This window comes from Pseudomonas sp. 1 (assembly GCF_056626735.1).
Genome location: NZ_JBWXMQ010000007.1, coordinates 167376 through 224104, shown reverse-complemented (window position 1 = coordinate 224104; position 56729 = coordinate 167376). Strand labels below are relative to the sequence as shown.

Here is a 56729-nt window from a genome sequence, read left to right as displayed (position 1 = left end):
CTGAGCCTTAATGGCGGAAGGTTGTTCACCGGCCATGCCGGCGGCGAAGAGCAGCGTCCACATGCCGTTATCGCCGGCCAACGGCTTGATGGCGCATTCGATACGGGTCACAAGACCCAGGCATTGACGGGTGAGGCAGAGGTTGCGCGACATGGCGGCGACCCTCGGTAAAGCCGGTGTTCAGCCCTTGCTGAAGAGCTGTTTCGATCCAGTGATACTGTCGATGTCCTTGAGCAGAGAATAGAAGAAAAGTCCGGCGCGCAAGCCGCACAGAACCAGAAGGCGCCGAATGGTCATTGTGTGAATATTGACGCCAGAGTGATGGCACTTTTGCCGACGTTCGCGACAAAACAAAAACGGGAGCACAAGGCTCCCGTTTTATGACCGCTGCCTGACTCAAGCCGGTTTGGCTTCAGCCAGCGCCTCCTGCGCCAGTTCCTTCTCGGCCTCTTTCAGATCGTCTTCGCTGATCATCTCGGCAATCACTCGCAGGCGCTCCACCACCCGCGCATTGACGCTGCCTTCGGGGAATTCGCCTTCCTCGTTCGGCTCACCGGCCGGCTCGCCCACCAGCAGGCTCAACGCTTCATCGGCCTGACGCACCGCGTAAACGTGGAACTGCCCGGCACGCACCGCCGCCAGCACCTTCTCGTCGAGCATCAGCGTGGCGACGTTGGCCTGCGGAATGATCGCACCCTGCTCGCCCGTCAAACCGCGCGCTTCGCAGAGACGGAAGAAGCCTTCGATCTTCTCGTTGACCCCGCCCACCGCCTGCACCTCACCGAACTGGTTGATCGACCCGGTGATCGCGAAGCACTGCTTGAGCGGGGTTTTCGACAACGCCGAAATCAGCGTGCACGCCTCGCCCAGCGACGCACTGTCGCCATCGACGTAGCCGTAGGATTGCTCCAGCGCGATGCTCGCGGAAATCGCCAGCGGGAATTCCTGTGCATAACGGCTGCCCAGATACCCGGTGAGAATCATCACGCCCTTGGAGTGGATCGGCTGACCGAGGTTGACCTCGCGCTCGATGTCGACGATGCCGCTGCCGCCCGGGTACACCGTGGCGGAAATCCGCGCCGGCACACCGAACGCCGAGTCGCCGACTTCAAGCACGGTCAAACCGTTGCATTTGCCGACCGCCGCGCCGTCGGTGTCGATCAGAATGATTCCCGCCAGCATGTCGTCGAGAATCCGCGCCGAGACACGACCGGTGCGGGTGGCCTTGGCCTTGAGCGCACGCTCGATGTGGCCGGCGTCGGTCATTTCATCGTTGGCCAGATGCCGGATGAAATCCGCCTCGCTGACCAGCTGGAACAGATCGCCGATCCGCGCCGACAAACGCCCCTGATGCTCGGCCAGGCGCGCACTGTAGGTCGCCAGACGCGCCACCGCGTCGGCGGTCAGCGGCGCCATGCCCTCTTCCGAAGTACGGGTTTTCAGCAACTGGGCGAACTGCTCCAGGCTTTCGTCGACCATCGGGATGTCTTCGTCGAAGTCCACCAGAACGCGGAACATCTCCTGGAAATCCGGATCGAGGTCTTGCAGCGTGTAATACAGCTGGCGCGCACCGATGATGATCACTTTGACCTGCAACGGAATGTGCTGCGGGTTGAGCGTCATGGTGGCGAAACGGCCCATTTCGCCCAGCGGCGACTCCATCTTCAGCTTGCGCGATTGCAGGGCGCGCTTGAGCGCATCCCATACGAACGGCTCGCCGAGCATTTTTTCTGCTTCAAGGATCAGGAAACCGCCATTGGCGCGGTGCAACGCACCCGGACGCAACTGGCGATAGGTGGTGTAGAGCGCGCCCTGATCGGTGGTGTATTCGATGCGACCGAACAGGTTTTCGTAGGTCGGATGCGGTTCGAACACCACCGGCGCACCGCCGCTGGCCGGATGACCGACCACCAGACTCGGCGCGTATTGCTCTTCCAGCAGCTTGCGCGCGACCGCGTCGGTCTTGCTGTCGTCGACCAGTTGCTCGACCACGGTTTTCAGCAGATACACCTGCATCGCTTGCAGGTAACCGCAGACGGCAGCGTTTTCCGCGTACTTCTCCGACAGCGGTGCGAGCAAGGGCTGCAAGGCCAGGGTGATGGTTTCTTCGTTGAGCTGACGCAGCTGGTTGTTCGACTCGCGCTTCCATTGCGGCAGGCTGGCGAGTTCTTCGTTCAGGCGCTCTTCAAGGCTGGAAATATCATCGTGAAAGCGTTCGCGCTCGGCTTCCGGCAACTGGGCGAATTCAGCTTCATCCAGCGCCTTGCCTTCGAGCATCGGGGTGAAAGCGATGTTGCTGCTGTCGCGATACAGGGCGACGTCTTTTTCCAGGGCCAGGCGCTCGATGACGTCCAGCGCCTTGTCGTAGCGCTGGTTGAAGGCGCGATCGATGGCGCTCTTCTTCTGCTGGTAGGACGGGTGCTCGAAAACCGCAGGAAAGGTCGCCAGCAGATTGTCGATCAGGCCGTTGATATCGCCGATGAACGCAGCGGCGCTGCCGGACGGCAATTCCAGGGCGCGAGGTTCGCGCGGCTCATCGAAATTGTTGACGTAGACCCAGTCCGCCGGGGTCTGCAGGCGTTTGCCTTCGGCTTTCAGGTAGCGTTTGACGAACGAGAAACGGCCGGTGCCGGGCTCGCCCATGACGAATACGTTGTAACCGGGGCGTGGCATCGCCACACCGAACTGCAAGGCTTCGACCGCACGTTCCTGGCCAAGCACACCGCGAAAGGGCTCCAGATCATTGGTGGTAGTGAAGCTGAACTGTTCAGCGGAAAACGGACGGGTCAGCGCTTCGGGCGCTAGACGCAAGCTGGCAGCAACAGGATCAGGCATCGGGCTTCCTTAACAATCAGGCGGGGCAGATAGCGGCATTCTGGCGCTGCCCGTGCCCCACTGGCAAGGCGCGCCACACCACAAAGCATAGACAACCGGCCTGCCTGCACTCGGGCCCCGCCAAACCGGGGTTTATTCCAAATATTGTGCAAAAACTCACGGAACCCTCGGAACGTGCCTAAACTCCAAACTGCGCGGCTGGAACTAATACCGGCCCACTGGCTTCGTCTGGATCTGTTTCGTACAGAGCTTGGGGGCCAGAACCCTGTCCATTGGTATGCACATAAAGAGAACAAAGCTATGAAACGGATTCTTCTCGGTACTCTCTTCACCGCTGTATCCATCAACGCGATGGCGCAAGCTCCAGGGGGCCCGGATTGCGGTTGGGGCAACATGCTGTTCGAAGGTCAGCGTGGCACCCCGGCTCACTTCCTGGCATCCACCACCAACGGCACCTCCGGCAACGCCACCTTCGGCATGACGTCCGGCACCAACGGTTGCTCCACCAACGCTTCGCTGACCTACGGCGGCAAATCCTGGTTTGCCATGAATGGCATGATGAACGAGCTGTCCGAAGACATGGCAAAAGGCAACGGCGAAGCGCTGACGACCTATGCCGTGGTACTGGGCGTGGCGCCGGAAGACCGTGCGCACTTCGCCGCCGTCACTCACGAGCACTTCCAGCAGATCTTCAGCAAGGCTGACGTGACCGCCGAAGACGTGCATACCAACACCCTGGCCGTCCTGAAGGCAGACCCACGTCTGGCCAAGTACGCGACTCAGGCTTAAGCTCGACCCACCCGCTTCCTTCGGGAAGCGGGTTTTATTTTTTCGGCCCGCCCTCCTTGGGTCTTTGTTTCTTTCGACTTAAGTTGCCATTTATGCTCAAACGCCTTGCCTGGCTGGCGCTGTGTGTCTGCGCCCCGCTGTCCGCCGCGCCCCACATCGACCCTCAACGTTTGCAGCAACTGGCCAACGACCGTTTCTGGATTTCCCTCGGTCATTACGAAACCGCCAAACTCGGTGGCTGGCGCAGCTACGTCAGCGACAAAAAATTCTTCCTCGCCCCCGATGGCAACAAACACCCCGACCATGAACTGGCGACCACCGTACAAGCGCTGTACGCCCCCGCCAGTCTCGGTGAGCAACACGCCCAGTGCGTCTACCCGGCGCGCACGCGCTGGCTGAAAGACCAGCTCAACCTGACCGACCTGCCGACGCCGGACTGCGCCGAATTCAAGAAGTGGTTCAAGGACGTCTCGCCCCACAGCGCGGTGATGATTTTCCCGGCGGCCTACCTCAACAGCCCGTCGTCGATGTTCGGCCACACCCTGCTGCGCATCGACCAGGCCGATGTGCAAAGCGACAAGACCTCGCTGCTCAGCTACGCGATCAACTTCGGCGCCTACATCGAAGGCTCGGACAACAGCATTCTTTACGCCTGGAAAGGCTTGATGGGTGGTTATCCGGGGCTGTTCGCGCTGGTGCCCTATCAGGAAAAACTCTCGGAATACCGCAGCCTGGAAAACCGCGACCTGTGGGAATACCGGCTCAATCTGACGCAAGCCGAAACCGCGCGGATGGTCGAACACGTGTGGGAGTTGAAGCAGATCCAGTTCGACTATTTCTTCTTCGATGAAAACTGCTCGTATCGCCTGCTCGAACTGTTGCAGGTGGCGCGCCCGAGTCTGCGCCTGACCGAACAATTCCCGCTGACCGCGATCCCCACCGACACCGTCAAAGCGGTGAAGGAAGCCGGGCTGGTCGAGCACATCGAATATCGTCCGTCCCGCGAGCGCGAACTGCTCAGCCGTGCCGCCCCCCTGAGCGGCGAGGAACAGGAATGGGTGCTGAAAGTCAGCGCCGATCAACAGCAATTGCAGGATCCGACCTTCAAGGCCCTGCCCCGGGATCGCCAAGCGCTGATCATCGACGCGGCGTATCGGCTGGAACGCTACCGCGCCAACGGCCAGGAACGTGATCCGCAGCGGGCGCAGCGCAGTTTCGAATTGCTGCGGGCGATCAACAAAAACCCGGCGCCGGAGCTGCAAATTCCGCAACCGGGCCTGCCCGAAGACGGCCACGAATCGCGCACCTGGCAGGCAGGTCTCGGCACTCGCGGTGACCGCGCGTTCGGCGAGTACGGCTTGCGCATGGCCTATCACGACCTCAACGACAACGCCGAGAGTTTCCCCCTCGGCGCGCAGATCGAAATCCTGCAAATGAAGCTGCGCCAGTACGAAGGCAATCACTGGCAATTCCAGCAACTGGATCTGGCGACCATCCGCTCACTGACGCCGCGCAACGCGCTGCTGCAGCCGCTGTCGTGGCAAGTCACCGGGGGTCTTGAACGTGTGCCGGGCAAGCATGACGACGAAACCCTGGTCAGCCACGTCAACGGTGGCGGTGGCGGAACCTGGGCGCTGGGTGACGATGTGCTGGGGTTCGCCCTCGGCACCGTGCGCGTCGAACACAACAATGATTTCGCCGAGTTCGTTTCTCCCGCAGGCGGTTTCAATACCGGCGTGTTGTGGAAGAACCCGCTGGGCAATCTCAGCGTGGAGGCCAAAGGCGATTACTTCCTCAATGGTGAAGTGCGCCGTAGCCTGAGTCTGAATCAGCAATGGGAGTTGTCGCGCAACCTCGGCCTGCGCCTGAGTGCCCAGCGTGAATTCAGCCACCTGGCCACACCGGAGACCGAGGTGATGCTGGAAGTGAAGTGGTATCACTACTGATCCCGAACATTTCCCTGAACCTGTGGGAGCGGGCTTGCCCGCGATAGCGAATGATCAGTCAACAGAGATGTTGAGTCTGATGGCCTCATCGCGGGCAAGCCCGCTCCCACAGGGATCTCCACTGGTTAACGAATTACTTACAGGCCTTTCACCAAAGCCCGACGAATCATCTTCTAGACTTTCCCCATAAGCCGGAAAACCGGCCCGGGAGAGTGTGATGTGGCGGTGTGCGGTTTTTGCGGGCGTGTTGCTGTTGTTGGGTGGCTGTCAGAGCACCCACGAAGATTTGATTGCCAAGGGTTATCCACCGGCGTTCGCCGACGGTTTCGATGACGGTTGCATCAGCGGTCGTCAGGCGGCCGGTTCGATCAGCGGCGAGTTTCGCAAGAACGTGCCGCGTTATCTCAAGGACAAGCAATACGCCGAAGGCTGGAGCGACGGCTTCCGGCAGTGTCAGGCGATGCTGGAAAACAAGGATCGCGAACAGTATCGCAACGAGCACTGGGACGAACGCGAGCGCGCCTGGCAGCAGGAAAAGGATCAGGGTGCCGCGCGGGCTTATCGTTCGCAGTAGGTCGTTTCCAGACATCCGGCGAAACCTTTTGCCTGCGACCATGGCCCAACGGCTATAACAGGAGCCCATCATGAGTCGCGCTTTCGTCAACGAAGAGAACGCCGCTGCGCAAGCCGATCAGCCGGTCGAACGGCAGGTCAGCACCCAGCCCAATTACGTCACGCCGCAAGGGTTTGCCCAGTTGCAGGCCAAGGTCGCCGAACTGCAAACCCTGCACGCCGAAGAGGCCGCCAGGGGCGAACAGGCCGACAAGCAGCGACTGGCCGACCTCGAACGGGATTTGCGTTATTTCAATCAACGGGTTGCCAGCGCACAGGTCGCGCCCGTTCCGACCTCGACCGACAAAGTGCAGATCGGCAGTTGGGTGACCTACGCCGACGAACATAACACCGAGCGTCGGGTGCAATTGGTCGGCGAAGATCAGGCCGATGCGGCCAACGGCCTGATCAACTGGGCCTCACCGCTGGGCCGTGCGTTGCTTGGCGCGCGGCTCAACGACGAAGTGCTGTGGCAGCGCCCGGCCGGCGATCAACTGATTGAAGTGATCCGCATCGAGCGCTCGTGAACCCCGTTGCTTAAACCACGCCCTGGGCGAGCATCGCGTCGGCGACTTTGACGAAGCCGGCGATGTTCGCGCCTTTGACGTAGTTGATCCGGCCGTTTTCCTCACCGTAATGCACGCAGGCGTGGTGGATCGACTGCATGATCCCGTGCAGCTTGCTGTCCACCTCGCCGCCCGTCCACAGCAGGCGCATGGCGTTCTGCGACATTTCCAGCCCACTGACCGCCACGCCGCCGGCATTGGAGGCCTTGCCCGGCGCGAACAGAATGCCGGCCTCGATAAAGATATCCACAGCCTCAAGAGTGGTCGGCATGTTCGCGCCCTCGGCCACGCAGGTGCAGCCGTTACGCAACAAAGTGCGGGCGGATTCGGCGTCGAGTTCGTTCTGAGTCGCGCATGGCAGCGCGATGTCGCACGGCAACGACCATGGCAGCTGACGCGCACGGAACTCCAGGCCGAAGGCGCAAGCCAGTTCGCTGATCCGCCCGCGCTTGACGTTCTTCAGTTCCAGCAGCGCCAGCCATTGCTCTTCGCTCAGGCCCGCCTCGCAATACAGCGTGCCTTCGGAGTCGGACAGCGAAATCACCTTGCCGCCCAGATCCATCACTTTGCGAGCCGCGTACTGCGCAACGTTGCCCGAACCGGAGATCGCCACGCGCTTGCCTTCAACGGTCTGCTCGCGGCGCTTGAGCATTTCCTCGGCGAAGTACACGCAACCGAAACCGGTGGCTTCCGGGCGAATCAGGCTTCCGCCATAGGTCATGCCTTTGCCGGTCAGCACGCTGGTGAACTGATTGCTCAGGCGCTTGTACTGACCGAACAGAAAGCCGATCTCCCGCGCACCGACACCGATGTCGCCGGCCGGCACGTCCACGTCGGCACCGATGTGGCGATACAGCTCGCTCATGAACGCCTGGCAAAAACGCATGACCTCGGCGTCGCTCTTGCCCTTCGGATCGAAGTCCGAACCGCCCTTGCCACCGCCCATCGGCAGCGAGGTCAGGGAGTTCTTGAAGGTCTGTTCGAAGGCGAGGAATTTCAGTACGCCCAGGTTCACTGAAGGATGGAAACGCAAGCCGCCCTTGTACGGGCCGATGGCGCTGTTCATCTGGATGCGGAAACCGCGATTGACCTGGACCTTGCCCTGATCGTCGACCCACGACACCCGGAATACCACCGCCCGCTCCGGCTCGCAGATGCGTTCCAGAATCCCCGAGGTCAGATAGTGCGGATTGGCTTCGAGAAACGGCCACAGGCTGCGCAGGACTTCTTCGACAGCCTGGTGGAATTCGGGTTGATCCGGATCGCGTTTTTTCAGACGGGCGAGGAAGGATTCGACGGATTCGATCATGGGAAAAGTCTCGGCAAATTTGTTGTCGTTGGAGGAGATTGAGCCGGACTGTAACAAACGACATGTACACAGCAACAGACAAAAATGTCGCACTTATGAAAACAAATAGTACACACACTATAAAACAGTCTGCATTGCAGGCAAAAAAAGCGGAGCCCGAAGGCTCCGCTTTTTCATGCAACCAACCTGTAATCAGGCCAGTTTCTTGTGGCGTACCCGGTGTGGCTGGGCCGCTGCTTCGCCGAGGCGCTTTTTGCGATCGGCTTCGTACTCGGTGTAGTTGCCTTCGAAGAACACCGCTTGCGAGTCGTCTTCGTACGCCAGGATGTGAGTCGCGACGCGGTCAAGGAACCACCGATCGTGAGAGATCACAATGGCGGCGCCCGGGAAGTCCAGCAGGGCTTCTTCCAGGGAACGCAGGGTTTCAACGTCGAGGTCGTTGGACGGTTCGTCGAGCAGCAGGACGTTGCCGCCCTCCTTCAGGGTCAGCGCCAGGTGCAGACGACCGCGCTCACCACCGGACAGGTCCTTGACGAACTTCTGCTGGTCGCCGCCCTTGAAGTTGAAGCGACCGACGTAAGTACGCGACGGGATCTCGTAGTTTCCGATGCGAATCTGGTCGGAACCGTCGGAGATCTGCTGGAACACGGTCTTGCTGCCGTCCAGGTCTTCGCGGCTCTGATCCACGCAGGCCAGTTGTACGGTTTCGCCGATCTCGATGCTGCCGGAGTCCGGCGTTTCCTTGCCCATCAGCATGCGGAACAGGGTCGACTTACCGGCACCGTTACCGCCGATCACGCCAACGATGGCGCCTTTGGGCATCGAAAACGACAGGTTGTCGATCAACACGCGATCGCCGTAGCCCTTGGTGACGTTCTTGAATTCGATGACCTTGTCACCCAGGCGCGGACCGGCAGGGATGTAGATCTCGTTGGTTTCCGAACGCTTCTGGAATTCCTGCGACTGCATTTCTTCGAAGCGTTGCAGACGAGCCTTGGATTTGGACTGACGGGCCTTGGCGCCTTTGCGCACCCACTCCAGTTCTTCCTTCATGGCTTTTTCGTGAGCCGATTGCTGCTTGGATTCCTGGGCCAGACGCTCGGACTTGGCTTCCAGCCAACCCGAGTAGTTGCCCTCGTAAGGAATGCCCGCGCCGCGGTCGAGTTCCAGAATCCAGCCGGCGACGTTGTCCAGGAAGTAACGGTCGTGCGTGATCGCGACCACAGTGCCCGGGAAGTCGTGCAGGAAGTGTTCGAGCCACGCAACGGAGTCGGCATCCAGGTGGTTGGTCGGTTCGTCGAGCAGCAGCATGTCCGGGGCGGACAGCAGCAGACGGCACAGGGCCACACGACGTTTTTCACCACCGGACAGGTGCTCGACCCTGGCGTCCCAGGCCGGCAGACGCAGCGCATCGGCGGCGACTTCCAGTTGACGCTCCAGGTTGTGACCATCGCTGGCCTGCAGGATCGCTTCGAGCTTGGCCTGTTCGGCGGCCAGCTTGTCGAAGTCGGCATCCGGGTCGGCGTAGGCAGCGTAGACCTCGTCCAGACGCGCTTGCGCATCCTTGATCACGCTGACCGCTTCCTCGACCACTTCACGTACGGTCTTGGTCGGATCCAGTTGCGGCTCTTGCGGCAGGTAACCGATGTTCAGTTCCGGCATCGGGCGCGCTTCGCCTTCGAACTCGGTGTCGACGCCGGCCATGATTTTCAGCAGCGTGGATTTACCCGAACCGTTGAGGCCGAGTACGCCGATCTTGGCGCCGGGAAAGAAAGACAGCGAAATGTTTTTCAGGATTTCCCGCTTCGGCGGAACAACTTTGCCCAGCCGATGCATGGTGAAGACGTATTGAGCCATGGAGAACCTTGGGTCAGTGACTGATGAATGATTGGAGCGCAGGCGATGCCCGGCCAGACCGATGCGCGTCGTTCACTTGACCACTTGATGGCCATCAATGCGTGCGCGCGGAAAAAGTCTGAGTCTAGGAGCTGGGCCAGACGCTGTTAAAACGTAACGAGCGAAGGAAAGACAAGGCGGAAACAGGCGAGGACGCGGAGTTTACGGGTTGTAAATGAGCAGTCCGAGCCTGTTTTCAACGCAGTATTTCCGAGCGCAGTAGTTTTAACAGTGTCTGGGCTCCCGCGTAACCGGCAAAGCTACCTTAATGACAGAAGGCAGTCCAGCCGAGTGGGGCTGGCACTTCGCCACAACTCAAGGCATGCTAGCCGCCCCTTGGGCGTCCGGCTTATAGTGCACGTCGCGCCAGTCCAGCCAGACCGCAGGATTACAGCTTGTCCAACGTCACTCCGCCAGCCTCTGTGAGCAGCACCCAACCGGCGCCCGGCTCGCCCCTGCGCGGAACATTGAAAGGCGCGCTGGCGACACTGGTGCTGATGCTGCTGGCGCTGCTGTTCTGGCAGTTGCTCGATCAACTGCACGAAACCCAGAAAAACCAGCGCCAGTACACCATCGACTACACCGCCGACCTCGCCGCTCAGGTCAGCCTGAACATGGCGTTGAACGCGCAGATCGCCCTCAATCTGCTACCGATCGTCGAACAGCCCCAGTCGGCCGACGAACAGCAGGCGCTGCTGCGCAAGCTTCAGCAATCGTTGCCCGACCTGCGCAGCCTCGCGCTGCTCACCCCGTCCGGAAAAATCCTCAGCGACAGCGCCACAGACAGCCACGACGCCGATTACCTCAGCGATCTGGTGCGCCGCAGCCGCGCTCAAGCCCATTATTTCAGTAACGCCGACGACGGTTCGGTAGTGCATCTGTTGCTGCATCAGGCCAGCGGCAGCACGCGCGGTTACTGGGCGCTGCGCCTGACGCCGACCTTCTTCGACGCGCTGACCAAACAGGGCGACAGCGGTATCCGCCCGTTGTGGCTGGTGGAAAACCGCGTCAATCATCAGATCATCAGCCGTGACAAAGCCCTGCCGTCCACCAAGACCAGCACCCTGACCCCGGACGATCTGGCCAACAGCGTGCTGACCGTGCCGCTGAGCAGCAGCGACTGGCAACTGCGTGGCCTGTTCGACCGCCAGCATGTGCTCGAACAACTGCTGCCGGCGTTCATCGGCAAATGCCTGCTGGGCCTGGCGCTCTCGCTGCTGCCGTTTATCGCATTGCTCAACATGCGTCGCCGCCAGCGCCAGGTGCATGAAGGGCGTCGGCGTTATCAGGATATTTTCGAAGGCACCGGCGTGGCGTTGTGCGTGCTCGATCTTTCGGGGCTCAAGCAGGTTTTCGAGAAAGCCCAGATCCAGACCAGCGACCAGCTCAAGGCCTGGCTCGACCAGCCGGCGCAGCGCCAGCAATTGCTCCACGAATTGCGGGTCACCGAGGTCAACCAGGTCGCGTTGCAACTGCTCAACGTCAATTCTTGCGATCACGCCTGGCAACTGTTGATCGACGGCCAGCCGCACAGTCAGTGCGCCATCGGCAATCAGGTACTCGACGCCGTGCTTCAGCAGCAAAAGCAGCTGGAACTGGAAATCAAACTGCCGGACATCAATGGCCGCGACCAGCACCTGTGGCTGGTGCTGCGCCTGCCTGAGGAGCAGCACGATTACAAAGCCGTGATCCTGAGCATCAACGACATTACCAGCCGCAAGCTGATCGAGCTGTCGCTGCTGGAGCGCGAAGGTTTCTGGTCGGACGTGGTGCGCACCGTGCCGGATCATCTGTACGTGCAGGATGTGATCAGCCAGCGGATGATTTTCAGCAATCACCACCTCGGCCAGACCCTCGGTTACAACCGCACCGAACTGCATCAGATGGGCGAGTACTTCTGGGAAATCCTCCTGCACCCGGAAGACGCCGACTATTACCACCGCTCGCGGCAGATGCAGCGTCACGCCGGTTACAGCCAGTTGTTGCAATGCCAGCTGCGTTTCCGTCATCGCGACGGCAAGTGGCGGCGTTTCGACATTCGCGAACAGGCGCTGGCGCGGGACAAGCACGATCAGGTCACGCGGATCATCGGCGTGGCCAAGGACATCACCGAGCAGATCGAAGCCAGCGAATCGTTGCGCGACAGCGAGCAGCGCTACCGGATGCTCGCCGAAAGCATCAGCGACGTGATTTTCTCCACCGACAGCAAACTCTCGCTGAATTACGTCAGCCCGTCAGTGCAGGCGGTGCTGGGCTATGACGCCGAATGGATTTTCCAGAACGGCTGGCAATCGACCATCGCTAACCCGCAGCAATTGAGCGGCATCTATCTCCTGATGGATCGGGTCAGCAAAGCCTTGGGCAAACCCGAGCAACTGGTGATTTTGCGTAGCCAGGTGCAGACCCAGTTGTTCCTGTTCGACTGCCTGCGCGCCGATGGCCGCAAGATCCCGATCGAACTGCGTCTGGTGCTGGTGTGGGACGAGCACGGTGCGTTCGAAGGCGTGCTCGGGGTCGGTCGCGACATCAGCCAGCAGCGCCGCGCCGAAAAAGACCTGCGCATGGCGGCCACGGTATTCGAGCACTCGACCTCGGCGATTCTGATCACCGACCCGGCCGGCTATATCGTCCAGGCCAACGAGGCGTTCAGTCGGGTCAGCGGTTACGCGGTGAGCGAGGTGCTCGACCAGTTGCCGAACATGCTGACCGTCGACGAACAGCAGGACGCGCACCTGCGCTACGTGCTCAAGCAGTTGCATCAGCACAGCACCTGGGAAGGCGAAGTCTGGCTCAAGCGCCGCAACGGCGAGCATTACCCGGCATGGGTGGGCATCACCGCCGTGCTCGACGACGAGGGCGACCTGGCCAGTTACGTGTGCTTCTTCAGCGACATCAGCGAGCGCAAGGCCAGCGAGCAGCGGATTCACCGCCTCGCCTACTACGACGCCCTGACCCACCTGCCGAACCGTACGCTGTTCCAGGATCGGCTGCACACCGCGCTGCAATCGGCCGAACGGCAGAAGTCGTGGGTGGTGCTGATGTTCCTCGACCTCGACCGTTTCAAACCGATCAACGACTCCCTCGGTCACGCGGCCGGCGACCGCATGCTCAAGGACATGGCGACACGGTTGCTGGCCTGTGTCGACGATGACGACACCGTGGCGCGGATGGGTGGCGACGAATTCACCCTGCTGCTGCAACATCGTTCCAGCCGCGAGATGGCGCTGAACCGTGCGATCCACGTGGCCGAGCAGATCCTCGCCAGCCTCGTTCGGCCATTCGTGCTCGAAGGTCGCGAATTCTTCGTCACCGCCAGTATCGGCATCGCCCTGAGCCCGCAGGACGGCAACGAACTCAGCCAGCTCATGAAGAACGCCGACACCGCGATGTATCACGCCAAGGAGCGCGGCAAGAACAACTTCCAGTTCTATCAGGCCGACATGAACGCCAGTGCGCTGGAGCGTCTGGAACTGGAAAGCGATCTGCGCCACGCCCTCGAGCAAAACGAATTCGTGCTGTATTACCAGCCGCAGTTCAGCGGCGACGGCAAACGCCTGACCGGTGCCGAAGCCCTGCTGCGCTGGCGTCATCCGCGTCGCGGACTGGTGCCGCCGGGAGATTTCATTCCGGTGCTCGAAGAACTCGGGCTGGTGGTGGACGTCGGCGACTGGGTGATCAGCGAGGCCTGCCGCCAGCTCAAGACCTGGCACCAGAGCCGCGTGCGCGTGCCGAAGGTTTCGGTGAACATTTCCGCCCGGCAGTTCTCCGACGGCCAGCTCGGTACGCGGATCGCCACGATTCTCAAGGAAACCGGCCTGCCGCCGGCGTGCCTTGAACTGGAGCTGACCGAAAGTATCCTGATGCGCGAAGTCAGCGAGGCGATGCAGATCCTTGCCGGTCTGAAGAACCTCGGCCTGAGCATCGCGGTCGACGACTTCGGCACCGGTTACTCGTCGCTGAACTACCTCAAGCAATTCCCGATCGACGTGCTGAAGATCGACCGCACCTTCGTCGACGGACTGCCGTCCGGCGAGCAGGACGCGCAGATTGCCCGGGCGATCATCGCCATGGCTCACAGCCTGAATCTGGCGGTGATCGCCGAGGGTGTGGAAACCCATGAACAACTGGACTTCCTGCGCGAGCATGGCTGCGACGAGGTTCAGGGCTATCTGTTCGGACGGCCGATGCCGGCGGGACGGTTCGAGGCGCAGTTCAGCAATGATGCGCTGTTCATGTTCGACTGAAGATCAGCGGCGCGACCTTCGCGAGCAAGCTCGCTTCCACAGGGATTGATGTCGATCACAAAATCGCGGGCCGGCCTCGGTTACTGTGCGACCCGGCTGGTCAGCGAAAAGGCCGGCACGGACGCCACATATCTGGTCATGAACGCCACTTGTCTGCGACATGATGTCGTTTCATATGCCATCCAAAACCCGTTGGGTTAGAATGCCCCCCTTTTCTGCCCCCGATCCTTGAGGACCGCCATGTTCAGCCGTGATTTGACTATTGCCAAGTACGACGCCGATCTTTTTGCCGCCATGGAGCAAGAAGCCCGGCGCCAGGAAGAACACATCGAGCTGATCGCTTCGGAGAACTACACCAGCCCAGCGGTGATGGAAGCTCAAGGCTCGGTTTTGACCAACAAATACGCCGAAGGCTACCCGGGCAAGCGCTACTACGGTGGTTGCGAGTACGTCGACGTTGTCGAGCAACTGGCCATCGACCGCGCCAAGGAACTGTTCGGCGCCGACTACGCCAACGTTCAGCCGCACGCGGGTTCCCAGGCCAACGCCGCTGTTTACCTGGCCCTGCTGTCGGCCGGCGACACCATCCTGGGCATGAGCCTGGCGCACGGCGGTCACCTGACCCACGGCGCCAGCGTTTCCTCCTCCGGCAAGCTGTACAACGCCATTCAGTACGGCATCGACGCCAACGGCCTGATCGACTACGACGAAGTCGAACGCCTGGCTGTAGAACACAAGCCAAAAATGATCGTGGCCGGTTTCTCTGCCTACTCCCAGGTTCTGGACTTCCCGCGCTTCCGCGCCATCGCCGACAAGGTTGGCGCCTACCTGTTCGTCGACATGGCTCACGTGGCCGGTCTGGTCGCCGCTGGCGTCTACCCGAACCCGGTTCCGTTCGCTGACGTCGTGACCACCACCACCCACAAGACCCTGCGCGGTCCACGTGGTGGCCTGATCCTGGCCAAGGCCAACGCCGACATCGAGAAGAAGCTGAACTCCGCGGTATTCCCGGGCGCCCAGGGTGGCCCGCTGGAGCACGTGATCGCCGCCAAAGCGATCTGCTTCAAGGAAGCACTGCAGCCTGAGTTCAAGGCTTACCAGCAACAAGTGGTGAAAAACGCCCAGGCCATGGCCGGCGTGTTCATCGAGCGCGGTTTCGACGTGGTTTCCGGTGGTACTGAAAACCACCTGTTCCTGCTGTCGCTGATCAAGCAGGAAATCTCCGGTAAAGACGCCGACGCCGCTCTGGGCAAAGCGTTCATCACCGTGAACAAGAACTCCGTGCCAAACGACCCACGCTCCCCGTTCGTCACTTCCGGCCTGCGCTTCGGTACTCCGGCTGTGACCACTCGCGGCTTCAAGGAAGCTGAGTGCAAAGAGCTGGCTGGCTGGATCTGCGACATCCTGGCTGACCTGAACAACGAAGCGGTGATCGACGCCGTTCGTGAGAAAGTCAAAGCCATCTGCAAGAAACTGCCGGTATACGGCGCTTAATCGCGACGTTAAACCCGCAGCATGAAAAGCCGGCCAGTGATGGCCGGTTTTTTTTCGTCTGCGAAAAAGTTTTCCACACCAAATGGCTCAAGGTCGGGGCCTGGCGCCGAACTGGTCAGACCGGTCATGCCAATTCGTCATTTTTCACTTGCGATCCGCAAAAAACAGCGCCTAGACTGCACCCGCACTGGACATACCGGTAAGACCACAATAATTAAGTCCTGAATCCGATGCGCCCCGCGCAAGGCAGCCAGGACACCGACCAGGATTCCTCCCATGCTCAGATGGTGCTCGCGTTCAATCTTCCTCCAAGTGGTTCTCGGACTGGTGCTCGGCATCGTCTGCGGGCTGACCCTCCCTGAATACTCGGCCCAGCTCAAACCGCTCGGCGACGGCTTCATCAAACTGATCAAGATGCTCATCGGCCTGATCGTGTTCTGCGTGGTGGTCAGTGGCATCAGCGGCGCCGGCGACCTGAAGAAGGTCGGGCGCATCGGCCTCAAGTCGGTCATCTACTTCGAAGTGCTGACCACCATCGCCTTGGTGATCGGTCTGGTGTTCGCCTTCAGCACCGGGATCGGCAGCGGCGCCAACATCCATCTGGAGCAACTTTCCGCCGCCGACATGGGTGACATCGCCGAGCGCGGCCAGCACATGCACACCACCACTCAGTTCCTGATGGACCTGATCCCGACTTCGGTGCTCGGCGCTTTCGCCGATAACAACATCCTGCAAGTGCTGCTCTTTTCGGTGCTGTTCGGCAGCGCGTTGAATCTGGTGGGCGAAGCGGCTTCCGGGATCTCGCGGCTGATCAACGAACTGAGCCATGTGATCTTCCGGATCATGGGCATGATCGTACGTCTGGCACCGATCGGCGTGTTCGGCGCCATCGCCTTCACCACCAGCAAATATGGCCTCGATTCGCTGCAACACCTGGGCAGTCTGGTCGGTTTGTTCTACCTGACCTGCATCGCCTTCGTCGCGTTGATTCTCGGTCTGGTGATGCGTCTTTCCGGCCTGCGCATGTGGCCGTTGCTCAAGTACCTGCGTGAAGAATTGCTGATCGTCATGGGCACCGCGTCCTCCGACGCCGTGCTGCCGCAGATCATGCGCAAGCTTGAACATCTGGGCATCGGCAGCTCGACCGTCGGGCTGGTGATTCCTACCGGTTACTCATTCAACCTCGACGGTTTTTCGATCTACCTGACCCTGGCCATCGTGTTCATTGCCAACGCCACCGGCACGCCGCTGGCCATGACCGACCTGCTGACGATTTTGCTGGTGTCGCTGATTACCTCCAAAGGCGCCCACGGCATTCCCGGTTCGGCGCTGGTGATTCTCGCCGCCACGCTGACGGCCATCCCGGCAATTCCGGTGGTCGGTCTGGTGCTGGTACTCGCCGTGGACTGGTTCATGGGCATCGGCCGGGCACTGACCAACCTGATCGGCAACTGCGTCGCCACCGTGGCCATCGCCCGCTGGGAAAAGGACATCGACGTGCAACGGGCGAACAAGGTGCTCAACGGCGAGCAGGGCTATAACTTTCAGCCGAGAAAAACGGTCGCTCAAGCGGCGGCCAAAGAATTCTGAATGAGCGCCGTGCCTGCGCCAATGCAGGCACGGCTCATGGAGCGAACACGTGATTACTACATCAACCGTCGTCAACTCAGTGGTCGAAAAACTCCGGGCCGCCCTCGCCCGGGGTCAGTGGCGCTCCGGCGAGATGCTGCCGGGCCAGCGTGAACTGGCCGAACAACTGGGCATCAGCCGCCCGAGCCTGCGCGAAGCAGTGATCGTGCTGGAAACCCTCGGCCTGGTGCGCTCAATGCCGGGCAAAGGCGTGGTCGTGCTGGACGCTCAGGCCGGTGACAGTCAAAGCCACGACAGCGCTGTGGCCGGCGCCAGCCTCGAAGACGTGCTGCAACTGCGCTACACCCTTGAACCGTTCATTGTCGGTCTGGTGGCGCAGTCGATCAGCAGCAAGGAAGTCGGGCAATTGCGCCTGACCCTGATGGACATGCGCGAAGCCCTCGAAGCGGGCGACAGCGAAGCCGGGGTCAGTGCCTACATCGCCTTCCACGAAGAACTGTTCACCCTGACCTCGAACCCGATTTTCCAGAGCGTGGTGCAACAGACCAGCAACGCCCTCAAGCAAAGTGCCGAAGTGCTGCGCAACTCACCGGAGCACCTGGCCGAACGCCTTGAAGAAAACGAAGCCGTGGTGCGCGCGATCCGCAGCAAGAACAGCGCACAGGCCAGTGCCGAAATGCGCCGGCACATCCTGCGTGAAGGCCAGCGGATGGGCATCGCGCTGAATATTCCGGATGACAACCTGAGCCACTGAAACGCCTCACACTGGAGACCGGCCATGAACAGTCTTGCCACGCCGTCGCACCCTCGCCCGACCTCAGCGCCCCTGCCCTTCTCCCGCCTGCATGCGCCGGTGGACGATCTGTATCCGCGCCTGCTCGACGCGATCCTCGAACAGCGCCTCGATACCGCCAGCCGTTTCACCGAAGAAAGCCTGAAGCAGATGTTCGGTGTCAGCCGCGCTGATGTGCGTCGGGTGCTGACCCAGTTGTCCCACGAACAGATCATCGTGCTGCGGGCCAACCATCGACCGCGAGTGGCCGCGCCGGACGCCGAGCAGACACGTCAGGCGCTGCACGCCCGGCGTCTGACTGAAAACACGCTGGTGCGATTGGCTTGTCAGCATGCGCAGGCTGAAGATCTGAAACGCCTGCGCGCCCTGATCGAGCGTGAGCGCCAGGCTGTGGATAAAGATCGACGCGGTGCGGCGATTCGTCTGTCCGGGGAGTTCCATTTGCAACTGGCGAAGATGGCCGGGAATGCACCGCTGGCGCATTTTCTCGGCACATTGGTGCCGCTGACCTCATTGGCGATTGCGCGATGCGGTAAGCAGACGCACAGATGTTGCGCGTGGGAGGAACATCTGGCGTTGGTTGAGGCGGTGGAGCGCAGAGATCTTTCCAAAGCCGACAGGTTGATGAATCGACATCTGGATCATCTTGAGCAGACCTTACTAGGCTCATCCCTCCAACATTGTGTTGCCGGTTGAACTGCCATCGCTGGCAAGCCAGCTCCAACAGGGTTTGAGGCGACCAAAAACATTGTGCCCGCCGCTTGACCTGTGGGAGCGGGTTTGCCCGCGATGACTGCATCACAGGCACCGAACAGCCTTCAGCCCGCCGCCACCCTGGCAAACCCCGCCCGGATTTTCTCTTCCGGCAAATCATCGGCGATAAACACGATCACGCTTTCCCGCGCCTCGCCCTCGGCCCACTCGGTGTCCCAGTCGAAGCCGTAGAGTTTCAGCACGCCCTGAAACACCAGCCGACGATCTTCGCCCGCTATGTTCAACACGCCTTTGTAGCGCAGCAATTGCTTGCCGTGCTCTTCCAGCAGTTCATTCATGAATTCGCTGAGCTGATCGATATCCAGCGGCTGATCGGTACGCAGCACCAGACTGGAAATCCGGTCGATGGACGGCGCCTTGCTCACCGGCCGCAGACTCACCCCGCCGCCGAGATCGGCATTCAGATTGAAACCGCGCACATCGAGCAATTCAGCCAGATCGATGTTGCCGTGTTCGACCACGCGAATCGGCGCACGACGGTTGATGCGGGTCAGGCGTTCGCTGAGCGCAGTGAACGCTGCCTCGTCCACCAGATCGGTCTTGCTCACCAGCAAGCGGTCGGCAAAACCGATCTGCGCCTGGGCGATGGTCTGGGTCAGGTGCAACTCGGCATGAGCTGCGTCGACGAGAGTGATGATGCCGTCGAGCAAATAGCGCTCGCGCAATTCTTCGTCGATGAAAAAGGTCTGCGCCACTGGCGCCGGGTCAGCCAGGCCGGTGCATTCAATGACCAGGCGATCGAAAGCGATTTCGCCGCTGTCCAGCCGTTCGAGCAGCAGGTACAGGGCCTTGGTCAGATCGGTGTGAATGGTGCAGCAGACGCAGCCGTTGGCCAGCGTCATGACTTGCACCGGCTCGTCGCCGAGCAATTGGGCGTCGATGCCGGCGTCGCTGAATTCGTTTTCGATCACGGCGATTTTCAGGCCGTGCTCGGCTTTCAACAGGTGGCGCAGCAAGGTGGTCTTGCCGGCGCCGAGGAAACCGCTGAGCACCGTTACAGGTATTGGAGAAGACAACATCGATCCCCTTCACAAAATTGATGAACAACACAAAACAAATGTGGGAGCGGGCTTGCTCGCGAAGGGGTCGTGTCAGTCGACATCATTGCTCAATGACACACCGCTTTCGCGGGCAAGCCCGCTCCCACAGTTGGGGACTACATCAACCGAAGGCTGTCAGATCAACAGCACTTCGGCCCACCCTTGCCACCGTAACGGGCTTCCTGACGTTCACGAAAGAACATCTCGTAGCTCATCACCGGCTTGTCCGGGTGTTTGGTCTGCATATGCTCGACGTAGGTGTCGTAGTCGGGCATGCCGACCATCAGGCGCGCGGCCTGACCGAGGTATTTACCGAGGCGACTCAGGTCATTGAACATGCTGCAATCCTCTGGTTACGCGTCCGGCAGGGCCTGGAATGGCGATTCTTTGTCCGTACGCTCTTTTTTGCCCCAGGCGGCGATGCCGACCTTGAGCGCGTAGAACAGGATGCTGAATACCACGAACAGGAACAGCGCGGTCAGTGTTGCGTTGGTGTAGGCGTTGAAGATCACGTGCTGCATCTGCTCGACGCTCTTGGCTGGTGCGAGCACCTGGCCTGCGGCCAGCGCATCGTTGTACTTCTTGGCCAGCGACAGGAAGCCGATCGCCGGGTTGGCGTCGAACAGCTTGATGAAGCCCGCCGTCGTGGTGCAGATCAGCAGCCAGGTGGCCGGCAACAGGGTGACCCAGATGTAGCGCTGGCGCTTCATCTTGATCAGAACCACGGTGCCAAGCATCAGCGCGATACCGGCCAGCATCTGGTTGGAGATACCGAACAGCGGCCACAGGGTGTTGATACCACCCAGCGGATCGATCACGCCCTGATACAGCAACCAGCCCCACATTGCCACACAACCGGCGGTGGCGATCAGGTTGGCAGTCCAGGATTCGGTACGTTTCAGTGCGGGTACGAAGGAACCGAGCAGGTCCTGCAGCATGAAGCGACCGGCGCGGGTACCGGCATCGACAGCGGTCAGGATGAACAGCGCTTCGAACAGGATCGCGAAGTGGTACCAGAACGCCATGGTGTTTTCACCCGGCAGGACACTGTGCAGGATCTGCGCGATACCGACCGCCAGGGTCGGCGCACCACCGGCACGGGCCAGAATGGTGGTTTCGCCGATGTCATGCGCTACGGCTTGCAGGGCATCCGGGGTAATCGCGAAGCCCCAGTTGCTGACTGCAGTCGCTACAGCCACCACATCACCGCCGACCACGGCAGCCGGGCTGTTCATGGCGAAGTAAACGCCTGGCTCGATCACCGAGGCCGCGACCATGGCCATGATGGCCACGAACGATTCCATCAGCATGCCGCCGTAACCGATGTAACGGGCGTTGGTTTCGTTATCCAGCAGCTTCGGGGTGGTGCCGGACGAGATCAGTGCATGGAAACCCGATACCGCACCGCAAGCGATGGTGATGAACAGGAACGGGAACAGACCGCCCTTCCATACCGGGCCGGTGCCGTCGACGAACTGGGTCAGGGCCGGCATTTTCAGCTCGGGCATGGTCACCAGGATGCCGATCGCCAGGGCGACGATGGTACCGATCTTGAGGAAGGTGGAGAGGTAGTCACGCGGGGCAAGGATCAGCCACACCGGAAGAACGGCGGCGACGAAGCCATAACCGATCAGCATCCAGGTGATTTGCACGCCGGTGAAGCTGAAGGCCTTGGCCCAGACCGGATCGGCGGCGATCTGCCCGCCCAGCCAGATAGAACCGAGCAGCAGCAAAACGCCGATGACCGAAATCTCGCCGATGCGGCCCGGACGGATGTATCGCATGTAGATGCCCATGAACATCGCGATCGGGATGGTCGCCATTACGGTGAAGATGCCCCACGGGCTCTCCGCCAAGGCTTTCACCACGATCAGCGCCAGCACCGCGAGGATGATGATCATGATCAGGAAGCAGCCGAACAGGGCGATGGTACCGGGGATGCGGCCCATTTCTTCACGCACCATGTCGCCCAGGGAACGGCCGTTGCGACGGGTGGACATGAACAGGACCATGAAGTCCTGCACCGCGCCCGCCAGCACCACGCCGGCGATCAGCCACAGCGTACCGGGCAGATAGCCCATCTGCGCCGCCAGTACCGGGCCGACCAGCGGCCCCGCGCCGGCGATGGCCGCAAAGTGGTGACCGAAGAGAATGTGTTTGTTGGTCGGAACGTAGTCCAGACCGTCATTGTTGAGCACGGCGGGGGTGGCCCGACGCGGATCGAGTTGCATCACATTGTTAGCGATGAACAGACTGTAGTAACGATACGCAACCAGATAGATGGCCACGGCGGCGACCACAATCCACAAGGCGTTGATCGCCTCGCCTCGGCGCAATGCCACTACGCCCAGGGCGCACGCTCCTACGATTGCCAGCAGCAGCCAGGGTAAGTGGCGTAGCAGGCTATTATTATTTTTCATTTTATTATTCCAGCCAGGGTGGACAAGAAAGACAGCCACCCCGAGTTTAGCGCTACTGGCGGCAAAGGCCATACCCCGACATTGGTCTGACGCCCCGCCGTACTGGCAGCGCTCGATGAGGCGGGTCTATAGTCAGCGTACTTTCAAGAGGATTGCGCCATGAGCGAGCGTCGCCGCTTCAAACGTATTGCGTTCGATGCCAAGACCGAATTGAGCCAGGGCGAGTACATCTGGCCGGTGAAATTGATCGACCTGTCGCTCAAGGGCCTATTGATCGAAAAACCGGAACCGTGGCTGGGGGATGAAACGCAGGACTTTAACGTCGACATTCATTTGAGCAACGACATCGACATTCAGATGGATGTGCAACTGGCGCACGACGATCATGGCCAACTGGGTTTCCAGTGCCGGCACATCAGCCTGGAATCGATCCAGCGCCTGCGACGCCTGATCGAACTCAACCTCGGGGATGAGGCCGAGCTCGAACGGGAGCTTGGCGCGTTGATGGAACTCTGATTACTCGAACAACGAGTCCAGCGCCTGCTCCAGCCGCGTCACCGCTATGATCTGCAACCCTGCCGGCGCTTCCTTCGGCGCGTTGCCCTTTGGCACGATCGCGCGCTTGAAGCCGTGCTTGGCGGCCTCCTTCAGACGCTCCTGACCGCTCGGCACCGGGCGCACTTCGCCGGACAGACCGACTTCACCGAACACCAGCAAGTCGTGGGGCAGCGGACGATTACGCAGGCTCGACATGACGGCGGCCATCAACGCCAGGTCGGAGGCGGTTTCCAGTACTTTCACCCCGCCGACCACGTTGAGGAACACGTCCTGATCGTGGGTCGGAATGCCGCCATGACGATGCAGAACAGCCAACAACATCGCCAGACGATTCTGGTCCAGACCCAGGGTGACTCGACGCGGGTTGGCCAAGTGACTGTCATCCACCAGCGCCTGGACTTCCACCAGCATTGGCCGGGTGCCTTCCCACGTCGCCATGACCACGCTGCCCGGGACTTCTTCCTGAGCACGTGTGAGAAAAATCGCCGAAGGGTTGGAGACTTCTTTCAGGCCCTTGTCGGTCATTCCGAATACGCCGAGTTCATTGACCGCGCCGAAACGGTTTTTCACCGCCCGCAGCAAACGCAACCGACCGTCGGATTCGCCTTCGAAATACAGCACGGTGTCGACCATATGCTCCAGAACGCGCGGCCCTGCGAGCGCGCCTTCCTTGGTCACGTGGCCGACCAGGAAAATCGCCGTACCGCTTTGCTTGGCGTACCGCACCAGCAGTGCCGCACTTTCGCGCACCTGGGACACGCCACCCGGTGCCGATTGCAGTTGTTCGGTGAAGATCGTCTGGATCGAGTCGATCACCATCACCTTGGGCTTTTCCTGGCGGGCGGTGGCGATGATGGTTTCGATGCAGGTTTCGGTCATGACCCGCAATTGATCCTGGGGCAGGCCCAGGCGACGGGCGCGCATGGCAACCTGTTGTTGGGATTCTTCGCCGGTGACATACAGCGCCGGCATGTTCTTGGCGAGGTTGCACAGGGTCTGTAACAGAATCGTCGATTTGCCGATGCCAGGATCACCGCCGATCAGTACCACCGAACCGTCCACCAGGCCACCGCCGAGCACTCGGTCGAGTTCGCCGGAGGCTGTGGAAAAACGTGGAATTTCTTCGATGCTGACTTCGGCCAGGGTCTTGATCTGGGCCTGCTGCCCGGCCCAGCCGGTGCGCCCGCTCGGAGCGGCGGCACCGCCGCTCTCGACCATGGTTTCGGTCAGGGTATTCCAGGCGCCGCATTCGCCGCACTGCCCGGCCCACTTGGGAAAGGTTGCGCCGCACTCGGTGCAGCCGTACATGCGCTTGGCCTTGGCCATCTGAACCCCCGGCAAAAACCGCGATGATAACGCAGCCATCACCCATCAGCGCGGCGCACCGGGACAGATTTCTCCGCCGGCCAGACGCGCGGCGGTGCTGCCGGTCAATTGCCGGAAATTGAAAGATCTCGCCGTCACTCGACCAACTCAAGAGAATCGAAATCAAACTTGGACAAGTCTTGCGAATTCAAAACTTGAATGTACAAGTTCTATTTGAAAGTTTTCCTTGTAAATATTTGTTACCAATTGTCAGTCACACTTCTGTAATTCCGGCCCTCAACTTGCACAACTTGTTGCGGATGCCCTGCAAACTTTTCCAGTGAAACTTCAAATAGTGCAAATCGCCTTTGTTATTGACCAATCTGTAGGCATGCACACTGTTCCCGTCCACCTCCCGATAACGGGCTGGTGCCCCTGAGTTGGAATACAAGTGGATCAATGTGCGGGTGGTTTCGGTACATGGGAGAAGAAGTCGCCGACCGCCGGACCGTTGTCACGGGCAGCGGTGTAGCGTTCACGGAAAAGGTCAATAAGCTGGCGACCAATACACCAACGCTACGCGGAATAAACCCATGAATAAAGTGTGGAATTAACTTCAGATTCCTTTGTTTTTGAGGCGCATCCAGGTGCGCCAGACACAGGCCAGGAGCTCGGTTCGCCACACCTGAGAAAGATCGCTACGCCGTGATTGAACGTTTTTTCTTCAGGATCAGCCGCTTGCAGCGTATTCCGCGCGCGATTGGTGGCACTTTGCAAACTAATCGAGAATTGATGTGTCGATAAAAACGGGCTTTGTAAGAAGGTGTTACGCGCAGGACGCGTTATGCTGATTTACACTGCGTACACCAAACTCATCTGTAACAAGGAAATAACTATGGGCGTGCTCAGCGAGTTCAAGGCCTTCGCGGTCAAAGGCAATGTGGTCGACATGGCCGTTGGTATCATCATCGGCGCAGCCTTTGGCAAGATCGTTTCGTCGTTCGTCGGCGATGTAATCATGCCGCCAATCGGCCTGCTGATCGGCGGGGTGGATTTCAGTGACCTGGCCATTACGCTGAAAGCCGCCGAGGGCAGTGCCCCTGCGGTGGTGCTGGCTTACGGTAAATTCATCCAGAGCGTTCTTGATTTCGTGATCGTCGCCTTCGCGATTTTCATGGGCGTCAAAGTCATCAATCGCTTGAAGCGCGAAGAAGCCGTGGCGCCTACCTTGCCGCCGGTACCGACCAAGGAAGAAGAACTGCTGGGCGAGATCCGCGATCTGCTGAAGGCCCAGAACAACCGGCCTTGAAGACTGAAACGGCGCCTGAGGGCGCCGTTTTCTTACCAGTAGTTTTCCACCGCTACCTGCCCCGGTCGCCGAGTCAGGCTCAAGGCCATGCCGCGTTGCTTGAGCAAGGCCCGGGTGTCATCGATCATCTGTGGATTACCGCAGAGCATGACTCGCGAATGCGCCGGCGCCAGCTCGACGCCTGCCATCCTCTCCAGCTCGCCATTTTCGATCAGCGTGGTGATGCGCCCGTTGAGAGCGCCGGCATACGGTTCACGGGTGACCACCGGAATAAACTGGAATTTATGCGCATATTCAGTCAGATAGTCGCGCTGCGTCAGCTCGGCAATCAGCTGCTGATAGGCCAGCTCCCGAGCTTCTCGCACGCTGTAGACCAGGATGATTCGTTCAAACTTCTCCCACACCTCAAAGTCCTGAAGGATCGACAGAAACGGCGCCACCCCCGTTCCTGTGGATAACAACCAGAGATCGCGGCCATCAATGAAGCGATCCAGCGTCAGATATCCAAAGGCCTGGCGCTCGATCAGCAAGCTGTCGCCCGCCTTCAGCCGGCTCAGTTCGCTGGTGAATTCGCCGCCTGGTACCACGATGGAGAAAAATTCAAGAAACTCGTCGAACGGCGAAGACACCATCGAGTAGGCGCGCCACACCGTGCTGCCGTCCTCACGAGTGACTCCGATCCGCGCGAATTGCCCGGCGCGGAAACGGAAACCGACATCCCGCGTGGTACGAAGGGTAAACAGGTTCGGGGTCAGCGGTTGAACATCGAGCAATGTCTGACGGCTGTATTTTTCGCTGCTGGCTGTCATTGGGTCACTCCATCAACAAGGACCCGATTGTCACGCATTAATCAATATTGAAACACTGACAGTTTGTAATGGCATGCAATAGTGTCACTGCTCTAAAAAATCTAATTAACTCAAAAATCAAAGATGATTAAATGATTTCTGACATATAGATATTTTTTAGATATTCCAATTAGACACCCCGCCCAAGAACAAAAAAAACTAAACGGCTACGTAGGAAGCGTCCTACACTCCAATCCGTGCTGAATAAATTGGATCCAACAACCAGCACCCCAGCGTTTTTTGGAGAAGAGCCAAAATGGAAAGGTGGAAGGAATTTCAGATTGAACAACTGACGCGCGCGAAGGAAATCGAGAATGCTTTCCCGATTTTGAAAAATTTTGCCAACAATATTGGCTTCCAGTTTTGTGGCATTACAATATCGCGGCCTGCCTCTCAATCTTTTAAACCGTTTTGCATCAATAACTTCACGCCTGAATGGAACGCAGAATACGAAGAAATTTACAGCATTGATGATCCAATAACAGCATATTGCTATCAGTCTATGTTGCCATTTCTCTGGAGCAGAAAAGCGTTCTCAAAGGCACCCCTCATGTGGAGCGCGCTTCAAAATCATGGAATGGGGCATGGCTGGTCGCAGTCGTATCACAACGAAGAACATGGCCTGTGCTGCACAATCAGTCTGGCAAGAACCCATTGCGAAATTTATGCCCTTGAGTTGTATAACGAATACGGAGTGTTGCAATACGTCTTGCAGCATTTGAGTGAGTTGTTCGTCACTGCCCTCCCGCCAATGCCGGCCAAACCACCACCCGTGCGATTGTCCATACGCGAGATCGAGATCGTCAGGCTGTGTGCCTTGGGCAAGACCGCCTGGGAAATCGGCCAGATTCTGAATGTAGCCGAACGAACCGTGAACTATCACATCAAAAACCTGATCATCAAGTTCAATACCTGCAACAAGATTTCAGCCGTCATCGCCGCCGCCAAGGCCGGATATCTCTAGATCAATCTCGAACACCGCCCTGAAATCAGACGAGTATTACCAACAAAAAAAACGTACCATTTGCAGCCTTCCTGAGTGATGTCGCAGGTCTTTCGCGCCGCTGTCCACTCGGTCGGTTCCGCCGCACGATTCCCTGAGCCGCGGGACACCCCTCGATTACCCAGAGTCCCCGCCCCATGCCTTTGCTCGATACGCCCTTCGCCCAGCTTGATCTGATCCGCCAGCCCGAACAGCAGAACGAACCGCTGCAAGCTTTCGATGCGGCTGACGAATACCTGCTCAATCATCTGGCCGAACAGAATCTGCCGGCGGATACCCGAGTATTGGTGCTCAACGACAGTTTCGGCGCGCTGGCCATCAGCCTCGCAGGCAAAGTGCAGATCAGCACCAGCGGTGATTCGTTCCTGGCGTTTCAGGGTCTGGAAAAAAACCTGCTGCGCAATGGCCAGGTGTTTGATGCTCTCCGAGGCGTTCCCGCCAGCGAACCATTGGTCGGGCCGTTCGACCGGGTACTGATCCGCGTACCGAAAACCCTGGCGCTGCTGGAAGAGCAATTGATTCGCCTGCAAGGCCAATTGGCACCCGGTGCGCAAGTGGTAGCAGCGGCGATGGTCAAGCATTTGCCCCGCGCCGCCGGTGATCTTCTGGAGCGCTACATCGGGCCGGTCCAGGCTTCGCTGGCAGTGAAGAAGGCGCGCTTGCTGATTGCCACGCCCGAGGCCAAGGCACCCGCCGTCTCGCCCTACCCGACCCGTTATCGCCTCGACGAGCCGGCCATCGAACTGCTCAACCACGCCAACGTGTTCTGCCGTGAAGGGCTGGACATCGGCACCCGCGCCTTCCTTCCGCATCTGCCAAAAAACCTCGGCTCGGCACGAGTTGCCGACCTAGGCTGCGGCAACGGCGTACTGGCCATCGCCAGCGCCCTGCAAAACCCCGAGGCGCATTACACGCTGGTGGACGAATCGTTCATGGCCGTGCAATCCGCCGCCGAAAACTGGCGTGCGGCGCTGGGCGAACGTGAAGTGATCGTGCGCGCCGGCGACGGTCTGGCCGGGCAGCAAGCGCAATCGCTGGACGTAGTACTGTGCAACCCGCCATTCCATCAGCAACAGGTGGTTGGCGACTTCCTCGCCTGGCGCATGTTCCAGCAGGCCCGCGAAGCGCTGGTGGTTGGCGGTGCGCTGTACATCGTCGGCAACCGTCATTTGGGTTATCACAACAAACTGGCGCGGCTGTTCCGGGGCGTCGAGCAAGTCGCGGCCACACCAAAGTTCGTGATTCTCAAGGCGCGCAAATAATCCGGGCAAAAAAAACCCTCCGGTCGGAGGGTCAAGAATCCGTGCCGCAAGGCAACGGGATGGGAAGTCTCAGTGCGTGGTCAGGCCTGCTGCATTCATGAACATGCGCATCAGGCTGGCGACGATGAACAATGCGCCGACGCTGCCGACCCAAATCATGGCCAACCAGCCAAGCCGCTGCCACAGCGGCTTTTTTTCGGCTTCTTCAATGTCGTGCAGGGAATGTTTGCCGGTCATGCTTGCATCCTCCGGTTGAGGGGAGATGGCGCCGCTCTCGGCGCCATCGTGATCACGCCTAGTGATAACCGTCTTCGTGGGTGACCTTGCCGCGGAACACGTAGTAGCTCCAGAAGGTGTAACCCAGGATGAACGGGATGATGAACAGCGTGCCCACCAGCATGAATCCCTGGCTTTGCGGCGGTGCGGCGGCGTCCCAGATCGAGATCGACGGCGGCACGATGTTCGGCCACAGGCTGATGCCCAGACCGCTGTAGCCGAGGAAGATCAGCACCAGGGTCAGCAGGAACGGCATGTAGTTGGCATTGCGTGCCACCGCGCGAATCAGACCGTACATCGTCACCAGCACCAGAATCGGCACCGGCATGAACCAGAACAGGTTCGGCATGCTGAACCAGCGCGTCGCAATTTCCGGGTGGGCCAGCGGCGTCCACAGACTGACGATGCCAATTACCGCCAACAGCACGAAGGCCAGCGGACGCGCCAGGTCATGCATCTGTTCCTGCAGCTTGCCTTCGGTCTTCATGATGAGCCAGGTGCAGCCGAGCAACGCGTACGCCACCACCAGCGCGGCGCCGCAGAACAGCGTGAACGGCGTCAGCCAGTCCAGTGAGCCGCCGGCGTATTGCCGGTTGACCACGGGCAAGCCATCGATGAACGCGCCCAGCGCCACGCCCTGGAAGAACGTCGCCGCCACCGAACCACCGATGAATGCCTTGTCCCACAAATGACGCTTGTCGTCCTTGGCCTTGAAGCGGAACTCGAACGCCACGCCGCGGAAAATCAACCCGATCAGCATGAAGATCAGCGGCAGGTACAGCGCCGACAGCACCACCGAATAGGCCAGCGGGAACGCGCCGAACAACGCCGCGCCGCCCAGTACCAGCCAGGTTTCATTGCCGTCCCATACCGGGGCGACGGTGTTCATCATTACGTCCCGGTCGGTCTTGCCGGGGATGAACGGGAAGAGAATCCCGATCCCCAGGTCGAAACCGTCCATCACCACGTACATCATGATCCCGAAGATGATGATCACGGCCCAGATCAGCGGAAGATCAATACCCATGACTCAAATCTCCTTGGTCAGGCTGCGGTCGTGTTCGGCGCCATCGTCGTCGGCAGCGGACAACGGACGGGCCGGCGTGCGTTTCTGGCCAGGGCCACCTTCGTTGGTTTCCTTGCCTTCGTCGGTTTTCGGTCCTTTGCGCACGAGGCGCATCATGTAGCCCAGCCCCGCACCGAACAGCGCGAAATACACCACCACGAACATGATCAGCGTGATGCTCATCTGCATGAAGCTGTGGTTGGAGGACGCATCCGCCGTGCGCATCAGCCCGTAGACCACCCACGGCTGACGACCGATTTCAGTGGTGAACCAGCCCGCCAGGATCGCGATCAGGCCGGACGGTCCCATCCACAACGCCAGGTACAGGAACGGCCGCGACGTGTAGAGCGTGTCGCGCTTGCGCAGCCACAGGCTCCAGAGGCCGGTGAAGATCATCAGGAAACCGAGGCCGACCATGATCCGGAACGACCAGAACACGATGGTCGAATTCGGCCGGTCTTCAGGCGGGAATTCCTTGAGCGCCGGCACCTGCTTGTCCAGCGAGTGGGTCAGGATCAGGCTGCCGAGGTACGGGATCTCGACCGCGTATTTGGTTTTCTCTTCCTTCATGTCCGGCCAGCCGAACAGGATCAGCGGCGTCGCCTCGTTGCCGACGTTTTCCCAGTGGCCTTCGATCGCAGCGATTTTCGCCGGCTGGTGCTTAAGGGTGTTGAGGCCGTGGAAGTCACCGATGACCGCCTGGATCGGCGCAACGATCAACGCCATCCACATCGCCATCGACAACATGGTGCGAATCGCCGGGTTGTCCTTGCCGCGCAACAGGTGCCAGGCCGCCGAGGAACCGACGAAGAACGCCGTGGCGACGAACGCGGCAGTCGCCATGTGCATCAGGCGATAGGGGAACGAAGGGTTGAAAACGATTGCCAGCCAGTCGGTTGGAATGACCTGCCCGTTGACGATCTCGAAGCCCTGCGGGGTCTGCATCCAGCTGTTGGAAGCGAGAATCCAGAAGGTCGAAATCAACGTGCCGATGGCCACCATCACCGTGGAGAAAAAGTGCAGGCCGCGCCCGACCTTGTTCCAGCCGAACAGCATCACGCCGAGGAAACCGGCCTCGAGGAAGAACGCCGTGAGCACTTCGTACGTCAGCAACGGCCCGGTAACGGAGCCGGCGAAGTCCGAGAAGCGACTCCAGTTGGTGCCGAACTGGTAAGCCATGACCAGGCCCGAGACCACGCCCATGCCGAAGTTGACGGCAAAGATCTTCGACCAGAAATGGTAGAGGTCACGGTAGGTGTCGTTGCGGGTTTTCAGCCACAGGCCTTCCAGCACCGCGAGATAGCTCGCAAGACCGATGGTGATCGCCGGGAACAGGATGTGGAACGAGATGGTGAACGCGAACTGAATTCGGGCGAGATCCAGGGCCTCTAAACCGAACATAAGCTTTCCTCTATCAGATAACGGTTCCAGGACTGGCGGCCTTGAACCACTGCCCCCACGGGTATGGAGTGCGGCGAACTCGGATTCGTTCTTCTTTTTACAGGCATCGCGACGCAGGGAGTCTGCCGACGGGTCCGCGATCATCTCCACGAAGGGTCTTGATCTGGATCAATCAACGTTGAAAGAGTAGTCCCATTTCCGACGGAGAACCGCGTGGTCTTTTGCCGCGTGACAAGTTGCCTCACAGCCCTGGCAACGCCGCGAAACATCCTTGGCCACGTACTCTCGGAAAAATCGATGTCTGGCTAACTAAATTTTCTGTCATAGCAACTTCCTGTTACAGACTGGTGATAATCTCGCGATTCCCCTCGATCAAGACCGGCCCGCAAATGCCCAGCCAAGAGCCCTTGCTGTTACGTCACCACCGTCCCTTTCTTGCTTTCTGGTTTGCCCGGATCTTCACCGCCAGCGGTTTTCAAATGCTCACCGTGGCGATCGGCTGGAACCTCTATCAACTGACCGGCAACGTGCTCGATCTGGGTCTGGTCGGGCTGGTGGAATTCGCTCCACGTGTATTGTTCATGCTGCACACCGGCCACGTTGCCGATCGCTACGATCGGCGCAAGGTCGCGGCGATCTGTCAGTCGTTGCAAGCCTTGATCGCTCTGGCACTGGCCATCGGCAGCGCCACCGACCATGTCACCCGGGAAATGATTTTTATCCTGGCGTTCCTGCTGGGCGCCGCGCGCTCCTTCGAAATGCCGACCACCCAGGCGCTGCTGCCGAGCATCGTGCCCGGCACGCTGTTCCCACGGGCCGTCGCTGCCGCGCAGTCGGCGCAGCAATCGGCCACCATCGTCGCCCCGGCGCTTGGCGGTCTGCTTTATGCCTTCGGCAGCGTTTGGGTCTATGGCCCCACCGTCGTTCTGTACGTCATCGCGTGTACCTTGATGCTCAACCTGCCCGCGCGGCAAACACCGCTGAACAAAGGCAAGGCGACACTGGATTCGTTGCTGGCGGGGATTCGCTTCATTCGCAGCCGCCCGGACATTCTCGGGGCGATTTCGCTGGACCTGTTCGCGGTGCTGCTCGGCGGTGCAACGGCCCTGTTGCCGGTGTTCGCCAAGGACATTCTGCTGACCGGGCCGTGGGGATTGGGATTGCTGCGCTCGGCGCCGGCGGTCGGGGCGTTGATGATGTCGTTGTTTCTGGCGCGGTTTGCCGTTGAACGCAACGTCGGTCGGGTGATGTTCACTGCCGTCGGCGTATTCGGTGTCGCCACCATCGCGTTCGGTCTGTCGACTTCGTTCTGGTTCTCGTTGACGGTGCTGGTGGTGCTCGGCGCGGCGGACATGATCAGCATGGTGATCCGCGCCTCGTTCGTGCAACTGGAAACCCCGGATGAAATGCGCGGCCGGGTCAGCGCCGTGAACGGCCTGTTCATCGGTGCCTCGAACCAACTGGGCGAATTCGAATCCGGCCTCACCGCCCACTGGTTCGGCACCGTACCGGCAGTGGTGATGGGCGGGATCGGTACGCTGGTGGTAACCGGGACCTGGATCAAACTGTTCCCGACCCTGGCCAACCGCGACCGAATGCATGTGCCGGTGGAAGAGGTGAAGGCTTAGCTGCACCGCTGCCACCTGCGGAATAAACCCGCCAAGCATAATCAGCTCGAAAAGATGCGGTACATAGATACCGCATTGAGTGTAATGTATCGCCTTACACTCGCTTCATGATCAAATCCTTTCAGCACAAAGGCCTTCGCGGCTTCTATGAAACCGGTTCGACTCGCGGGATTCGTGCCGATCACGCTAAACGGCTGTCGCGCATGCTGCAGTTCATGGATCGGGCCGCCGTTCCGGGGGATCTGGATCTTCCCGGTTGGCGTCTGCATCCACTGAAAGGGGAGCTTTGCGAATACTGGTCACTCAGTGTGTCCGGGAACTGGCGGGTTATCTTTCGATTTGCAGGGTCGGATATCGAACTGGTTGATTATCTGGATTACCACTGACAGGAGGCAGGCTCATGCCCATGCACAACCCGCCACACCCCGGTGAAACGCTGCTGATGGATGTATTGCCGGAGCTTGGTATCAGCGTCACCGAATTGGCTCGGCATCTTGGATTCGCTCGTCCCCACCTTTCTCGTGTCCTGCACGGGCATGCGCCGATCAGCCCGGATCTGGCCGTCCGTCTGGAACGCGCGGGGATTGGCAAGGCTCGTATGTGGCTAGGCGTTCAAACCGATTACGACCTTTGGCAAGCCGAGCACCGTGAGCAGCCAGCCATTCAACCAATCGCTGCTCACGCCTGACGCTCTCAGGCCAATAACTCCCCCGCCACCTTCGCTCTGACGGCCTTGCCCGCCAGTTGCTCGACCAGTGTCAGGGCGAACGCCAGTGCTGCGCCGGAACCCTGGGCGGTGATGCAATTGCCGTCGACCACCACCGGTTGATCGACAAACGTGCAACCGGAGAGGTTATGGCTGGTGGCGGGCAGGCAGGTCATGCGGCGTTGACGCAATACACCGAAGCTTTGCAGCGCGATCGCCGGAGCTTCGGCGATCGCGGCGAACAGGCGTCCGGCGCTGGCCTGATCCTTGAGCAATTGTTGCAAGGGCTGGTGGGCGGCAAGGTGTTGTGCGCCGACCGCGCCACCGGGCAGGACGATCAGGTCGAAGGTCTGGGCCAGCACATCAATGAGCATGCCGTCGGCAGTCAGGCGCGTGCCTCGGGCACAGGTCAGCATGCGCCGGCCCTCGATGCTGGCCGCCATCACTTCGATACCGGCCCGGCGCAGCACGTCGATCAGGGTTACGCATTGCAGATCATCGATGCCCTCGGCGAGGGTAATCAGGGCTCTAAAGGTCATGGGCGCCATCCGCTGGGAGATCTTTAAAGCGTAGTCAGCTTTGCCCTGCCTTGGTCGGCGACAGCCGTTACTTGATGTAAAGCTGGGTCGACATCGTGTTGCGCGGGGCGTTGATCGACGTGTTGCTGAAGGTAAAGGTGCCTTCCTGACGGGCCGCCAGATCGAAGGTGTATAGCGAACCGACGGTTTTCGCACCTGGCGTACATTCGGTCAGGTTGCCGTTATCAAAAGCACAGACCGGGCTCCGGGTGCCGTTCACTTCGAAACCGTCCAGCGCTGCCTGAGGCTGGCTCTGGCCGTAGCCGATTTCCAGCACATAGACCTTGATGCCCGGCGCGCTGTGATCGCAACGGGTCTGCACCTGGCCATCGGTAATGTCTTCGAGCCCGCAGGACGACGACTGAACCTTGATGACTTTCACCTCGCTCAATGGCGGCGCCGATGCCGCAAGTGCCGCCGATGCAGCGGCCAGCAGCAAGGCCATCAATCCAGCGCTCTTCATCCAACCCTTGGTCATGCGATCCATCCCCGAAAAAACAGCGCGCAGTATGGCGTACTTGGCCGTGGTGCAAAACTTCGCCGACGATCGACACCAACATCCGCCATCTTCCTCACGCTGCTGGTATGATGCGCGGCTTTTTCCGGCCCACCACAATTTTCCAGGCGCTTGCGACGGTCTGTGCTTTGCTGTTGAGGTCGATACATTCACGGCGCCACGCGCGCCACGGGGAGCAGACATGCTGGAAAGGCTGTTTCAACTCAAGGCACACAACACCAACGTGCGGACCGAGATTCTGGCGGGCGTCACGACCTTCCTGGCCATGGCCTACATTCTGTTCGTCAACCCGAGCATCCTCGGCGAGACCGGCATGGACAAAGGCGCGGTGTTCGTCGCCACGTGTCTGGCAGCCGCCATCGGCTCCACGGTCATGGGCCTGATCGCCAACTACCCGATCGCCCTTGCGCCAGGCATGGGTCTGAACGCCTTCTTTACCTACACCGTCGTGCTGCACATGGGCCATACCTGGCAAGTGGCGCTGGGCGCGGTGTTCATTTCGGCCGTGTGCTTCTTCCTGCTGTCGATCTTCCGCATCCGTGAATGGATCATCAACAGCATTCCGCTGCCGCTACGTTCGGCGATTGCCGCCGGTATCGGCCTGTTCCTGGCGCTGATCGCCCTGCACAACGCCGGCATCGTGGTCGGCAACCCGGCGACCATGGTCGGCCTCGGTGACCTGAAACAACCGGCCCCGATCCTCGCCACCCTCGGTTTTGCCCTGATCGTTGCCCTTGAAGCGCTGAAAGTGCGCGGCGCGGTGCTGATCGGCATTCTGGTGGTGACCATCGTCTCGATCGTAATGGGCTTCACCCCGTTCGGCGGCGTGACTTCGATGCCACCTTCGCTGGCCCCGACGTTCCTGCAACTGGACATCAAGGGTGCGCTGGACATCGGTCTGGTCAGCGTGATTTTCGCCTTCCTGTTTGTCGACCTGTTCGACAACTCCGGTACCCTGATCGGTGTCGCCAAGCGCGCCGGCCTGATGGGCAAGGACGGCCACATGCCGAAAATGGGCCGTGCGCTGATCGCCGACAGTACCGCTGCGATGGCCGGCTCGCTGCTGGGCACCTCGACCACCACCAGCTACATCGAATCCGCTGCGGGCGTGAGTGCCGGCGGCCGCACCGGCCTGACCGCCATCGTCGTCGCGATCCTGTTCCTGCTGGCGCTGTTCTTCTCGCCACTGGCCGCCAGCGTACCGGCGTTTGCCACCGCGCCGGCGCTGCTGTTCGTCGCCGTGCTGATGACTTCGGGCCTGGCGGAAATAGACTGGGACGACATCACCGTCGCCGCGCCGGTCGTGGTCACCGCCCTGGCGATGCCTTTCACCTATTCCATCGCCAACGGCATCGCCTTCGGCTTCATCGCCTGGACTGCGATCAAACTGCTGTCCGGCCGCGCCCGTGAGCTGAACCCGGCGCTGGTGATCCTGTCGATTCTGTTCGTGATCAAGCTGGGTTGGTTCAACGCATGACTTTTGATTCCCAGGCCTACGCCGCACAACTCGAAGACAAGGTCACGCGCCTGCGTGACCTGCTGGCCCCGTTCGATGCGCCGGAGCCAACGGTGTTCGATTCGCCGCTGCAGAACTTCCGCCTGCGCGCCGAATTCCGCCTGTGGCGCGAGGGCGGTGAGCGGCATTACGCGATGTTTTCCCAGGACGACAAACGCACGCCGATCCTCATCGAAGAGTTCCCGATCGCCAGCCTGCGCATCAACCAGTTGATGCCGCAATTGAAAGCGGCCTGGCAGGCCAGTGCAGCGCTGAGCCACAAGCTGTTTCAGGTGGAGTTTCTGACCACCCTGGCCGGCGACGCGATGATCACCCTGTGCTACCACCGTCCACTGGACGAACACTGGCACGCGGCGGCCACCAAGCTCTCGGCGGACCTGGGCGTCAGCATCATCGGTCGCTCCAAGGGCAAGCGCGAAGTGCTCGGCCTCGATTATGTGGTCGAGAAACTCGACGTCGGCGGTCGCACCTTCAGCTATCGCCAGCCGGAAGGTGCGTTCACCCAGCCCAACGGCACCGTGAATCAGAAAATGCTCAACTGGGCATATGAAGCACTGGGCGATCGCAGCGACGATCTGCTGGAGCTGTATTGCGGCAACGGCAACTTCACACTGCCGCTGGCAACACGCGTGCGCAAAGTGCTGGCCACCGAAATCAGCAAGACCTCGGTCAACGCTGCGTTGAGCAACCTGGCTGAAAACGCTGTGGACAACGTTACGCTGGTGCGCCTGTCCGCCGAAGAGCTGACCGAAGCCCTGAACGAAGTTCGTCCGTTCCGTCGCCTGCACGGCATCGACCTGAAAAGCTACGAGTTCGGCAGCGTGTTCGTCGACCCGCCACGGGCCGGCATGGATCCGGACACCTGCGAGCTGACCCGTCGCTTCGACAACATCCTGTACATCTCCTGCAACCCGGAGACCCTGGCGGCCAACATCGCCCAGTTGCACGACACGCACCGCATCACTCGCTGCGCGCTGTTCGACCAGTTCCCGTGGACCCACCACATGGAATCCGGCGTGTTACTGACCCGGCGTTGATCGCAGGTGCCAGATACGAGAAAGCCGTCCTCATCGACGGCTTTTTTGTACCTGCTCACGGCACCGGATCGATCTTGCGCGGGCGCCCGCCCTTCCTGCCGTTGGCCCGTGCGGCTTCAGCTTTCGCGGTGCTGCTCTGGCGGCCATTACGGGAGGCGATCACCGAAGCGGCCATGGCCATCAATGGCTGACTGGCGGAGATCATGCCGGCGATGGAAACCTGCAGGTCCTTGCCGTCGTGGCAAAGGGCGGTGCCGGCGAAGCCTACGTTCAACCCGCTGAAGTCTTCGGGTTCGAAATCATCGAATTCACGGTAGAGATTCACTGGCAGCAGCACGCCACTGTCGTCCTCGAAGCGAATCACCAGACACGGTTTCTCAAAGGCCACCGACACGGCTTGCAGGCTGCTGCGTCGGCGCACGCCACCACGGTCGACCGCTTCGTCCAGACGTTTTTCGGTGACGGGCCGATCCGCGTGCAGCGTGGCTTTGACTGTTTTCATAATTCTATTTCCACTCCTTCGTTGGCGCCGACCAGGGCCAACAGGGTTTTGTTGACCTCAGCCTCGTAATGCGCCGATCCGATCCTGAAACTCGTGCTGGTGACCTCCCGCAGCACCGCCACCTGATTCGACTGCCCGTCCCACCACTGATTGTCGAGGCAGGCGGTGCGCAATCGAGTCCACCAGATCCAGCGCGCCCGCCGCAGATGATCGGTTTCACGCAGCGACTGGCGCAGCCCTTCAAGCAGGCTGACCGGCGGTCGATGCGACAACGGCACCACATCCCACAGTTCAACGCCGTTGTGCCAGAAACTGAATTTGAAGCGGGCGCTCCAGGCGCCCGCATCCACATGTGCGTGGGGCGGACAATGTTCGTCATGCAACATGATCACCACTGACAGTCCTTTGTAACTGCATACCTTCATGCTACCCATCCGTTAGGTTTAAAAGTTTCAACACTTGCCATTCCCTGGCAAATCCGACCACCGGCGCCCAGGCCTGCGGCAGCCGCTACCTTTCGAGCCTAGTGCGGGAGCCGCAAAAGCCCCGCGCAAAATGGTAAGCAGTTCTTTCGCAGCGACCGCGTATTTGCTACATACGAAGACTCATTCCCCGGTGTAATCAATCATGCAGCGACACTTCGACGATCTTCAGCTGGGCAGCATCGAGTTGTTTTGCCTGGCCGCCGAGTGCGGCAGTTTCACCGGTGCGGCGCAGGCGGCTTCGGTGACGCCGGCAGCGGTGAGCCGTTCGGTATCACGCATGGAAGAACGCCTGGGCGTGCGGTTGTTCGCGCGCACCACCCGCAGCGTGAAACTGACCGACAGCGGCCGGCGCTATTACGAAGAATGCCGTCAGGCGCTGGCGCAACTGGTGGAGGCGCAACGGGAAGTCATGGGCCGACAGCAGGAACCGTCCGGCACCCTGCGTATCAGTATTCCTACGACCTATGCCCATCACCGGATCCTGCCGCTGCTGCCTGCCTTTCGTGCGCGATTCCCGCAGGTGAAAGTCGACATGCACATCAGCAATCGCAACATCGACTTCGTCGGCGAGGGTTACGACATGGCGATCCGTGTGCGTGCGATTCCGGACTCAGGCCTGATCGCCCGCCATCTGGAAGACGCGGCGCTGGTGATGGTCGCCAGCCCCGACTACCTGAAACGTGCCGGCACGCCGCAGACCCTCGAAGACCTCGAACAGCACGAGTGCATCCAGTACGAACTGCCCAGCAGCGGGCGGCGGATCACCTGGCTGTTTTACGACGAAGACGCGCCACGGGAAATCCTCGCCGAGGGCAATTTCTGCTGCTCGGACGATGTGCTCGGTGGCGTGACCCTGGCCAGGCACGGTGCCGGGTTGTTCCAGACCTATCGCTTTATCGTCGAAAAGGAACTGGCCGACGGCTCGCTGATTGAAGTGCTCAAACCCTACAGCGGACGCTCGCGACCATTCACCTTGCTGTACCCGCAGAATCGCCACATGCCGCTGCGTGTCAGGGCTTTCATCGATTTTCTGGTCGAGCAGTTGCCGAACTGATCTCGCCTGTGTGCGATCACCGCACACAAAACCGGGCTGTCGATGCAGAGCAATTGATTAAAGTAACCATCTAGTACAATTTAACTCCACAGGTCGAAAACTCGGCCCAAGCCAAAAACAATAAGTGGAGTTTGCCTCATGCCCCCTATCGTTCTGGTGCTCAACGGCCCGAACCTGAACCTGCTCGGCACCCGTGAACCGGCGACCTACGGTCACGAAACCCTGGCCGACATCTCAGCCCTGTGCGGGCGCGCCGCTGAAGAATTCGGCCTGGCCGTGGAGTTTCGCCAGACCAACCACGAAGGCGAACTGCTCGACTGGATTCACGGCGCCCGTCAGCGCTGCGCCGGCATCGTCATCAACCCGGCCGCCTGGACACACACTTCGGTCGCGATCCGCGACGCCCTGGTTGCCAGCGAATTGCCGGTGATCGAAGTGCACCTGTCCAACGTCCACGCCCGCGAGCCGTTCCGTCATCACTCGTTCGTCTCGGCCATCGCCACGGCGGTGATGTGCGGCTTCGGCAGCCACGGCTATCGCCTGGCCCTGGAACATTTCAGCCAGCGGCTGAAGGGGCGATCCGCATGAATCGCAACAACGTGATACTCGCCGGACTGATCGGCGCCGGCATCCAGGCCTCCCGCACCCCGGCCCTGCATGAGCATGAGGGGGACGAACAGGGCCTGCGTTACCTGTACCGGCTGATCGATCTCGATCAACTGCAACTGGACAGCAACGCCCTGCCCGACCTGCTGCTGGCCGCCGAGCGGATGAACTACACCGGGCTGAACATCACCTTCCCTTGCAAGCAGGCAATCATCCCGCTGCTCGATGAATTGTCCCCGGAAGCCCGAGGCATCGGTGCCGTGAATACGGTGGTGCTGAAGGACGGCAAACGTGTCGGTCACAACACCGATTGCCTGGGTTTCGCCGAAGGTTTTCGTCGCGGCCTGCCAGACGTCGCCCGCGAACGTGTAGTCCAGATGGGCGCTGGTGGCGCAGGCGCGGCAGTGGCCCACGCCTTGTTGAGCGAAGGCGTACAGCAACTGAGCATTTTTGATGTGGACATGGAGCGCGCCGAATGTCTGGCCGACAACCTCAACCAGCATTTGGGTGCCGGTCGAGCCGTGGCCGGACATGATCTGGCGAGCACGTTGAGTCGGGCCGACGGCCTGGTAAACACCACGCCGATGGGCATGGCCAAATTACCCGGCATGCCCGTGCCGGCGGCATTGTTGCGACCCGAGTTGTGGGTAGCGGAGATCGTGTATTTCCCGCTGGAAACCGAACTGCTGCGCAACGCCCGCGCCCTGGGTTGCCGAACCCTGGATGGCGGCAACATGGCGGTGTTTCAGGCAGTGAAGGCGTTTGAGTTGTTCAGCGGCAGGGTGCCGGATGCGCAACGGATGCTCGCGCATTTTCAAAGCATGAAAGGTTGAATCGCACCTCTGCTCCCTGTGGGAGCGAGCTTGCTCGCGAACGCTTACCGTCAGCCAATAAATGTGCTGTCTGACACACCGCTTTCGCGAGCAAGCTCGCTCCCACAAAGGGCGCCGTCACGCCTGCAAGTAGCGCAGTACCGATTCGCAAATCATCTCGCGATGACGCTGCTTGATGCTTTCGTCCGGCAGGTCGATCTGAAAGATCTCACCGAACGTGTGACGGTTCGACACGCGATAGAAGCAGAACGAACTGATCAACAGATGCACGTCCAGCGCGTCGAGCCCGGCGCGGAAAACCCCTTCTTCAGCACCACGGCGCAGAATCTCGCCCAGGGAATCGAGGATGGTGTTGTTCATCGCCTTGATCGCGTCGGAACGCTTCACGTACTCGGCGTTGTGGATGTTTTCGATGCTGACGATCCGCACGAAATCGACGTTGCGATCGTGGTGATCGAAGGTGAATTCCACCAGGCGCCGGATCGCCTCCACCGGCGGCAACTCGGCCAGGTGCAGGCGATTTTCGGTGTTGCGGATATCGCCGTAGAGCTTCTCCAGCACCTCGACATACAACTGCTCCTTGCTGCCGAAGTAGTAATAGATCATGCGTTTGGAGGTGTGGATGCGCTCGGCGATCGCGTCCACGCGAGCACCGGACAGCCCCTGCTGGACGAACTCGACGATCGCCTCCTGGAGGATGTTCTCGCGGGTTTTTTCCGGGTTGTTCTTGCGACTCTTGCGCGGCTCTACCGCTGCTGAAACGGGGGCTGCGGAAAGTTCTGAAGTCATTGTCATTGCGGGCTCACGGCCATCACTGCACAGGCTGGCGATTATGGGCCGCGCGGCACAGTGAAGGAAGCCGCGCGACCCGTGTTTAATCCCGCGTTTACGAATTTCCTACAACTTGGCCTGGCGAACTACGCCACTGCGTGATTTGGCCATCGCTGCCAGCCGCACCGCGACGTTGGCCGCGCCATAACCGGCGTAACCGTTCTTGCGCTGAATGATCTCGAAGAAGAAGCGCCCTTCGAACGGCTCCGTATAGACGTGAAACAACTCGCCGCCCTGAGCGTCGCGGTCGTACAGCACGTTGTAGTACGCCAGCTCGCTGAGGAATTCGTCATCGAAATCGAAACGCGCCGCGAGGTCGTCGTAATAGTTCAGCGGGATGTCCAGCAGCGGCACCCCCGCCTCTTTCGCCCGGCTGACTTCGGCGAAGATATCGTCGCAATCGAAGGCGATGTGATGCACCCCGGAGCCGCGATAACTCGACAGCGCATGTGAGATCGCCGTGTTGCGGTTCTCGGAAATGTTCAGCGGCAGACGGATCGAACTGTCGCGGCTGCGCAGCGCGCGACTCTTCACCAGCCCGTACGGATCCGGCAGCACCACTTCGTCATCGGCCTCGAAATCCAGCAGGCTCTTGTAGAACAGCACCCAACTGTCGAGGCTGTCCGCCGGCAGCGCCATGGCCATGTGGTCGATGCGCTTGAGGCCGCCGCGCGCCACCGCATCCGGCAGCAGATTGAAGTCGGTGCCATAGACATCCGCCTCCTGATCCACCAGATAAATCAGGCTGCCGTCCGGCGCACGCACCGCCGCCAGTTCCAGCTCGTTGGGGCCGACCAGTCCGCGATATGGCTGACCTTTATAGGCGACAGCGCGGGCCAGCGCGCTGGCGCTGTCCTTGACCCGCACGGCAGTGGCGCACAGCGACGGGCCGTGAGCCTCGAAAAAACTGTGGCCGAACGAATAGGGTTCGGAGTTGAGGATCAGGTTGATATCGCCCTGACGCAACAGGCTGACGCTCTTGGAGCGATGCTGGCCGGCCTTGACGAAACCCAGCCGTTCCAGCCAGTTCGACAGCTTGGCGCCGAGGGCTTCGTCGACGGCGAACTCCAGAAACTCGATGCCGTTGTATTCGCTGGCCTTCGGCGTTTCGAAGAGGATTTCGCGGTTATCCACAGGACGGATTTCCTGCTCCAGACGCTGGCGGGTTTTCTCCTCCAGGTACAGCAGCGAACGCAGACCGTCGGCCGCATTGGCCCGAGGCGGCGCGGCACGGAAGCCGTCGTTGAAGATTTCCAGCGACAGCGGCCCGGTGTAGCCGCTCTGGATGATGGGTGCGAGGAAGCCCGGCAGATCAAACTCGCCCTGCCCCGGAAAGCAGCGGAAATGCCGGCTCCACTCCAGTACGTCCATCGCCAGGATCGGCGCGTCGGCCATTTGCACGAAGAAAATCTTGTCGCCGGGAATCTCGGCAATCGCCCGCGGATCGCCCTTGAGCGACAGTGTGTGGAAACTGTCGAGCAACACGCCGAGGGCCGGATGATCAGCCTGACGCACGATGTCCCAGACCTGTTGATAAGTGTTCACATGACGGCCCCAGGCCAGCGCTTCATAACCGATGCGCAGACCACGAGCGCCGGCGCGCTCGGCCAGCAGACGCAGGTCGTCGATGAGGATCTGTTGATCGCCGATACTGTCGGGGGAGGCATTGCTGCAGACCAGCACCAGGTCGGTGCCCAGTTCCTGCATCAGGTCGAACTTGCGCTCGGCCCGCTCCAGATTGCGCTCCAGACGATCGCGGCGGCAGCCTTCGAAATCGCGGAACGGCTGGAACAGGGTGATGGCGATTCCAAGGTCGGCGCACATCTGCCGGATTTCCCGGGGACTGCCGTCGTAATACAGAAGATCGTTCTCGAAAATCTCCACCCCGTCGAACCCGGCGGCGGCAATGGCTTCGAGTTTTTCCGGCAGGGTTCCGCTCAAGGAGACGGTGGCAATGGATCGCTGCATGTTTCAACTCCCGGTGGAGACGTCGGCTACGGAAATTGCGCCGCTTTTATAGAGTGAGCGAATTATTGGTCCCGGTTTTTCATTGAGCAATTTAAACTGTACTACCCGGTTAGTTTTGCGTGCGATTATCGAACACAATGCCGGTTTGGCGAATTGACGATTTTTCGTCCACTGCCCAACATCCGTCTCACCTTGAGTCCGGAACTGAACCACCGGTCGCAGCGTGCACAACAAAAGCACACCAAATAACAAATCCAAAAACGGGTGGAACACATGATTCCTTCACAGACTTCCCGCATGGCTCCGGCCATGAGCACTGCCACGGGTGGCATCGGCGACAAGATCCGCGGCGCCATGGCCGTCGGCAAGACCCGTTGGGGCATGCTGGCGCTGGTGTTTTTCGCCACCACCCTGAACTACATCGACCGCGCCGCCCTCGGCGTCATGCAGCCGATCCTCGCCAAGGAAATGAGCTGGACGGCGATGGACTACGCCAACATCAACTTCTGGTTTCAGGTCGGCTACGCGATCGGCTTCGTGCTGCAGGGACGGCTGATCGACCGGGTCGGCGTCAAACGCGTGTTCTTCTGCGCGGTGCTGCTCTGGAGCCTGGCCACCGGCGCCCATGGTCTGGCGACCTCGGCGGTGGGCTTCATGGTCTGCCGGTTCATCCTCGGCCTGACCGAAGCGGCCAACTACCCGGCCTGTGTGAAGACCACGCGCCTGTGGTTCCCGGCCGGCGAGCGCGCCGTGGCCACCGGCATCTTCAACGCCGGCACCAACGTCGGCGCGATGTTCACCCCGATGCTGCTGCCGCTGATCCTTCACGTGTGGGGCTGGCAGGCCGCGTTCCTGTGCATGTCGGCACTGGGCGGGATCTGGCTGCTGTTCTGGGGCCTGAAGTATTTCAACCCGGAAGATCACCCGAGCGTGAAGCAGTCGGAGCTGGACTACATTCAGAAAGAAGTCGAACCGGAACAGGCCCGCGTACCGTTCTCGCGAATCCTGCGCATGCGCGGCACCTGGGCCTTCGCCCTCGCCTACGCGCTGACCGCGCCGGTGTTCTGGTTCTACCTGTACTGGCTGCCGCCGTTTCTCAATCAGCAATACAACCTGGGCATCAACGTCACCCAGATGGGCATTCCGCTGATCATCATTTACGTCACCGCTGACTTCGGCAGCGTGGGCGGCGGGATTCTGTCTTCGTTCCTGATCGGTCGCGGCATGAACTCGATCAAGGCGCGGCTGCTGTCGATGTTCCTGTTCGCCTGCTGCATCATCGGCGTGGTGATGGCTGCCGGATCCGCCAACCTGTGGATCGCCGTCGCCGCCATCTCCCTGGCCATCGGCGCGCATCAGGCCTGGACTGCCAACATCTGGAGCCTGGTGATGGACTACACGCCCAAGCACATGATGAGCACGGTCTTCGGTTTCGGCGGCATGTGCGCGGCGATCGGCGGGATGTTCATGACCCAGATCGTCGGCCACATCCTGACCGTCACCAACAACAACTACACCGTGTTGTTCACCCTGATCCCGGCGATGTACTTCATTGCCCTGACCTGGATGTACTTCGTGGCACCGCGCAAGATTCCTACCATTACCGAGTAACCTGCCCTTCCTTGTGGGAGCGAGCTTGCTCGCGAATGCGGACTGACATTCAGCACTGACGTTGAATGACACACCGCCTTCGTGAGCAAGCTCACTCCCACAGTGTTTTTCAGCGCCGGCTCTGCTGCCACGCTGCCGCCAGTCCGCTGCAACAGATCACCGCAATCCCGATCACCGTCATCAGGGTCGGCGTGTGCGCAAACAGCAACCAGCCCAACAACCCCGCGAACACGATCTGGCAATAACCGAACGGTGCCAGCAGCGCCGGCGCGGCATGGCGGAACGCCTGGGTCAGAAACAGGTGTGCGGTCATCCCGCAACTGCCCAGCGCCAGCATCAACAACCCGTGCCCCAGGCTTGGCACCTGCCAGAAGAACGGCACCAGCGCACTCATCACCAGCGTGTTGCACAACCCGGCGAAAAAATTACTGGTGGTTGGGCTGTCGACTTCCGAGAGTTTGCGGGTGAGCAACTGATAGAAGCAGAAAAACAGCGCCGAACAGAACGGCAAGAGAATCGCCGGAGTAAACAAGTCACCGCCCGGATGGACGATGATCAGCACACCGATGAACCCGCACACCACCGCGATCCACTGACCGCCCGTCACCCGTTCCTTGAGCAGCGGCACCGACAACGCCGTCACCAGCACCGGCGCAAGAAAGTTGACTGCCGTGGCCTCGGCCAGCGGGATGTACAGCAACGCCGTGGTGAAAAACAGGCTCGTGCCCAACAGGCACAACGCCCGCGCCAACTGCCATAACGGGCGTTTGGTGCGCAGCACACGCAGCCCGGACTGCGGCAGGAAAATTCCCGCCATCAGCAGCGTGTGCACCAGATACCGCGCCCACACCACCATGACGATCGGATAAAAACCCGAAAGGTATTTCGACAGCGCGTCGTGACTGGAGAACAGGAAGGTTGCCACGACAATCAGCAAAATCCCCTTGAAGGGTTGGTTGACACCGGAAAGCGGAGTGCTGACGGTCATTGGCTCTCTCTGAATAAAAAATAAACGGTGACGAGGACGCAGTTGCCCTCGCCCCTTGAAGCAGACTTAAAGCCGGGCCAACAATTCCCGCGTCCGGTCGATTGCCATTTGCGCCCGCTGCAAACCACTCACGCCTTGCTCCAGCAATTTGACCGTAGGAATTTCCAGGCTCAGGGGAAGGTTAGCCGCAAGACTGTGCAACAAGCCGATCAAGTCACAATCGCCCTCGCCGGGAAACCGTCGTTCATGGCGGGCCTGACGCAAGATCTCGGCCATGTCCGTCGGCCTCGGCCCGGCCACATCGCACAACTGTGCATAGCGCAGCCGCGAGGCCGGCACACCGGCCAGATCTTCCAGCCGCGATCCGGAACGGTCGAAGTGAAACGCATCGACCAGCACCGCCCCATTTTCGCGCCCGGCATTGTCGACGATGCGCAACGCCTGTTCGAGATTGCGCGTATCGGTCCAGGGCATGAACTCCAGATGCGGATGCAAACCGTACGGCGCCGCCAGATCGCAGAGTGCCGCAAAATGATCGGTGAGCCGCTGTTCGTCGGGATCGTTGCCGGCGACCAGCAACTCGCTGGCACCGAACTCCGCGCCGACGCTGAGCAGCTTCTCGAAATCCGCGACCACTGTCTGCGGTTTCAAACGCAGGATTTCCACGTCGAGCACGCCAATTCCGGTGTCACGCAAACGCGCCAGCGTCTGACGCCGCAAATCGCCATCGGCGACCAGCGCAAAGTGATATTCCTCTGGCGTCGCCGGCTCCAGACGCAGACCGACATGGCTGTACCCGGCACGGGCGGCGACCTCGACCATCTCGGGTGGCGAGAGCTCCAGCACGGTCAGGCTGGCCAGGGACAGAATTCGCTCGCTCATGGCCGCGCCTCAGCCAATCCGGGTGACGTAGCGGAGCGAATGCCGATTCGAAGGGGCGGGTTCAAGGGGCGATCCTCTTGTGATTGTTGTGGGAAAAGTCACTCCCGCAACAATTTAGAACCCGGTTCCAGATTCTCCCACCCGCCCGACTGAAAAGTGGGCGAACAGCGCACAACTTTGTTTAAACGAACAACTCCGACGCCAGGCTGGCCGCCGACAACTCCTCGGTAAACGTCAGCAACAGCGGCGCCAGTTCATGCAACCGCGCCCCCGGCATTCGGGCGCTCGGCCCGGCGATACTGAGCACGCCAATCACCCGGCCATCGGCGGGATGTTTCACCACGGCGGCAATTGCCGAAGTGCCCACCGCCGAACTTTCCTCTACACAGGCATAGCCCTGTTCCCGGGCGACGCGCAGGCGTTCGAGCAGTTCAATATTGGAGCGCGGCGCATTGGGCCCGATATCCGCCGGCACTTCCGCACCCTGGCGCTCGACCAGCGACAACGCTTCGGCGTCGCTCATGCACGCCAGCCATGCATGGCCCGACGCGGTGTAAAACAGCGGCGCATCGCGGCCCATGTCCGGGTCGTAACGCAGGCCGATACGGGCGCCCTGGGCCTTGGCGATCCAGGTCTGGCGCTCGCCGTCGATCACCCCCAGACGCACCAGTTCACCGGTTTCCTGAGCCAGGCGATCGAGCACTGGCTGCACAATGTCGGCCCCGCTGCTCGACAGGTACTGAAAGCCCATCGCAACCAGTTTGGTCGACAGGTGATAACGCAACGTCTCCGGGTTCTGCCGCACGTAACCCAGACGGATCAGCTCGGCGAGCAGGCGGTGCGTCGCGCTCTTCGGAATGTCCAGTTGATCGGCCAGCGCCTGCATCGGCAGCCCGCGCGGATCACTGGTAAGGCTTTCCAGCACGCTGAAAACCCGTTCGATTTGACTGCCGGCCATGGTGCGCTCTCGGTGAAATTTCGCCGATTCTAGAAGACATCCCGAGGAATGAGAAATCTGGAACCCGGCGTCCGATAACCGCCCACTTTGCGCGTCAGTCGGTTGATCTGCTTCGCCCGCGCTGGTTATTTTCTGGAACCTGATTCTAAAAATAATTGATTACTGGAGCCTTTCCTGATGCCTGCCCTTCCCGATATCGACTGCGACGTTCTGGTGGTTGGCTCCGGCGCCGCCGGTTTGTCGGCCGCCGTGACCGCCGCCTGGCATGGCTTGAAGGTCATCGTGGTGGAAAAGGATCCGGTGTTCGGCGGCGCCACCGCGTGGTCTGGCGGCTGGGCGTGGGTGCCGTGCAATCCGCTGGCCCGTCGCGCCGGGATCGTGGAAGACGTGGAATTGCCGCGCACTTACCTACGCCACGAACTCGGCGAGCACTACGACCCGGCCATGATCGACGCCTTCCTTGAAGCCGGCCCACGCATGGTGGCGTTCTTCGAACAGCACACCGCGCTGCAATTCGCCGACGGCAACGCCATCGCCGACATCCACGGCGAAACTCCGGGCGCCGGTACCGGTGGACGTTCGGTAATTGCGGCACCCTATGACGGACGAAAGGCCGGACGCCTGCTCAAGCGTCTTCGTACAACGATGCGCGAAACTTCGTTCATGGGCATGCCGATCATGGCGGGGGCGGATCTGTCGGCGTTTCTCAATCTGACTCGCTCGTTGTCGGCGGCCTGGCACGTGACCCGACGCTTCACCCGCCATCTGCTGGACCTGGCGCTGCACGGCCGGGCGATGCAATTGGTCAACGGCGTGGCGCTGGTGGCGCGGCTGGCGAAATCCGCCGAAGACCTCGGCGTACTGCTGTGGGAATCGGCGCCGGTAACCGAACTGCTGCGCGACGAATCACGCATCACCGGCGCTCGTGTGAACACCGCGAAAGGCCCGGTCAATGTCCATACCCGCAAAGCCGTGGTGCTCGCCGCGGGCGGATTTGCCAATGACGTCGAGCGGCGCAAAGCGCTGTTTCCCCGCACGCCCACCGGCCATGAACATTGGGCGTTGCCTCCGCTGGCCGTCAATGGCGATGGCCTGCGACTGGGTGAAATCGCCGGAGGCCGGGTCAACACCGATGTGGCCTCACCAGTGGCCTGGGCGCCCGTCTCGCAAGTGCCGCATTCCGACGGCAGCATCGGCCATTTCCCACACATCATCGAACGCGGCAAACCGGGGATCATCGGCGTACTGCGCAACGGCCAGCGCTTCGTCAACGAAGCCAACGGCTATTACGACTATGTCAGCGCCATGGTCGCCGCCGCCCCCGAAGGTGAAGAGGTTGCGTCCTGGCTGATCTGCACCCGCGCCTTCCAGCGTCGCTACGGGCTCGGCATGTCTCGGCCGTTTCCGGTTCCGGTGTCAGGCTTTATCCGCAGCGGCTATCTGAAAACCGGAAATACCCTTGACGAATTGGCCACTGCTTGCGGCATCGATCCGGATGGATTACGCGCCACTCTCCATGACTACAACCACCATGCCCGTCACGGCGAAGATCCGCTGTTCGGTCGCGGTTCGACCCCGTACAACCGCAAACAGGGCGACCCGGCGCAAAAACCCAACCCGTGCGTGGCGCCAATCGAACAAGGCCCGTTCTACGCGGTGAAGGTGCAGCCGGGCTGCTTCGGCACCTTCGCCGGGCTCAAGGTCAATCCGCACGCGCAAGTGCTCGACGCCAATGACCTGCCTATCGCGGGGCTTTACGCGGCGGGTGGCGACATGGCCAGCATCATGGGCGGGCACTACCCGGCGGGCGGGATCAACCTCGGCCCGGCCCTGACTTTCGGTTACGTCGCAGCCCGGCACATGGCGGGCACCTGACCCGGCGAAAGAAAACCGCCGGCGAATTGAATTCCCGGCGCCCGCGCTCGTCAATAACAGGCCCGACCTCGTCACCTCGAGGCCGGGCCTTTGTGCGTGTGTGCGAATAGACGGACGACCGGACTGGCGCCACACTCACACACCAGCAACACTCATCACCACGATCAGACAGAGGATTCCCACATGCTATGGAAAAAAGGCCGACGCAGTGACAACGTCGTCGATGCCCGTGGCGATGACATGGGCGGTGGCGGCGGCATGCGCTTCGGCGGTGGCAAGGGGCTGAGCCTCGGGGCGATTCTGCTGATCGTCGGTATCGGCTGGATCACCGGGCAAGACCCGCTGCAGATCCTCGGCCAGCTCACCGGGCAGATGACCGAACAATCGGCCCCCACTTCGCAAACCCGTCAGGCACCGCCGGCCAACGATGAACAGGCCGAATTCGTGCGCTCGATCCTCGGCGACACCGAAGACACCTGGGGCGCGATCTTCCAGCAGGCTGGCCGGCAATATAAGGACCCGACTCTGGTGCTGTTCAGCAACCGGGTCAATTCCGCCTGTGGTCTGGCGACCTCGGCCACCGGCCCGTTCTATTGCCCGGCGGACCAGAAGGTCTATCTGGACATGACGTTCTTCCAAGAAATGGCCCAGCGCTTCAAGGCCGCCGGCGACTTCGCCCAGGCCTACGTGATCGCTCACGAAGTCGGACACCATGTGCAGACGCTTCTCGGCGTCTCGGCAAAAATTCAGACAGCCCGCCAGCAAGGTCGGCAGATGGAAGGTGACGGCGGTCTGCTGGTCCGTCAGGAATTGCAGGCCGATTGCCTGGCCGGAGTCTGGGCCTACAACGCTCAAAAGCGTTTGAACTGGCTGGAACCGGGCGACATCGAAGAGGCCTTGAACGCGGCGAACGCCATCGGTGATGATCGCCTGCAACAACAGGGTCAGGGCCGTGTGGTGCCGGACTCGTTTACTCACGGTACGTCGGCGCAAAGGGTGCGCTGGTTCAAAACCGGATTCGCCCAGGGCCAGGTCGGCCAGTGCGATACCTTTGCGGCGAAAAACCTGTAAATGCATAAATGGCTGTTGGCTTTACTGTTCATCGGCGGCACCGCCCAAGCGGCCGGCGTCGACGCAATCAGTCCCGGGCGCCTGCAATTGCAGGCCGGCGAAATGGCGGTGGGCATCGGCCCGGCGCCGGCCAAAATCGAGCGCGTGCTGATCGTCATTCATGGCCGTCTGCGCAACGCCGAGACCTATCGCAAAAGCGGTGAAATCGCGGCGGAACTGGCCGGGCAAACCGCCAACACCCTGGTAATCGCCCCGCAGTTTCTCAACGAAAGCGATGTGTCGCTCTACTCGTTACCCGCCAGCGTGCTGCGCTGGCAAGGCAACGACTGGATGGGCGGCGGATTATCCACAGGGCCGAACCCGCTGAGTTCCTACGCTGCACTGGACGAAATCGTCGGGCGGCTGAGCGATCGCAAGCAGTTTCCGGACGTGAAGCAGATCGTGATCTTCGGTCATTCCGGTGGCGCGCAGGTGGTGCAGCGTTATGCACTGCTGGCCCAGGAACAACCGGCGCTGAAGACCGAAGGCATTCGCTTGCGCTACGTGGTCGCCAACCCGTCGTCGTACGCCTACTTCAATGAGCAGCGCCCGGTGGCCTTCGATCATGCGAAGTGTCCGGGTTTCAACCGCTGGAAGTACGGTCTGATGGATCCGCCGATCTATTCGGGTGGGCAAACGCCCGCGCAGCTTGAAGGCCGTTACGTCAAACGCGAGGTGATTTATCTGCTGGGCCAGCAGGACACCGACCCGCAACACCCGGCGCTGGACAAAAGCTGCGCCGCTAAAGCCCAGGGGGCTTATCGACTGGAGCGCGGCAAGCTGTTTTTCGGTTACTTGCTGCGTCGTCACCCTGAAGGGGTCAATCAGCGCCTGATCGAAGTGCCCGGCGTCGGGCATGACGGCAACGGCATGCTGACCTCGCCGGAAGGCCAGAAAGCCCTATTCGAACAATAAGTCTGGTGTGGCTTGATCTGGCCCCATCGCCGGCAAGCCAGCGATGGGACCCGCTCCGACAATCCATGAATCAAGCGAACAACATCCGCCGCAACTCGACACAATCCTTCGCATGCCAGTCCGTCAACTCCGGCCACGGATTGTCCGGCAGGTTCACCAGCACCGTGTGGGTGCCCGCCGCCCGGCCGCAATCAAGATCAAACCGGTAATCACCGACCATCACCATCTCGCTCGCCGACACTTGCCAGGCCTCGGCGAGTTTCAGCAGGCCACCCGGATGCGGTTTCGGCGGTGCTTCATCGCGGCCCAGCACATCCTCCACCGCGAAGCAGTCCGCGAGGCCGATGGCCTCCAGCGTCACATGGGCCAGCTCCCGCGCATTGCGGGTCAGGACGCCGAGACGATAACCGCGCGCGTGCAGGTCGCGCACCAGTTCCACCGCACCGTCTGCCGGGGTCGAGCCGAGCGCCAGATCGCGCTCATGCTCCAGGAGCCAAGCGTGTTTCGCCGCCGCTTCCTCGGCGGGCAGCGCCGCGAGGTGGGTGAGGATGTCGTCCTCCGGCGGGATCGAAAGCGCCGCGCGGATCGCCGCGAAGTCGTGCACGGCGACGGTCAGGGTGCCGTCCATGTCGAACACCCAGTGCCGCACATCCGACAGGTTCATGCCCAGTCCTTGCGATGACGGATCAGGCCTTCCTGCGTCACCGATGCCACCAGTTGCCCGGCGCGGTTGAACACGCTGCCACGGGAGAACCCGCGAGAGTTGCCGGCCCACGGGCTGTCCATGGCGTAGAGCAACCAGTCATCGGCACGCAGATCATTGTGGAACCACAGCGCGTGGTCGAGGCTGGCGACCTGCATGTCTTTCTGCCAGACCGATTTGCCGTGGGGCAGCATCGAGGTGGTCAGCAGACCGAAGTCCGAGGCATAAGCCAGCAAATATTTGTGCAGCGCCGGGATGTCGGCCAATGCGCCGTCGGCACGGAACCACACGTATTTGATCGGATCCGCCGGTTGCGGGTTGTACGGATCTTTTTCGGTGACCGGGCGCACTTCGATCGGTTTCGGGCACAGCAGCTTTTCGCGCATGTGCTCCGGGATCAGGTGCGCGCGTTGCTGGGTCAGTTCCAGCTCCGACGGCAGGTTTTCCGGGCCGACCACTTGCGGCATCTGGCTCTGGTGTTCAAAACCTTCTTCGTCGTACTGGAACGACGCGCTGCAGGTGAAAATCGGGTGGCCCTTCTGGATCGCGGTCACCCGGCGGGTGCTGAAACTGCCGCCGTCACGCACGCGGTCAACCGAGTAGACCACCGGCAACTTGGCATCGCCCGGACGCAGGAAATAACCGTGCATCGAATGCACATGACGCGCTTCTTCAACGGTCTGACTGGCCGCCGACAGCGACTGGCCGAGCACCTGGCCGCCGAACAACTGGCGAAAGCCCAGATCCTGGCTGCGACCACGGAACAGATTTTCCTCGATCGGTTCGAGGGTCAGCAGATCCACCAGATCTTCCAACACTTGGCTCATTCAGACTCTCCTCACACAAAGCAATGCCGCGCAGTCTTGGCTGCGGCGGGGATTCAGGTTCTGGCCCGGCCCCTCAGGGTGCCGGCCATTGTAAACGTCCGCGCCTGCTTATCCATGCAAGGTTTCCAGCCACTGCTCCCTCGTGATGCGGTACAACACATGCCGCCGTAACGGGTGACCGTCCGCGAGACGCGGGTGGTCGAAATCATCCTGCGGGGCGTGGTGCATGCCGATCGCCTGCATGACTTTCTGCGACGGCAGATTGGTCTCGCTGGTGAACGACACCACCTCATCCAGCGCCACCCGGTCAAAGCCGCAACGCAGAGCGGTCCAGGCCGCTTCGCTGGCATAACCCAGGCCCCAGTGTTCCTTGGCCAGGCGCCAGCCGATTTCCACCGCCGGGGTGAACGGCGCATCAAAGCCGACCACGCCGAGCCCGGTAAAACCGATGAACTCGCCGCTGTCCTTGCGCTGCAGCGCCCACAGGCCATAACCGTGTTCGGCAAAATGCCCGCGCACCCGACCGATCAGCGCGGCGCTTTCCAGCCGGCTCAAGGGCGCGGGGAAGTAGCGCATCACCTGCGGGTCGGCGCACATCGCCGCAAACGCCGGCAAATCCTCGTCCTGCCATTGACGCATCAGCAGCCTTGCGCTTTCCAGCTCCAGTATCGGTTCCATCCTGCCCCTCCGCTTGATGCCGCCAGTCTACATCGCTGTTAGGCTTTGCACTCTTTCCTGCAGCCTCTATGAATAGTCCACCATGCCGTTGCCGCTGATCTACCACGAAGACTACAGCCCGGAATTTCCGGCGGATCACCGCTTCCCCATGGACAAGTTCCGCCTGCTGCGCGATCACCTGGTGGACAGCGGCCTCACCCGCGATGAAGACCTGCTGCGCCCTGAACTGTGCCCGGCCGACATTCTCGCCCTGGCCCATGACCGCAGTTATATCGAACGCTACATGAGCGGCGAGTTGTCTCGCGAGGACCAGCGGCGCCTCGGCCTGCCATGGAACGAAGCCCTGGCCCGACGCACGGTGCGGGCCGTCGGCGGTTCGATTCTGGCGGCCGAGAAAGCGCTGGAACATGGTCTGGCCTGTCACCTGGCCGGCGGCACCCATCACGCCCATTACGACTACCCCGCCGGCTTCTGCATCTTCAATGACCTGGCGATCATCAGCCACTACCTGCTGCAAAGCGGCCGGGTGAACCGGGTGCTGATCTTCGACTGCGACGTGCATCAGGGCGACGGCACTGCGCGGATTCTGCACGACACCCCGGAAGCGATCACCGTTTCCCTGCATTGCGAAAAGAACTTTCCTGCACGCAAGGCCGAAAGCGACTGGGACATTCCGCTGCCCAACGGCATGGGCGACGCCGATTACCTGAAAGTGGTCGACGATGCGCTCAACTACCTGCTGCCGCTGTATCAGCCGGATCTGGTGCTGTATGACGCCGGCGTCGACGTGCACAAGGACGACGCCCTCGGTTACCTGCAACTGACCGACGAAGGCGTTGCCGCCCGCGATGAAAGCGTGATGCGCCATTGCCTGGGCCGCGACATTCCGGTGGTCGGAGTGATCGGCGGCGGTTACAGCAAGGATCGCCACGCCCTGGCCCGCCGCCACGGCATCCTGCATCACAGTGCGCAGCGCGTCTGGCAGTCATCGGGTTGTCATTGAGTTGTGCTGCGTTACCCACAATGGCTGTGGAACGGCCTGTGGATAACCTGAGCGAAAGGGACTACAGCCCAAGCTGAACATGGCCTGCAGCGCGCTGGTTGTTTTTTGATCAGGCCTTTCGATCATCACAAATCCCTGTGGGAGCGAGCTTGCTCGCGATGGCGTCAGTACATTCAACATTTAACTGAATGACTCACCGCTTTCGCGAGCAAGCTCGCTCCCACCCGGTTTCTGCGCTGTTAGAATGCGCGCCATATTTCGTCAGACCGCAGCGCACGCCATGACCCAGATTCACGCCACCTATCCCGCTCACGTCGCCATCATCGGCGGTGGTCCCGCCGGCCTGATGGCCGCCGAAGTGCTGAGCCAGGCCGGAGTCCGCGTCGACCTGTACGACGGCATGCCCTCGGTAGGCCGCAAGTTCCTGCTGGCCGGGGTCGGCGGCATGAACATCACCCATTCCGAAGCCTGGCCGGCCTTCCTCTCGCGCTACGCCGAACGCGCCCCGAACATCGCCCCGCTGCTGCGCGCATTCGACGCCGATGCGCTGTGCCGGTGGATTCACGAACTGGGCATCGAAACCTTTATCGGCAGCTCCGGCCGGGTGTTCCCCACCGACATGAAAGCCGCGCCATTGTTGCGCGCCTGGCTCAAGCGCCTGCGCGACAGCGGCGTGGTTATCCACACCCGCCACCGCTGGCTCGGCTGGGATGAAAACGGCGCGTTGCGCATCGACAGCCCGGAAGGCGAGAAAACCCTCACCCCCGACGCCACCCTGCTCGCTCTCGGCGGCGGCAGTTGGTCGCGACTGGGCTCCGACGGCGCGTGGATGCTGGCGCTGGAGCAACGCGGCGTAGGACTGGCGCCATTGCAGCCAAGCAATTGTGGCTTCGAGGTGCAGGCCTGGAGCGAAGTGATGGTCAGCAAATTCGCCGGCGCACCGCTGAAAAATATCGCCATCGGTTTGAACGATGATGTTCCTCGCCTTGGCGAATGCGTGATTACCGCGACCGGCATCGAAGGCAGTCTGATCTATGCGCTGTCGGCACCGATTCGTGAGGCGATCAATGTGCACGGAGCAGCGACTGTTCACATCGACCTGCTGCCCGGCCGGCCTGTGGATAAATTGCAGGCGGCGTTGAGCAAACCACGGGGTTCGCGCTCGATGGCCAAGCATCTGCACAGTCAGGTCGGAATTGATGGGGTGAAAGCGGCGTTGTTGCGCGAGCTCACTGATGCTGCGACGTTTGCCGATCCGGCACTGTTGGCCAAGGCGATCAAGGCGTTGCCGCTGACGCTGGTGAAAACCCGACCGCTGGACGAGGCGATCAGCAGTGCTGGTGGCGTGACATTCGAGGCAATGGATGAGCGCTTGATGCTCAAGGCGTTGCCGGGGGTGTTTTGTGCGGGGGAAATGCTGGATTGGGAAGCGCCGACTGGGGGGTATCTGCTGACGGCGTGTTTTGCCAGTGGCCGGGCGGCGGGGTTTGGGATGGCGCAGTGGTTGCAGCGAAAAGGTTAAAACCGAGGCGCTGCTTTCGCGAGCAGGCTCGCTCCCACAAGTGATCTCCATACCACTGAA

The 56729-nt window shown here is 60.8% G+C and carries 51 protein-coding genes and 1 pseudogene (1 of these 52 only partly in view); 27 read left to right on the top strand and 25 right to left on the bottom strand.

The genetic code is table 11. From position 1 onward, the window contains the following. Both AC1MDC_RS13065 and AC1MDC_RS13060 read right to left on the bottom strand, forming a co-directional pair. Positions 1 to 153 carry the start of a PA4575 family protein gene (locus tag AC1MDC_RS13065; protein WP_007950969.1) on the bottom strand. The gene continues 177 nt to the left of window position 1, outside the view, so only the first 153 of its 330 coding nucleotides appear in the window; it begins with the start codon at positions 151 to 153; its stop codon lies off the left edge, out of view. Between the two features lie 243 nt (positions 154 to 396). Further along, positions 397 to 2835 (bottom strand): Lon protease family protein, encoded by a 2439-nt coding sequence (locus tag AC1MDC_RS13060; protein WP_085697539.1) that lies wholly within the window; start codon positions 2833 to 2835, stop codon positions 397 to 399. A 300-nt stretch (positions 2836 to 3135) separates the two neighbouring features. Between AC1MDC_RS13060 and AC1MDC_RS13055 the strand changes: the two genes are divergently transcribed. The 4 genes from AC1MDC_RS13055 (at position 3136) to AC1MDC_RS13040 (ending at position 6709) form a co-directional block, all read left to right on the top strand. Further along, entirely contained in the window at positions 3136 to 3624 is a 489-nt protein-coding gene (locus AC1MDC_RS13055) for a DUF3015 domain-containing protein (RefSeq protein WP_007950971.1), read from the top strand. A gap of 92 nt (positions 3625 to 3716) precedes the next feature. Next, on the top strand, positions 3717 to 5570 hold the full coding sequence (locus tag AC1MDC_RS13050; RefSeq protein WP_480393107.1) for an Lnb N-terminal periplasmic domain-containing protein: 1854 nt from the start codon (positions 3717 to 3719) through the stop codon (positions 5568 to 5570). Between the two features lie 217 nt (positions 5571 to 5787). After that, complete coding sequence (locus AC1MDC_RS13045; RefSeq protein WP_007950973.1) at positions 5788 to 6144, top strand: hypothetical protein; 357 nt, start codon at positions 5788 to 5790, stop codon at positions 6142 to 6144. Between the two features lie 70 nt (positions 6145 to 6214). Next, positions 6215 to 6709, top strand: a complete 495-nt coding sequence (locus AC1MDC_RS13040; protein WP_227233587.1) for a GreA/GreB family elongation factor — start codon at positions 6215 to 6217, stop codon at positions 6707 to 6709. Positions 6710 to 6719: 10 nt separating this feature from the next. Here AC1MDC_RS13040 and gdhA read toward each other — a convergent pair whose 3' ends face one another. Together gdhA and ettA are read right to left on the bottom strand one after the other, a co-directional pair. Further along, complete coding sequence (gdhA, locus tag AC1MDC_RS13035) at positions 6720 to 8057, bottom strand: NADP-specific glutamate dehydrogenase (protein ID WP_480393106.1); 1338 nt, start codon at positions 8055 to 8057, stop codon at positions 6720 to 6722. Positions 8058 to 8249: 192 nt separating this feature from the next. Further along, positions 8250 to 9914: an energy-dependent translational throttle protein EttA gene (gene ettA, locus AC1MDC_RS13030; RefSeq protein ID WP_085697543.1), complete on the bottom strand. Its 1665-nt coding sequence runs from the start codon at positions 9912 to 9914 to the stop codon at positions 8250 to 8252. A gap of 434 nt (positions 9915 to 10348) precedes the next feature. Here ettA and morA point away from each other — a divergent pair, with 434 nt between their 5' ends. The 5 genes from morA to AC1MDC_RS13005 all read left to right on the top strand — a co-directional run bounded on the left by morA (position 10349) and on the right by AC1MDC_RS13005 (position 18770). Then, entirely contained in the window at positions 10349 to 14197 is a 3849-nt protein-coding gene (gene morA, locus AC1MDC_RS13025; RefSeq protein ID WP_085697544.1) for a cyclic di-GMP receptor MorA, read from the top strand. A gap of 240 nt (positions 14198 to 14437) precedes the next feature. Then, entirely contained in the window at positions 14438 to 15691 is a 1254-nt protein-coding gene (gene glyA / locus AC1MDC_RS13020) for a serine hydroxymethyltransferase (protein WP_085697545.1), read from the top strand. A gap of 276 nt (positions 15692 to 15967) precedes the next feature. Next, complete coding sequence (locus AC1MDC_RS13015; protein WP_085608708.1) at positions 15968 to 17281, top strand: C4-dicarboxylate transporter DctA; 1314 nt, start codon at positions 15968 to 15970, stop codon at positions 17279 to 17281. Between the two features lie 49 nt (positions 17282 to 17330). After that, entirely contained in the window at positions 17331 to 18035 is a 705-nt protein-coding gene (locus AC1MDC_RS13010) for a FadR/GntR family transcriptional regulator (RefSeq protein WP_085697546.1), read from the top strand. A gap of 24 nt (positions 18036 to 18059) precedes the next feature. Further along, entirely contained in the window at positions 18060 to 18770 is a 711-nt protein-coding gene (locus AC1MDC_RS13005) for a GntR family transcriptional regulator (RefSeq protein ID WP_480393105.1), read from the top strand. Between the two features lie 122 nt (positions 18771 to 18892). On the opposite strand, the gene yjiA is transcribed toward AC1MDC_RS13005, so the two are convergent. The 3 genes from yjiA to AC1MDC_RS12990 all read right to left on the bottom strand — a co-directional run bounded on the left by yjiA (position 18893) and on the right by AC1MDC_RS12990 (position 22308). Further along, on the bottom strand, positions 18893 to 19867 hold the full coding sequence (gene yjiA, locus AC1MDC_RS13000; RefSeq protein ID WP_176247737.1) for a GTPase: 975 nt from the start codon (positions 19865 to 19867) through the stop codon (positions 18893 to 18895). A 161-nt stretch (positions 19868 to 20028) separates the two neighbouring features. Next, entirely contained in the window at positions 20029 to 20226 is a 198-nt protein-coding gene (locus tag AC1MDC_RS12995) for a YbdD/YjiX family protein (protein ID WP_003228401.1), read from the bottom strand. A gap of 15 nt (positions 20227 to 20241) precedes the next feature. Next, positions 20242 to 22308 carry a carbon starvation CstA family protein gene (locus tag AC1MDC_RS12990; protein WP_085697548.1) on the bottom strand — a complete coding sequence of 689 codons (2067 nt, stop codon included), beginning with the start codon at positions 22306 to 22308 and terminating at the stop codon, positions 20242 to 20244. A gap of 159 nt (positions 22309 to 22467) precedes the next feature. Here AC1MDC_RS12990 and AC1MDC_RS12985 point away from each other — a divergent pair, with 159 nt between their 5' ends. Then, positions 22468 to 22824, top strand: coding sequence for a PilZ domain-containing protein (locus tag AC1MDC_RS12985; protein ID WP_085697549.1), 357 nt, complete (start codon positions 22468 to 22470; stop codon positions 22822 to 22824). Here AC1MDC_RS12985 and radA read toward each other — a convergent pair whose 3' ends face one another. Together radA and AC1MDC_RS12975 are read right to left on the bottom strand one after the other, a co-directional pair. Next, complete coding sequence (radA, locus tag AC1MDC_RS12980; RefSeq protein ID WP_085689697.1) at positions 22825 to 24192, bottom strand: DNA repair protein RadA; 1368 nt, start codon at positions 24190 to 24192, stop codon at positions 22825 to 22827. It abuts the gene before it with no gap. Positions 24193 to 24338: 146 nt separating this feature from the next. Further along, positions 24339 to 24666, bottom strand: a pseudogene (locus AC1MDC_RS12975) (catalase); the annotation flags it as partial. Positions 24667 to 25066: 400 nt separating this feature from the next. On the opposite strand from AC1MDC_RS12975, the gene mscL reads away from it, so the two are divergent. Beyond that, positions 25067 to 25480 carry a large-conductance mechanosensitive channel protein MscL gene (mscL, locus tag AC1MDC_RS12970; RefSeq protein WP_085697550.1) on the top strand — a complete coding sequence of 138 codons (414 nt, stop codon included), beginning with the start codon at positions 25067 to 25069 and terminating at the stop codon, positions 25478 to 25480. A gap of 32 nt (positions 25481 to 25512) precedes the next feature. Here the strand turns inward: mscL and AC1MDC_RS12965 are convergent, their stop codons facing one another. Then, positions 25513 to 26289, bottom strand: coding sequence for a ferredoxin--NADP reductase (locus AC1MDC_RS12965; RefSeq protein ID WP_480393104.1), 777 nt, complete (start codon positions 26287 to 26289; stop codon positions 25513 to 25515). Between the two features lie 295 nt (positions 26290 to 26584). Between AC1MDC_RS12965 and AC1MDC_RS12960 the strand changes: the two genes are divergently transcribed. Both AC1MDC_RS12960 and AC1MDC_RS12955 read left to right on the top strand, forming a co-directional pair. Next, positions 26585 to 27292, top strand: a complete 708-nt coding sequence (locus AC1MDC_RS12960; protein ID WP_266200693.1) for an autoinducer binding domain-containing protein — start codon at positions 26585 to 26587, stop codon at positions 27290 to 27292. Between the two features lie 176 nt (positions 27293 to 27468). Beyond that, the gene (locus AC1MDC_RS12955) at positions 27469 to 28593 is read left to right on the top strand and encodes a methyltransferase (RefSeq protein WP_480393103.1); all 1125 of its coding nucleotides are present in this window, start codon (positions 27469 to 27471) and stop codon (positions 28591 to 28593) included. 69 nt (positions 28594 to 28662) lie between these two features. Here the strand turns inward: AC1MDC_RS12955 and AC1MDC_RS12950 are convergent, their stop codons facing one another. From AC1MDC_RS12950 to AC1MDC_RS12940, 3 genes are read right to left on the bottom strand one after another with little or no spacing between them, the layout of a single operon-like run. Next, on the bottom strand, positions 28663 to 28830 hold the full coding sequence (locus AC1MDC_RS12950; protein WP_007950992.1) for a DUF2474 domain-containing protein: 168 nt from the start codon (positions 28828 to 28830) through the stop codon (positions 28663 to 28665). Between the two features lie 58 nt (positions 28831 to 28888). After that, the gene (gene cydB / locus AC1MDC_RS12945) at positions 28889 to 29896 is read right to left on the bottom strand and encodes a cytochrome d ubiquinol oxidase subunit II (RefSeq protein ID WP_085697554.1); all 1008 of its coding nucleotides are present in this window, start codon (positions 29894 to 29896) and stop codon (positions 28889 to 28891) included. A 3-nt stretch (positions 29897 to 29899) separates the two neighbouring features. Continuing rightward, complete coding sequence (locus tag AC1MDC_RS12940) at positions 29900 to 31336, bottom strand: cytochrome ubiquinol oxidase subunit I (protein ID WP_085697555.1); 1437 nt, start codon at positions 31334 to 31336, stop codon at positions 29900 to 29902. A 389-nt stretch (positions 31337 to 31725) separates the two neighbouring features. On the opposite strand from AC1MDC_RS12940, the gene AC1MDC_RS12935 reads away from it, so the two are divergent. From AC1MDC_RS12935 to AC1MDC_RS12925, 3 genes are all read left to right on the top strand, one after another. Continuing rightward, entirely contained in the window at positions 31726 to 32964 is a 1239-nt protein-coding gene (locus tag AC1MDC_RS12935) for an MFS transporter (RefSeq protein ID WP_085703147.1), read from the top strand. Positions 32965 to 33071: 107 nt separating this feature from the next. After that, positions 33072 to 33350, top strand: coding sequence for a type II toxin-antitoxin system RelE/ParE family toxin (locus AC1MDC_RS12930; RefSeq protein WP_085697557.1), 279 nt, complete (start codon positions 33072 to 33074; stop codon positions 33348 to 33350). 14 nt (positions 33351 to 33364) lie between these two features. After that, positions 33365 to 33652, top strand: coding sequence for a HigA family addiction module antitoxin (locus AC1MDC_RS12925; protein WP_045121630.1), 288 nt, complete (start codon positions 33365 to 33367; stop codon positions 33650 to 33652). Between the two features lie 5 nt (positions 33653 to 33657). Here AC1MDC_RS12925 and AC1MDC_RS12920 read toward each other — a convergent pair whose 3' ends face one another. Together AC1MDC_RS12920 and AC1MDC_RS12915 are read right to left on the bottom strand one after the other, a co-directional pair. Continuing rightward, the gene (locus tag AC1MDC_RS12920) at positions 33658 to 34209 is read right to left on the bottom strand and encodes a DJ-1 family glyoxalase III (RefSeq protein ID WP_480393102.1); all 552 of its coding nucleotides are present in this window, start codon (positions 34207 to 34209) and stop codon (positions 33658 to 33660) included. Between the two features lie 67 nt (positions 34210 to 34276). Further along, on the bottom strand, positions 34277 to 34726 hold the full coding sequence (locus AC1MDC_RS12915; RefSeq protein WP_085697558.1) for a DUF4879 domain-containing protein: 450 nt from the start codon (positions 34724 to 34726) through the stop codon (positions 34277 to 34279). Positions 34727 to 34946: 220 nt separating this feature from the next. Between AC1MDC_RS12915 and AC1MDC_RS12910 the strand changes: the two genes are divergently transcribed. Both AC1MDC_RS12910 and trmA read left to right on the top strand, forming a co-directional pair. Then, positions 34947 to 36242, top strand: coding sequence for an NCS2 family permease (locus AC1MDC_RS12910; RefSeq protein WP_480393101.1), 1296 nt, complete (start codon positions 34947 to 34949; stop codon positions 36240 to 36242). After that, complete coding sequence (trmA, locus tag AC1MDC_RS12905) at positions 36239 to 37318, top strand: tRNA (uridine(54)-C5)-methyltransferase TrmA (RefSeq protein WP_227233599.1); 1080 nt, start codon at positions 36239 to 36241, stop codon at positions 37316 to 37318. The genes AC1MDC_RS12910 and trmA overlap by 4 nt, the downstream gene beginning before the upstream one ends. Positions 37319 to 37373: 55 nt before the next feature. Here the strand turns inward: trmA and AC1MDC_RS12900 are convergent, their stop codons facing one another. Beyond that, positions 37374 to 37820 carry a hypothetical protein gene (locus AC1MDC_RS12900; protein WP_085697561.1) on the bottom strand — a complete coding sequence of 149 codons (447 nt, stop codon included), beginning with the start codon at positions 37818 to 37820 and terminating at the stop codon, positions 37374 to 37376. After that, positions 37817 to 38245, bottom strand: coding sequence for a DUF4160 domain-containing protein (locus AC1MDC_RS12895; protein ID WP_227233601.1), 429 nt, complete (start codon positions 38243 to 38245; stop codon positions 37817 to 37819). Before AC1MDC_RS12895 ends, AC1MDC_RS12900 begins: the two co-directional genes overlap by 4 nt. Positions 38246 to 38447: 202 nt before the next feature. On the opposite strand from AC1MDC_RS12895, the gene AC1MDC_RS12890 reads away from it, so the two are divergent. From AC1MDC_RS12890 to AC1MDC_RS12880, 3 genes are all read left to right on the top strand, one after another. Then, the gene (locus AC1MDC_RS12890; RefSeq protein WP_085703142.1) at positions 38448 to 39359 is read left to right on the top strand and encodes a LysR family transcriptional regulator; all 912 of its coding nucleotides are present in this window, start codon (positions 38448 to 38450) and stop codon (positions 39357 to 39359) included. A 138-nt stretch (positions 39360 to 39497) separates the two neighbouring features. Next, a complete protein-coding gene (gene aroQ / locus AC1MDC_RS12885; protein ID WP_064382130.1) occupies positions 39498 to 39947 on the top strand; it encodes a type II 3-dehydroquinate dehydratase in 450 nt (149 codons plus the stop codon). After that, entirely contained in the window at positions 39944 to 40798 is an 855-nt protein-coding gene (locus AC1MDC_RS12880; protein ID WP_227233602.1) for a shikimate dehydrogenase, read from the top strand. The genes aroQ and AC1MDC_RS12880 overlap by 4 nt, the downstream gene beginning before the upstream one ends. Before the next feature lie 117 nt (positions 40799 to 40915). On the opposite strand, the gene AC1MDC_RS12875 is transcribed toward AC1MDC_RS12880, so the two are convergent. Next, positions 40916 to 41593, bottom strand: coding sequence for a TetR/AcrR family transcriptional regulator (locus tag AC1MDC_RS12875; protein ID WP_085697565.1), 678 nt, complete (start codon positions 41591 to 41593; stop codon positions 40916 to 40918). A 102-nt stretch (positions 41594 to 41695) separates the two neighbouring features. Then, positions 41696 to 43597 (bottom strand): 3-dehydroshikimate dehydratase QuiC, encoded by a 1902-nt coding sequence (gene quiC / locus AC1MDC_RS12870; protein WP_234206011.1) that lies wholly within the window; start codon positions 43595 to 43597, stop codon positions 41696 to 41698. A 273-nt stretch (positions 43598 to 43870) separates the two neighbouring features. Between quiC and AC1MDC_RS12865 the strand changes: the two genes are divergently transcribed. Next, the gene (locus tag AC1MDC_RS12865; RefSeq protein ID WP_480393100.1) at positions 43871 to 45208 is read left to right on the top strand and encodes an MFS transporter; all 1338 of its coding nucleotides are present in this window, start codon (positions 43871 to 43873) and stop codon (positions 45206 to 45208) included. Between the two features lie 109 nt (positions 45209 to 45317). Here the strand turns inward: AC1MDC_RS12865 and AC1MDC_RS12860 are convergent, their stop codons facing one another. The 3 genes from AC1MDC_RS12860 to AC1MDC_RS12850 all read right to left on the bottom strand — a co-directional run bounded on the left by AC1MDC_RS12860 (position 45318) and on the right by AC1MDC_RS12850 (position 48036). Further along, on the bottom strand, positions 45318 to 46196 hold the full coding sequence (locus AC1MDC_RS12860) for a DMT family transporter (RefSeq protein ID WP_085703138.1): 879 nt from the start codon (positions 46194 to 46196) through the stop codon (positions 45318 to 45320). A gap of 66 nt (positions 46197 to 46262) precedes the next feature. Beyond that, positions 46263 to 47078: a sugar phosphate isomerase/epimerase family protein gene (locus AC1MDC_RS12855; RefSeq protein WP_266200682.1), complete on the bottom strand. Its 816-nt coding sequence runs from the start codon at positions 47076 to 47078 to the stop codon at positions 46263 to 46265. A 181-nt stretch (positions 47079 to 47259) separates the two neighbouring features. Then, positions 47260 to 48036: an IclR family transcriptional regulator gene (locus tag AC1MDC_RS12850; protein WP_085697569.1), complete on the bottom strand. Its 777-nt coding sequence runs from the start codon at positions 48034 to 48036 to the stop codon at positions 47260 to 47262. A 177-nt stretch (positions 48037 to 48213) separates the two neighbouring features. Between AC1MDC_RS12850 and AC1MDC_RS12845 the strand changes: the two genes are divergently transcribed. The 3 genes from AC1MDC_RS12845 (at position 48214) to AC1MDC_RS12835 (ending at position 51936) form a co-directional block, all read left to right on the top strand. After that, positions 48214 to 49911 (top strand): FAD-dependent oxidoreductase, encoded by a 1698-nt coding sequence (locus AC1MDC_RS12845; protein WP_480393099.1) that lies wholly within the window; start codon positions 48214 to 48216, stop codon positions 49909 to 49911. A gap of 183 nt (positions 49912 to 50094) precedes the next feature. Beyond that, positions 50095 to 50982, top strand: a complete 888-nt coding sequence (gene ypfJ / locus AC1MDC_RS12840; protein ID WP_085697571.1) for a KPN_02809 family neutral zinc metallopeptidase — start codon at positions 50095 to 50097, stop codon at positions 50980 to 50982. Next, positions 50983 to 51936 (top strand): alpha/beta hydrolase, encoded by a 954-nt coding sequence (locus AC1MDC_RS12835; protein WP_480393098.1) that lies wholly within the window; start codon positions 50983 to 50985, stop codon positions 51934 to 51936. 70 nt (positions 51937 to 52006) lie between these two features. Here AC1MDC_RS12835 and AC1MDC_RS12830 read toward each other — a convergent pair whose 3' ends face one another. The 3 genes from AC1MDC_RS12830 to AC1MDC_RS12820 form a co-directional block, all read right to left on the bottom strand. After that, the gene (locus tag AC1MDC_RS12830; RefSeq protein WP_480393097.1) at positions 52007 to 52600 is read right to left on the bottom strand and encodes an HAD family hydrolase; all 594 of its coding nucleotides are present in this window, start codon (positions 52598 to 52600) and stop codon (positions 52007 to 52009) included. Then, positions 52597 to 53466: an acyl-CoA thioesterase II gene (tesB, locus tag AC1MDC_RS12825; protein ID WP_039771793.1), complete on the bottom strand. Its 870-nt coding sequence runs from the start codon at positions 53464 to 53466 to the stop codon at positions 52597 to 52599. Before tesB ends, AC1MDC_RS12830 begins: the two co-directional genes overlap by 4 nt. A 108-nt stretch (positions 53467 to 53574) precedes the next feature. Next, the gene (locus AC1MDC_RS12820) at positions 53575 to 54144 is read right to left on the bottom strand and encodes a GNAT family N-acetyltransferase (protein ID WP_227233607.1); all 570 of its coding nucleotides are present in this window, start codon (positions 54142 to 54144) and stop codon (positions 53575 to 53577) included. An 82-nt stretch (positions 54145 to 54226) separates the two neighbouring features. On the opposite strand from AC1MDC_RS12820, the gene AC1MDC_RS12815 reads away from it, so the two are divergent. Further along, positions 54227 to 55147, top strand: coding sequence for a histone deacetylase family protein (locus AC1MDC_RS12815; protein WP_085703131.1), 921 nt, complete (start codon positions 54227 to 54229; stop codon positions 55145 to 55147). A 280-nt stretch (positions 55148 to 55427) separates the two neighbouring features. Beyond that, a complete protein-coding gene (locus AC1MDC_RS12810; RefSeq protein ID WP_480393096.1) occupies positions 55428 to 56669 on the top strand; it encodes a TIGR03862 family flavoprotein in 1242 nt (413 codons plus the stop codon). Positions 56670 to 56729: the final 60 nt, after the last annotated feature.

What these genes read in the sequence shown, in the direction of transcription:
- AC1MDC_RS13060 (WP_085697539.1), bottom strand. Translation starts at nt 2,835, where the DNA reads ATGCCTGATCCTGTTGCTGCCAGCTTGCGTCTAGCGCCCGAAGCGCTG.
- AC1MDC_RS13055 (WP_007950971.1), top strand. Translation starts at nt 3,136, where the DNA reads ATGAAACGGATTCTTCTCGGTACTCTCTTCACCGCTGTATCCATCAAC.
- AC1MDC_RS13050 (WP_480393107.1), top strand. Translation starts at nt 3,717, where the DNA reads ATGCTCAAACGCCTTGCCTGGCTGGCGCTGTGTGTCTGCGCCCCGCTG.
- AC1MDC_RS13045 (WP_007950973.1), top strand. Translation starts at nt 5,788, where the DNA reads ATGTGGCGGTGTGCGGTTTTTGCGGGCGTGTTGCTGTTGTTGGGTGGC.
- AC1MDC_RS13040 (WP_227233587.1), top strand. Translation starts at nt 6,215, where the DNA reads ATGAGTCGCGCTTTCGTCAACGAAGAGAACGCCGCTGCGCAAGCCGAT.
- gdhA (WP_480393106.1), bottom strand. Translation starts at nt 8,057, where the DNA reads ATGATCGAATCCGTCGAATCCTTCCTCGCCCGTCTGAAAAAACGCGAT.
- ettA (WP_085697543.1), bottom strand. Translation starts at nt 9,914, where the DNA reads ATGGCTCAATACGTCTTCACCATGCATCGGCTGGGCAAAGTTGTTCCG.
- glyA (WP_085697545.1), top strand. Translation starts at nt 14,438, where the DNA reads ATGTTCAGCCGTGATTTGACTATTGCCAAGTACGACGCCGATCTTTTT.
- AC1MDC_RS13015 (WP_085608708.1), top strand. Translation starts at nt 15,968, where the DNA reads ATGCTCAGATGGTGCTCGCGTTCAATCTTCCTCCAAGTGGTTCTCGGA.
- AC1MDC_RS13005 (WP_480393105.1), top strand. Translation starts at nt 18,060, where the DNA reads ATGAACAGTCTTGCCACGCCGTCGCACCCTCGCCCGACCTCAGCGCCC.
- yjiA (WP_176247737.1), bottom strand. Translation starts at nt 19,867, where the DNA reads ATGTTGTCTTCTCCAATACCTGTAACGGTGCTCAGCGGTTTCCTCGGC.
- AC1MDC_RS12995 (WP_003228401.1), bottom strand. Translation starts at nt 20,226, where the DNA reads ATGTTCAATGACCTGAGTCGCCTCGGTAAATACCTCGGTCAGGCCGCG.
- AC1MDC_RS12990 (WP_085697548.1), bottom strand. Translation starts at nt 22,308, where the DNA reads ATGAAAAATAATAATAGCCTGCTACGCCACTTACCCTGGCTGCTGCTG.
- AC1MDC_RS12985 (WP_085697549.1), top strand. Translation starts at nt 22,468, where the DNA reads ATGAGCGAGCGTCGCCGCTTCAAACGTATTGCGTTCGATGCCAAGACC.
- radA (WP_085689697.1), bottom strand. Translation starts at nt 24,192, where the DNA reads ATGGCCAAGGCCAAGCGCATGTACGGCTGCACCGAGTGCGGCGCAACC.
- mscL (WP_085697550.1), top strand. Translation starts at nt 25,067, where the DNA reads ATGGGCGTGCTCAGCGAGTTCAAGGCCTTCGCGGTCAAAGGCAATGTG.
- AC1MDC_RS12965 (WP_480393104.1), bottom strand. Translation starts at nt 26,289, where the DNA reads ATGACAGCCAGCAGCGAAAAATACAGCCGTCAGACATTGCTCGATGTT.
- AC1MDC_RS12960 (WP_266200693.1), top strand. Translation starts at nt 26,585, where the DNA reads ATGGAAAGGTGGAAGGAATTTCAGATTGAACAACTGACGCGCGCGAAG.
- AC1MDC_RS12955 (WP_480393103.1), top strand. Translation starts at nt 27,469, where the DNA reads ATGCCTTTGCTCGATACGCCCTTCGCCCAGCTTGATCTGATCCGCCAG.
- AC1MDC_RS12950 (WP_007950992.1), bottom strand. Translation starts at nt 28,830, where the DNA reads ATGACCGGCAAACATTCCCTGCACGACATTGAAGAAGCCGAAAAAAAG.
- cydB (WP_085697554.1), bottom strand. Translation starts at nt 29,896, where the DNA reads ATGGGTATTGATCTTCCGCTGATCTGGGCCGTGATCATCATCTTCGGG.
- AC1MDC_RS12940 (WP_085697555.1), bottom strand. Translation starts at nt 31,336, where the DNA reads ATGTTCGGTTTAGAGGCCCTGGATCTCGCCCGAATTCAGTTCGCGTTC.
- AC1MDC_RS12935 (WP_085703147.1), top strand. Translation starts at nt 31,726, where the DNA reads ATGCCCAGCCAAGAGCCCTTGCTGTTACGTCACCACCGTCCCTTTCTT.
- AC1MDC_RS12930 (WP_085697557.1), top strand. Translation starts at nt 33,072, where the DNA reads ATGATCAAATCCTTTCAGCACAAAGGCCTTCGCGGCTTCTATGAAACC.
- AC1MDC_RS12925 (WP_045121630.1), top strand. Translation starts at nt 33,365, where the DNA reads ATGCCCATGCACAACCCGCCACACCCCGGTGAAACGCTGCTGATGGAT.
- AC1MDC_RS12920 (WP_480393102.1), bottom strand. Translation starts at nt 34,209, where the DNA reads ATGACCTTTAGAGCCCTGATTACCCTCGCCGAGGGCATCGATGATCTG.
- AC1MDC_RS12915 (WP_085697558.1), bottom strand. Translation starts at nt 34,726, where the DNA reads ATGACCAAGGGTTGGATGAAGAGCGCTGGATTGATGGCCTTGCTGCTG.
- AC1MDC_RS12910 (WP_480393101.1), top strand. Translation starts at nt 34,947, where the DNA reads ATGCTGGAAAGGCTGTTTCAACTCAAGGCACACAACACCAACGTGCGG.
- trmA (WP_227233599.1), top strand. Translation starts at nt 36,239, where the DNA reads ATGACTTTTGATTCCCAGGCCTACGCCGCACAACTCGAAGACAAGGTC.
- AC1MDC_RS12900 (WP_085697561.1), bottom strand. Translation starts at nt 37,820, where the DNA reads ATGAAAACAGTCAAAGCCACGCTGCACGCGGATCGGCCCGTCACCGAA.
- AC1MDC_RS12895 (WP_227233601.1), bottom strand. Translation starts at nt 38,245, where the DNA reads ATGAAGGTATGCAGTTACAAAGGACTGTCAGTGGTGATCATGTTGCAT.
- AC1MDC_RS12890 (WP_085703142.1), top strand. Translation starts at nt 38,448, where the DNA reads ATGCAGCGACACTTCGACGATCTTCAGCTGGGCAGCATCGAGTTGTTT.
- aroQ (WP_064382130.1), top strand. Translation starts at nt 39,498, where the DNA reads ATGCCCCCTATCGTTCTGGTGCTCAACGGCCCGAACCTGAACCTGCTC.
- AC1MDC_RS12880 (WP_227233602.1), top strand. Translation starts at nt 39,944, where the DNA reads ATGAATCGCAACAACGTGATACTCGCCGGACTGATCGGCGCCGGCATC.
- AC1MDC_RS12875 (WP_085697565.1), bottom strand. Translation starts at nt 41,593, where the DNA reads ATGACAATGACTTCAGAACTTTCCGCAGCCCCCGTTTCAGCAGCGGTA.
- quiC (WP_234206011.1), bottom strand. Translation starts at nt 43,597, where the DNA reads ATGCAGCGATCCATTGCCACCGTCTCCTTGAGCGGAACCCTGCCGGAA.
- AC1MDC_RS12865 (WP_480393100.1), top strand. Translation starts at nt 43,871, where the DNA reads ATGATTCCTTCACAGACTTCCCGCATGGCTCCGGCCATGAGCACTGCC.
- AC1MDC_RS12860 (WP_085703138.1), bottom strand. Translation starts at nt 46,196, where the DNA reads ATGACCGTCAGCACTCCGCTTTCCGGTGTCAACCAACCCTTCAAGGGG.
- AC1MDC_RS12855 (WP_266200682.1), bottom strand. Translation starts at nt 47,078, where the DNA reads ATGAGCGAGCGAATTCTGTCCCTGGCCAGCCTGACCGTGCTGGAGCTC.
- AC1MDC_RS12850 (WP_085697569.1), bottom strand. Translation starts at nt 48,036, where the DNA reads ATGGCCGGCAGTCAAATCGAACGGGTTTTCAGCGTGCTGGAAAGCCTT.
- AC1MDC_RS12845 (WP_480393099.1), top strand. Translation starts at nt 48,214, where the DNA reads ATGCCTGCCCTTCCCGATATCGACTGCGACGTTCTGGTGGTTGGCTCC.
- ypfJ (WP_085697571.1), top strand. Translation starts at nt 50,095, where the DNA reads ATGCTATGGAAAAAAGGCCGACGCAGTGACAACGTCGTCGATGCCCGT.
- AC1MDC_RS12835 (WP_480393098.1), top strand. Translation starts at nt 50,983, where the DNA reads ATGCATAAATGGCTGTTGGCTTTACTGTTCATCGGCGGCACCGCCCAA.
- AC1MDC_RS12830 (WP_480393097.1), bottom strand. Translation starts at nt 52,600, where the DNA reads ATGAACCTGTCGGATGTGCGGCACTGGGTGTTCGACATGGACGGCACC.
- tesB (WP_039771793.1), bottom strand. Translation starts at nt 53,466, where the DNA reads ATGAGCCAAGTGTTGGAAGATCTGGTGGATCTGCTGACCCTCGAACCG.
- AC1MDC_RS12820 (WP_227233607.1), bottom strand. Translation starts at nt 54,144, where the DNA reads ATGGAACCGATACTGGAGCTGGAAAGCGCAAGGCTGCTGATGCGTCAA.
- AC1MDC_RS12815 (WP_085703131.1), top strand. Translation starts at nt 54,227, where the DNA reads ATGCCGTTGCCGCTGATCTACCACGAAGACTACAGCCCGGAATTTCCG.
- AC1MDC_RS12810 (WP_480393096.1), top strand. Translation starts at nt 55,428, where the DNA reads ATGACCCAGATTCACGCCACCTATCCCGCTCACGTCGCCATCATCGGC.